54 protein-coding genes and 2 pseudogenes (1 of these 56 cut by a window edge) are annotated in these 57376 nt (G+C 55.6%); 32 read left to right on the forward strand and 24 right to left on the reverse strand.

Annotated features, from left to right (window positions below):
- Window positions 1-204 precede the first annotated feature (204 nt).
- Window positions 205-840 carry a class I SAM-dependent DNA methyltransferase gene (locus GOW48_RS00005; protein WP_170750415.1) on the reverse strand — a complete coding sequence of 212 codons (636 nt, stop codon included), beginning with the start codon at window positions 838-840 and terminating at the stop codon, window positions 205-207.
- A gap of 167 nt (window positions 841-1007) precedes the next feature.
- Here GOW48_RS00005 and GOW48_RS00010 point away from each other — a divergent pair, with 167 nt between their 5' ends.
- Together GOW48_RS00010 and GOW48_RS00015 are read left to right on the forward strand one after the other, a co-directional pair.
- The gene (locus GOW48_RS00010; RefSeq protein ID WP_170750417.1) at window positions 1008-1640 is read left to right on the forward strand and encodes a TetR/AcrR family transcriptional regulator; all 633 of its coding nucleotides are present in this window, start codon (window positions 1008-1010) and stop codon (window positions 1638-1640) included.
- 520 nt (window positions 1641-2160) lie between these two features.
- Window positions 2161-2679 carry a redoxin domain-containing protein gene (locus GOW48_RS00015; protein ID WP_170750418.1) on the forward strand — a complete coding sequence of 173 codons (519 nt, stop codon included), beginning with the start codon at window positions 2161-2163 and terminating at the stop codon, window positions 2677-2679.
- Window positions 2680-2703: 24 nt separating this feature from the next.
- On the opposite strand, the gene GOW48_RS22690 is transcribed toward GOW48_RS00015, so the two are convergent.
- Window positions 2704-3372, reverse strand: coding sequence for a GntR family transcriptional regulator (locus tag GOW48_RS22690; RefSeq protein WP_170750420.1), 669 nt, complete (start codon window positions 3370-3372; stop codon window positions 2704-2706).
- A 361-nt stretch (window positions 3373-3733) separates the two neighbouring features.
- Here GOW48_RS22690 and GOW48_RS00025 point away from each other — a divergent pair, with 361 nt between their 5' ends.
- The 9 genes and pseudogenes from GOW48_RS00025 to GOW48_RS00065 all read left to right on the forward strand — a co-directional run bounded on the left by GOW48_RS00025 (window position 3734) and on the right by GOW48_RS00065 (window position 11243).
- Window positions 3734-4669, forward strand: a complete 936-nt coding sequence (locus GOW48_RS00025) for a TRAP transporter substrate-binding protein (RefSeq protein ID WP_331251779.1) — start codon at window positions 3734-3736, stop codon at window positions 4667-4669.
- Window positions 4670-4745: 76 nt separating this feature from the next.
- Window positions 4746-5279 (forward strand): TRAP transporter small permease, encoded by a 534-nt coding sequence (locus GOW48_RS00030; RefSeq protein ID WP_170558405.1) that lies wholly within the window; start codon window positions 4746-4748, stop codon window positions 5277-5279.
- Window positions 5280-5281: 2 nt separating this feature from the next.
- Window positions 5282-6568, forward strand: a complete 1287-nt coding sequence (locus GOW48_RS00035; protein WP_170750422.1) for a TRAP transporter large permease — start codon at window positions 5282-5284, stop codon at window positions 6566-6568.
- A gap of 19 nt (window positions 6569-6587) precedes the next feature.
- Window positions 6588-7022 (forward strand): GlcG/HbpS family heme-binding protein, encoded by a 435-nt coding sequence (locus tag GOW48_RS00040; RefSeq protein ID WP_170519537.1) that lies wholly within the window; start codon window positions 6588-6590, stop codon window positions 7020-7022.
- A 10-nt stretch (window positions 7023-7032) separates the two neighbouring features.
- Entirely contained in the window at window positions 7033-7905 is an 873-nt protein-coding gene (locus tag GOW48_RS00045) for an NAD(P)-dependent oxidoreductase (RefSeq protein WP_170750424.1), read from the forward strand.
- A 54-nt stretch (window positions 7906-7959) separates the two neighbouring features.
- Entirely contained in the window at window positions 7960-8703 is a 744-nt protein-coding gene (locus tag GOW48_RS00050; RefSeq protein ID WP_170750426.1) for an SDR family NAD(P)-dependent oxidoreductase, read from the forward strand.
- A 72-nt stretch (window positions 8704-8775) separates the two neighbouring features.
- Window positions 8776-9699 (forward strand): sugar kinase, encoded by a 924-nt coding sequence (locus GOW48_RS00055; RefSeq protein WP_170750428.1) that lies wholly within the window; start codon window positions 8776-8778, stop codon window positions 9697-9699.
- A gap of 16 nt (window positions 9700-9715) precedes the next feature.
- Entirely contained in the window at window positions 9716-10459 is a 744-nt protein-coding gene (locus tag GOW48_RS00060) for a ribonuclease activity regulator RraA (RefSeq protein WP_170750430.1), read from the forward strand.
- 79 nt (window positions 10460-10538) lie between these two features.
- Window positions 10539-11243 (forward strand): annotated as a pseudogene (locus GOW48_RS00065) (IS6 family transposase).
- 143 nt (window positions 11244-11386) lie between these two features.
- Here GOW48_RS00065 and GOW48_RS00070 read toward each other — a convergent pair.
- Both GOW48_RS00070 and GOW48_RS00075 read right to left on the reverse strand, forming a co-directional pair.
- Window positions 11387-13024 (reverse strand): GMC family oxidoreductase, encoded by a 1638-nt coding sequence (locus GOW48_RS00070; protein WP_170750432.1) that lies wholly within the window; start codon window positions 13022-13024, stop codon window positions 11387-11389.
- A gap of 10 nt (window positions 13025-13034) precedes the next feature.
- Entirely contained in the window at window positions 13035-14135 is a 1101-nt protein-coding gene (locus tag GOW48_RS00075) for a LacI family DNA-binding transcriptional regulator (protein WP_234899403.1), read from the reverse strand.
- A gap of 166 nt (window positions 14136-14301) precedes the next feature.
- On the opposite strand from GOW48_RS00075, the gene GOW48_RS00080 reads away from it, so the two are divergent.
- The 8 genes from GOW48_RS00080 (at window position 14302) to GOW48_RS00115 (ending at window position 23265) form a co-directional block, all read left to right on the forward strand.
- Window positions 14302-15768, forward strand: coding sequence for an aldehyde dehydrogenase family protein (locus GOW48_RS00080; protein ID WP_214648652.1), 1467 nt, complete (start codon window positions 14302-14304; stop codon window positions 15766-15768).
- A 54-nt stretch (window positions 15769-15822) separates the two neighbouring features.
- Entirely contained in the window at window positions 15823-16797 is a 975-nt protein-coding gene (locus tag GOW48_RS00085; RefSeq protein WP_170558391.1) for an ABC transporter substrate-binding protein, read from the forward strand.
- A 67-nt stretch (window positions 16798-16864) separates the two neighbouring features.
- On the forward strand, window positions 16865-18400 hold the full coding sequence (locus GOW48_RS00090; RefSeq protein WP_234899402.1) for a sugar ABC transporter ATP-binding protein: 1536 nt from the start codon (window positions 16865-16867) through the stop codon (window positions 18398-18400).
- Entirely contained in the window at window positions 18385-19362 is a 978-nt protein-coding gene (locus GOW48_RS00095) for an ABC transporter permease (RefSeq protein WP_170750436.1), read from the forward strand. The genes GOW48_RS00090 and GOW48_RS00095 overlap by 16 nt, the downstream gene beginning before the upstream one ends.
- 3 nt (window positions 19363-19365) lie before the next feature.
- On the forward strand, window positions 19366-20361 hold the full coding sequence (locus GOW48_RS00100; RefSeq protein ID WP_170403549.1) for an ABC transporter permease: 996 nt from the start codon (window positions 19366-19368) through the stop codon (window positions 20359-20361).
- On the forward strand, window positions 20361-21458 hold the full coding sequence (locus GOW48_RS00105) for a mandelate racemase/muconate lactonizing enzyme family protein (protein WP_170750438.1): 1098 nt from the start codon (window positions 20361-20363) through the stop codon (window positions 21456-21458). Before GOW48_RS00100 ends, GOW48_RS00105 begins: the two co-directional genes overlap by 1 nt.
- On the forward strand, window positions 21458-22498 hold the full coding sequence (locus GOW48_RS00110; protein WP_170750440.1) for a zinc-dependent alcohol dehydrogenase: 1041 nt from the start codon (window positions 21458-21460) through the stop codon (window positions 22496-22498). The genes GOW48_RS00105 and GOW48_RS00110 overlap by 1 nt, the downstream gene beginning before the upstream one ends.
- Window positions 22495-23265, forward strand: coding sequence for an SDR family oxidoreductase (locus tag GOW48_RS00115; protein WP_058277403.1), 771 nt, complete (start codon window positions 22495-22497; stop codon window positions 23263-23265). The genes GOW48_RS00110 and GOW48_RS00115 overlap by 4 nt, the downstream gene beginning before the upstream one ends.
- A 30-nt stretch (window positions 23266-23295) precedes the next feature.
- On the opposite strand, the gene GOW48_RS00120 is transcribed toward GOW48_RS00115, so the two are convergent.
- From GOW48_RS00120 to GOW48_RS00150, 7 genes are all read right to left on the reverse strand, one after another.
- Window positions 23296-23715 carry a secondary thiamine-phosphate synthase enzyme YjbQ gene (locus GOW48_RS00120; RefSeq protein ID WP_058277404.1) on the reverse strand — a complete coding sequence of 140 codons (420 nt, stop codon included), beginning with the start codon at window positions 23713-23715 and terminating at the stop codon, window positions 23296-23298.
- 112 nt (window positions 23716-23827) lie between these two features.
- Window positions 23828-24691 (reverse strand): sugar phosphate isomerase/epimerase family protein, encoded by an 864-nt coding sequence (locus GOW48_RS00125; protein WP_170750442.1) that lies wholly within the window; start codon window positions 24689-24691, stop codon window positions 23828-23830.
- Window positions 24692-24702: 11 nt separating this feature from the next.
- Window positions 24703-25593 carry an NAD(P)-dependent oxidoreductase gene (locus tag GOW48_RS00130; RefSeq protein ID WP_058277406.1) on the reverse strand — a complete coding sequence of 297 codons (891 nt, stop codon included), beginning with the start codon at window positions 25591-25593 and terminating at the stop codon, window positions 24703-24705.
- Window positions 25594-25816: 223 nt separating this feature from the next.
- Complete coding sequence (gene uxuA, locus GOW48_RS00135; RefSeq protein WP_170750444.1) at window positions 25817-26998, reverse strand: mannonate dehydratase; 1182 nt, start codon at window positions 26996-26998, stop codon at window positions 25817-25819.
- A complete protein-coding gene (locus GOW48_RS00140) occupies window positions 26995-28047 on the reverse strand; it encodes a Gfo/Idh/MocA family protein (RefSeq protein ID WP_170750446.1) in 1053 nt (350 codons plus the stop codon). The genes uxuA and GOW48_RS00140 overlap by 4 nt, the downstream gene beginning before the upstream one ends.
- Entirely contained in the window at window positions 28044-29045 is a 1002-nt protein-coding gene (locus GOW48_RS00145) for a Gfo/Idh/MocA family protein (RefSeq protein WP_170558375.1), read from the reverse strand. The genes GOW48_RS00140 and GOW48_RS00145 overlap by 4 nt, the downstream gene beginning before the upstream one ends.
- A complete protein-coding gene (locus GOW48_RS00150; RefSeq protein ID WP_170750448.1) occupies window positions 29042-30058 on the reverse strand; it encodes a Gfo/Idh/MocA family protein in 1017 nt (338 codons plus the stop codon). The genes GOW48_RS00145 and GOW48_RS00150 overlap by 4 nt, the downstream gene beginning before the upstream one ends.
- Before the next feature lie 123 nt (window positions 30059-30181).
- Between GOW48_RS00150 and uxaC the strand changes: the two genes are divergently transcribed.
- Window positions 30182-31525 (forward strand): glucuronate isomerase, encoded by a 1344-nt coding sequence (gene uxaC / locus GOW48_RS00155; RefSeq protein WP_170751354.1) that lies wholly within the window; start codon window positions 30182-30184, stop codon window positions 31523-31525.
- Window positions 31526-32722 (forward strand): mannitol dehydrogenase family protein, encoded by a 1197-nt coding sequence (locus GOW48_RS00160; RefSeq protein ID WP_170750450.1) that lies wholly within the window; start codon window positions 31526-31528, stop codon window positions 32720-32722.
- Here the strand turns inward: GOW48_RS00160 and GOW48_RS00165 are convergent.
- The 10 genes and pseudogenes from GOW48_RS00165 to GOW48_RS00210 all read right to left on the reverse strand — a co-directional run bounded on the left by GOW48_RS00165 (window position 32709) and on the right by GOW48_RS00210 (window position 43713).
- Window positions 32709-33572, reverse strand: a complete 864-nt coding sequence (locus GOW48_RS00165) for a sugar kinase (protein ID WP_170558369.1) — start codon at window positions 33570-33572, stop codon at window positions 32709-32711. The genes GOW48_RS00160 and GOW48_RS00165 overlap by 14 nt on opposite strands.
- Window positions 33569-34450, reverse strand: a complete 882-nt coding sequence (locus tag GOW48_RS00170) for a DMT family transporter (RefSeq protein ID WP_170750452.1) — start codon at window positions 34448-34450, stop codon at window positions 33569-33571. The genes GOW48_RS00165 and GOW48_RS00170 overlap by 4 nt, the downstream gene beginning before the upstream one ends.
- Window positions 34451-34453: 3 nt before the next feature.
- Window positions 34454-35380: pseudogene (locus tag GOW48_RS00175) on the reverse strand (NAD(P)-dependent oxidoreductase); the annotation flags it as partial.
- Between the two features lie 100 nt (window positions 35381-35480).
- Window positions 35481-36485 (reverse strand): Gfo/Idh/MocA family protein, encoded by a 1005-nt coding sequence (locus tag GOW48_RS00180; RefSeq protein WP_058277415.1) that lies wholly within the window; start codon window positions 36483-36485, stop codon window positions 35481-35483.
- Window positions 36482-37984 (reverse strand): UxaA family hydrolase, encoded by a 1503-nt coding sequence (locus GOW48_RS00185; RefSeq protein ID WP_170750456.1) that lies wholly within the window; start codon window positions 37982-37984, stop codon window positions 36482-36484. Before GOW48_RS00185 ends, GOW48_RS00180 begins: the two co-directional genes overlap by 4 nt.
- 24 nt (window positions 37985-38008) lie before the next feature.
- Window positions 38009-38959, reverse strand: coding sequence for a phytanoyl-CoA dioxygenase family protein (locus GOW48_RS00190; protein ID WP_170750458.1), 951 nt, complete (start codon window positions 38957-38959; stop codon window positions 38009-38011).
- Between the two features lie 10 nt (window positions 38960-38969).
- Window positions 38970-40592, reverse strand: a complete 1623-nt coding sequence (locus GOW48_RS00195; protein WP_170558359.1) for a TRAP transporter large permease — start codon at window positions 40590-40592, stop codon at window positions 38970-38972.
- Window positions 40592-41434, reverse strand: a complete 843-nt coding sequence (locus GOW48_RS00200; protein ID WP_170558357.1) for a TRAP transporter small permease subunit — start codon at window positions 41432-41434, stop codon at window positions 40592-40594. The genes GOW48_RS00195 and GOW48_RS00200 overlap by 1 nt, the downstream gene beginning before the upstream one ends.
- A gap of 16 nt (window positions 41435-41450) precedes the next feature.
- Window positions 41451-42620 (reverse strand): mandelate racemase/muconate lactonizing enzyme family protein, encoded by a 1170-nt coding sequence (locus GOW48_RS00205; protein WP_170750459.1) that lies wholly within the window; start codon window positions 42618-42620, stop codon window positions 41451-41453.
- A 79-nt stretch (window positions 42621-42699) separates the two neighbouring features.
- Window positions 42700-43713, reverse strand: a complete 1014-nt coding sequence (locus GOW48_RS00210) for a TRAP transporter substrate-binding protein (RefSeq protein ID WP_170558353.1) — start codon at window positions 43711-43713, stop codon at window positions 42700-42702.
- A 197-nt stretch (window positions 43714-43910) separates the two neighbouring features.
- Between GOW48_RS00210 and GOW48_RS00215 the strand changes: the two genes are divergently transcribed.
- The gene (locus tag GOW48_RS00215) at window positions 43911-44561 is read left to right on the forward strand and encodes a GntR family transcriptional regulator (protein WP_170558351.1); all 651 of its coding nucleotides are present in this window, start codon (window positions 43911-43913) and stop codon (window positions 44559-44561) included.
- Here GOW48_RS00215 and denD read toward each other — a convergent pair.
- On the reverse strand, window positions 44558-45526 hold the full coding sequence (gene denD, locus GOW48_RS00220; protein ID WP_170750461.1) for a D-erythronate dehydrogenase: 969 nt from the start codon (window positions 45524-45526) through the stop codon (window positions 44558-44560). The two genes, GOW48_RS00215 and denD, sit on opposite strands and share 4 nt — an antisense overlap.
- Window positions 45523-46407 (reverse strand): NAD(P)-dependent oxidoreductase, encoded by an 885-nt coding sequence (locus GOW48_RS00225; protein ID WP_058277441.1) that lies wholly within the window; start codon window positions 46405-46407, stop codon window positions 45523-45525. Before GOW48_RS00225 ends, denD begins: the two co-directional genes overlap by 4 nt.
- 190 nt (window positions 46408-46597) lie before the next feature.
- On the opposite strand from GOW48_RS00225, the gene GOW48_RS00230 reads away from it, so the two are divergent.
- From GOW48_RS00230 to GOW48_RS00250, 5 genes are read left to right on the forward strand one after another with little or no spacing between them, the layout of a single operon-like run.
- Window positions 46598-47356 carry an SDR family oxidoreductase gene (locus tag GOW48_RS00230; RefSeq protein ID WP_170396183.1) on the forward strand — a complete coding sequence of 253 codons (759 nt, stop codon included), beginning with the start codon at window positions 46598-46600 and terminating at the stop codon, window positions 47354-47356.
- A complete protein-coding gene (locus GOW48_RS00235) occupies window positions 47353-49149 on the forward strand; it encodes an IlvD/Edd family dehydratase (RefSeq protein ID WP_170750463.1) in 1797 nt (598 codons plus the stop codon). Before GOW48_RS00230 ends, GOW48_RS00235 begins: the two co-directional genes overlap by 4 nt.
- 11 nt (window positions 49150-49160) lie before the next feature.
- On the forward strand, window positions 49161-50009 hold the full coding sequence (locus GOW48_RS00240) for a fumarylacetoacetate hydrolase family protein (RefSeq protein ID WP_058277425.1): 849 nt from the start codon (window positions 49161-49163) through the stop codon (window positions 50007-50009).
- On the forward strand, window positions 50002-50925 hold the full coding sequence (locus GOW48_RS00245) for a 2-hydroxyacid dehydrogenase (RefSeq protein ID WP_170750465.1): 924 nt from the start codon (window positions 50002-50004) through the stop codon (window positions 50923-50925). Before GOW48_RS00240 ends, GOW48_RS00245 begins: the two co-directional genes overlap by 8 nt.
- Window positions 50926-50941: 16 nt before the next feature.
- Complete coding sequence (locus GOW48_RS00250) at window positions 50942-51532, forward strand: LysE family translocator (RefSeq protein ID WP_170558336.1); 591 nt, start codon at window positions 50942-50944, stop codon at window positions 51530-51532.
- 47 nt (window positions 51533-51579) lie between these two features.
- On the opposite strand, the gene GOW48_RS00255 is transcribed toward GOW48_RS00250, so the two are convergent.
- Window positions 51580-52347 (reverse strand): SDR family oxidoreductase, encoded by a 768-nt coding sequence (locus GOW48_RS00255; protein WP_170750467.1) that lies wholly within the window; start codon window positions 52345-52347, stop codon window positions 51580-51582.
- 69 nt (window positions 52348-52416) lie between these two features.
- Between GOW48_RS00255 and GOW48_RS00260 the strand changes: the two genes are divergently transcribed.
- The 5 genes from GOW48_RS00260 to GOW48_RS00280 form a co-directional block, all read left to right on the forward strand.
- Complete coding sequence (locus GOW48_RS00260; RefSeq protein ID WP_170750469.1) at window positions 52417-53475, forward strand: L-idonate 5-dehydrogenase; 1059 nt, start codon at window positions 52417-52419, stop codon at window positions 53473-53475.
- Between the two features lie 4 nt (window positions 53476-53479).
- On the forward strand, window positions 53480-54286 hold the full coding sequence (locus GOW48_RS00265) for a phytanoyl-CoA dioxygenase family protein (RefSeq protein ID WP_234899401.1): 807 nt from the start codon (window positions 53480-53482) through the stop codon (window positions 54284-54286).
- 199 nt (window positions 54287-54485) lie between these two features.
- The gene (locus tag GOW48_RS00270) at window positions 54486-55193 is read left to right on the forward strand and encodes an IS6 family transposase (RefSeq protein ID WP_170750473.1); all 708 of its coding nucleotides are present in this window, start codon (window positions 54486-54488) and stop codon (window positions 55191-55193) included.
- A 622-nt stretch (window positions 55194-55815) separates the two neighbouring features.
- Window positions 55816-57066 carry an ABC transporter substrate-binding protein gene (locus GOW48_RS00275; protein ID WP_170750475.1) on the forward strand — a complete coding sequence of 417 codons (1251 nt, stop codon included), beginning with the start codon at window positions 55816-55818 and terminating at the stop codon, window positions 57064-57066.
- Window positions 57067-57167: 101 nt separating this feature from the next.
- A protein-coding gene (locus tag GOW48_RS00280; protein ID WP_170750476.1) for a carbohydrate ABC transporter permease crosses the window boundary here: on the forward strand, window positions 57168-57376 show its beginning. It continues 685 nt past the right edge of the window; the window shows 209 of its 894 coding nt (coding positions 1-209); it begins with the start codon at window positions 57168-57170; its stop codon lies beyond the right edge, outside the window.

Genomic DNA, 57376 nt, shown 5'->3' on the forward strand with positions numbered 1-57376 from the left:
TCTTTGCGTAAACTTGCACGATACTTTCATACTGGAAGGAACGGAGTTACCTCGGTCTGCTTGTACCTTAAGAGTGTTGTTGCGAAAGGCCATTTTGTCGGCATTCCGGTCGTTCACGCCGAGTAAAGCGAATGACCGCATTGAGCCCAAAGTTCCCTTTGACATTCTCTGCCAAGAAACCGCGAAATGACGTTGGAACGGCAACTAGCTCGTAGCTTGATAGACGAATATTCGGGCGATCACGTGAGATGCGCTGATTGTAAAAGGTCTGAAGGGATCGCTTTTCTCAGAAAGATTCCAAAGTCCGTTGGCTTCAAGGTCGTCCATTTTCTCGCGGAAGCCATGATTTTGGTATATGTCTTCCCGAACGTTTAAGACGATGTGGCCACCTGGTTTCACGATCCGGATCAATTCATCGAAACTGGAGTGCGGGGCATGGCCTTCGGTAAAAACCCCAGTGACGATAGCAGCGGAAAAGGCATTCGACGCAAAATCCAGTCGTTGACCCATAACCATCCTGCGAAGGTCAGAAAAAACGCCTGTTTCACGCGCCCTACCGAGCATTGCATTTGATAGGTCGATCCCAACCAGATCGCGATAACCCAGAATGTGAAGGTTTTCGGAGGCCAGACCTGTTCCGCATCCGGCATCTAGGACCTTTCCACCGATCGGAACCCATCGCGCAAAGAAAGCAGTTGCAAGAACCGGGAGCCGAAATCCCATTGCCGCATTGTCCTGATCGTATGTATTTGCCCAGTCGTCATACTGCGTTTCAAGCGCCTCGTTTCCGCGAACCGCAAATGCCGACGACAAGTTATTGCTGGCTTCCTGATCGGGCATTGTTCTCTCCTGAGTGTTGTCAAACAGAGGCTCGTGTCGAACCTTGCTTTCCTACAAAGGGCCAGAGAACGATTACACTCGTCTAGTTCACCGATGGTGCAGTAGACCATTCACAGTTCAAAACACATTGTACCACGACATATGCGCGGCGCTCGGGGGCTCTCACAATGAAATACCAATCTAGGACCACGGGTTCCTCGAAAAGAGATCAAATCCTTGATGCGGCAGAACGCGCAATTCTTCAGAAAGGTGTTTCAGCAACGACTATCGAGGAATTGATCTCCGAAGTGGGCGTGTCAAAGAACGGTTTTTTCTATCATTTCCAAGATAAAACGGAGATGATTGAGGCCATTCTAGACCGCAACCTCGAGATTGACAAAGCGTGGTTCGCGGACCTGATCAGTCGGTCGCAAGAAGTCTACAAAGATCCGCTTGAACAATTTCTTGCATTCTTGGAACTACTTGCCGAAGAAATGAGCGGCATGCCTGAGGGGCATCCAGGATGTATGACGACCGCGTGTTGTTATCAGGATCGCCTTTTGAACAATAGCGTCCGGCAAGTTGCATCCGACATCCTGCTTCAGTGGCGTAAAATTTCGTTGGAACAATTGAACAGGATCGCAGCCAACCATCCGGCGAGTTTCGATGTCGATTTGGAGGAATTGGCGGATATGTTGCCTGCTCTGATAGATGGATCGATCATTTTTTCTAGGGTTGTCGTAGATCAGTCGATTCTGCCTCGTCAAATCCGATTGTATCGCAAGATTATCAAAAACACGTTTGAATGCGCTGTGCTTTAAAAGTGGCAGACTTACGCTTGCAGTGCTTGTGCGGACAAAATGCAACGTCCGCTTTGTCCGCATAGCGGTCATTGACGATGCAATCGGCTGATGGTTGCTTTCACCAAAACCGGCCATTCGTACAAAGCGCAGCGACCGACGGCTTCGAGCCTAAAGTTACAGTTAACTAGTAACGGTGACGTTTTGGGTTTCACCGGACCGATCGTTTGAACGTTCTGGTCTCGATTCTAAAGTTTTCTTGGGGGCCACAGGTGATCAGGTCGCGTTGAATTCGACACAAGTACGCTGGTTGCGCTCACACCTGTTGCGGCATTAGAAGCCCGGCTGCAATGAGGGGCGTAGAGTGACGGCGGGTAGGTATCGGTGATTCCTCGTTAACTGACAGCAATCTTAGATCGAGCGTGCCTTTCAAGCACTAAATGATATCGCGATCTTGGTTTCAATAATTGCCTTGACGTGACATGAACTAAGCTAACGGTATCCGCGCAAAGCCCTTGTTTGTAGAAGAAAGGAACGACTCATGACCTCAGCCAAACCAAATGTCGGCGCGCAAATCGAGCAAATGAGTTTTTTAAGGCTGGGGTCTGATGACCAGGTTACGATCGGTCAACAAAAAGACCGCTGGACCATGTTGTTTGTTTATCGAGGTAAGCATTGTCCACGCTGCAAGCGCTTTTTGAACAAGTTGAATGCGGCGCTGTCGGCATGGGCTGACGTTATGGACGTTATTGTTGTCTCTGCCGACACCAAAGAAAAAGCTGCGGCAGACAAAGCAGAATTCGGCTGGGATTTTGATCTTTGCTATGGAATGACTGAAGCGCAAATGCGCGCGCTTGGTCTTTACGTGTCATCGCCTCTATCTGATGCAGAAACGACGGGTCTGTTCGCCGAGCCTGGCGCGTTTGCCATCCGTCCGAATGGAACACTGATGCTGGCCGATATCTCTAACGGCCCTGCGGCACGTCCCGATTTGGAAGAGCTTTTGGACGGCATGAAATTCAATATTGATAATGATCGTCCGGAACGAGGAACGGCCTGAGACCACCAGATCGCATGGCCTCGGTTACTCAAAATAGCCTGGGTGCGTCTTGTGGATGAAGTCGATGGTTTCGTCGAGGCGGGACAGGTGTTTTCTGACAGCGGCTTGCGCTTGGTCATGGTCTCCTGCCGCCATGGCCTGTGCAATCTCTCGGTGATCGGCGAGGATGGCGTCTGCGGCACTGCCCTTTTCAAGACTGAGCATACAAAGCCGGTCAACCTTTTGCTTGGATTCTAGCATTACATCAAATGCCATCGGATTGCCGCTGAGCACGTAGATCAGTTTGTGAAAATCATAGTCCAGCGAGTGAAACGCCGATAGATCACCGTCACTGATCGCCTGCTCTTGTAAGGCGAGATTTTCTTCAAGTTTTGCTTCACTTGCTGCGTCCCAAACTTCCATTGCTCGATGGACGATCTCTAGCTCCACCGCCATTCGAACCAATCGCGCGAGAGCCACACGCTCCATAGAAAACCCTCGAACTACGGTCGCCTTTTGTGGTCGTATTAAGAGCAGATCTTCGTTACCGAGCCTTGTGAATGCGTTGCGAACAGGTTGGCGTGATACGCCGAATCGGCTGGCTACCTCTGTTTCGGATAGCTTTGTACCGGGAAGAATTTCAAGCGAAACGATCTCGTCGTGTAGCGCTTCATAGACCGCATCGGTTGTGGTTCGTCTGACAATTTCTTCCACGGTATGTTGCTTGCGCCCTCTGTCTTAGTCACGTTTCAAATTACAGATCCACTGTTATGGCATTGAAACAAATAGAATATTCTATTTTGTTTTGCTTGAGTGAACCAATGTAGGCCTGTCACCTATCAAATGCCCTGCGCTTTCGACTGTCAAGCAATCTGACATACTAAAAGCCTACAGTTGACATAACTTGGATACTAGTGTCCCTTTAAGGGCAGCAGCGATTCTGGTTCTTGGGGGAAATCGAAAGCTACGTGGCTTACGGTCTCTGAAATTCCATGAAAGCCAAATCCTGTCCAAAAATAACCGGGGAGGAGAACCCATGACTTTCACGAAATCGTTCTTTGCAACTGCGACCGCTGTGGCATTCATTGCAACGTCAGCTTCAGCCGAAAACTGGCGAGCCTGGAATATCCACAACGACGGCCATCCCAACACGGCTGCAATGGACAAGTTTGCCGAACTGGTTGACGCCGCTACAGACGGCGAAGTTACCGTCGATGTGTTCCACGGTGGTGTTCTTGGTTCCCAACCGGATGCCCTAGAACAGGTTCGTATCGGCGCAATCGAGGTTGGTAACTTCAACCTCGGTCCTATTGGCCCAATGGTGAAAGAAGCTAACCTTGTATCGCTTCCTTTCATCTTCAAAGATGTGCCGCACATGTTCCGCGTGCTGGACGGCGACGCCGGTGAGGTTGTTTCAGCTGCGATGGGTGAAGCAGGTGTTCTGCCACTGGCATGGTTTGATGCCGGTGCGCGTTCTTTCTACAGCCAAAAGCCGATCAACACGCCCGCAGATGTCGAAGGTCTGAAAATCCGTGTGATGAACAACGATCTTTATACATCTATGATTTCAGCTATGGGCGGTAACCCGTCTCCAATGGCATTCTCCGAAGTTCAGCAAGCGCTGAAAACCGGCGTTGTTGATGGTGCGGAGAACAACTTCCCGTCGTTCAAGAATGTCGGTCACTATGAAGTGACCACAAATTATTCTTTGTCCGAACACCTGATTATCCCGGAGTGCATCTGCGTTAACACGGCCAAATTCAATGCGCTGTCTCCTGAATTGCAAGCCGCTGTGCGCGGTGCAGCAGAAGAAGCCGCATTGGTCCAGCGTGAGCTTTGGGCAATTGGTTCTGAACAAGCGCGTAAAGATGTTGAAGCGGCCGGCATCACCGTCAATGAAATCGCCGACAAAGGCCCATTCCAGTCCGCAATGGATTCGGTTTATGCAGACTACTTGGCTGCAAATCCTGATATGAAAGCGTTGGTAGAAATGGCGCAAGCCACTGAATAAGTTGTCTTAACAGTTCAACTTTGAGCGCCCGGCTCCGCCAATTGGATGCCGGGCGTTTTGTCTCAGAGGAAATCCAATGCAAGAGCCCGATACCGCCCCTGCCGCCATGCGCAACATGGACAGGATTCTTGATCTGCTCGCACGAGTTTGCATGTTGCTGTCTGGCATCGCCATTGTCGTTATGACTGCGATCTTTGCCTGGCTGGTGTTCGGTCGCTACGTTCTGAACAACACGCCCACTTGGGTTGAGCAGGTTTCACTGCTTTTGGTTATGGTCATCGCGTTTCTCGGAGCGGCTGCGGGTGTGCACAATCACACGCACCTCTCTGTTGTCGTGTTCCGCAATTTAGTCCCACCCTCTGTGCGAACGGTTTTCGTCGTGCTCACTGATGTCCTGATGGCAGGTTTCGGTGGCATGATGTTTTGGTACGGGATCGAGCTGACAATATTCAAATGGAACACCCTGATCCCGCTCATCCAATGGTCAGAGGGCTTGCGCTCCTTGCCACTGACAATCAGCGGCGCGTTGGTGTTCCTTTTTTCCACTGGCCATCTGATCCGCCTGTTTCAGGGCCGAGACGAACGCCAAGACAACATAGATCAGGGATAGTCATGGGACTCATGATTCTTTTGGGGGTTTTTGCCCTATGTGTCATCATCGGCGCTCCAGTGGCATACGCCCTTGGTATCGCTGCATTGGCTTCCTTTTGGTTTGAAGGATTGCCGATGTTTGTTGGGTTCCAGCGTATCGTGTCCGGGATCAACGTCTTTTCCCTAATGGCGATCCCGTTTTTCATCTTTGCGGGCGAGCTGATGTTTCACGGTGGAATCGCGATCCGGTTGGTTCGGTTCGCGCAGGCCGCCGTAGGCGCTGTGCGCGGTGGGCTTGGTATCGTCAATGTCTTCTCGTCCATGTTGTTTGGTGGCATTTCCGGATCGGCAATTGCAGATATCTCGGCGCTTGGGTCAATTCTGATCCCAGTGATGAAAGACAAAGGTTATGACGCCGACTATGCGGTGAACGTCACAGTGACATCATCAATTGCCGGGATCATTATCCCACCCAGCCACAACATGATCATCTTTGCCCTCGCAACAGGCGGTGTAGTTTCAATCTCAAAACTGTTCTTGGCCGGAGTTGTGCCCGGTGTCCTTATGTGTTGCTGCCTTGCGATTGCCGCCTATGTCGTGGCGGTCAAGCGCGGCTATCAGGCCGAACAGTTTCCGGGTTGGACCGCACTGGCCATCGCCTTTGTTGGATCGATCCCTGGCTTGTTGACGGCCGTGATCATTGTTGGAGGGGTCTTGTCAGGCGTCTTTACGGTCACTGAATCCGGCGCGTTCGGGGCAATGTATGCCTTTGTGGTGACACTTGTTGTCTATCGCAGCCTGTCCTGGGAAAACTTCAAAACCGCCGTTATCTCTTCGGTGCGCACAACGTCTATGGTGATGATCCTGATCGCCTGCGCCGGTGCCTTTGCCTATATGCTGACGTTCAACCGGGTGCCGACAAAAACAGTCGAATTCCTGTTGGGTATCACAGAAAACCCGATCCTGATCTTGTTGATGATCAACGCTGTGCTGTTGCTCTTGGGGATGATCATGGATATGGCCGCGTTGATCCTGATCTGCACACCGATTTTCCTGCCGGTGATGAACATGCTGGGCATCGATCCGCTACAGTTCGGCATGATCCTTTTGGTGAACCTCGGTCTTGGTCTTTGCACCCCACCTGTCGGGACCTGTCTCTTTGTGGGTTGTGCTGTTGGAAAACTACCGATGGAGAAAGCGGTCAAAACGATTTGGCCTTTCTACCTCGCCATCTTTGCCGCGCTCATGCTGATCACTTTTGTACCGGCAATATCGCTGACGCTGCCGAACCTAATCATTGGCCCCTAAATCAAAGGAGAATGAGGCGATGCTGACAATAAGACGCCTGGACATCGATGACGCGGGCAAGTTGATCGCAGGAGCGCGAGCCAAAGCGCAGGAAATCGGCGTACCGATGTGTATTGCCGTCACAGACGAAAGCGGCAACCTCATTGCCTTTGAGCGGATGGATGGTGGCAAGATTACCAGCATCATTTTGGCCATCGACAAGAGTTTCACTGCAACCGGCATCCAAAAAGGAACCGATGCTCTTGGTGAAGCAAATCAGCCAGGCATGGCCGCACACGGAATATCCTCAACGCTGGGTGGGCGAATGGTGACCGTTGCAGGTGGCCTTCCCGTGACGGTCGACGGACAGGTGGTTGGCGGGATCGGTGTCAGCTCGGGCTCGCCAGCTCAGGATCTCGAAGTTGCGCAGGCAGGGGTCACGGCGCTCTGCGAAGCCCAATTGGAAAGAGTTTAAGGAGTCAGATATGACAAAACCCGTCATCGGTTTCATCGGCCTCGGTCTTATGGGCGGTAACATGGCAAAGTGCCTGCAAAACAACAGTTTTGATCTGGTTGTTATGGGTCGGAACAAGGAAGCCGTCGCAGCCACTGTCAACCGCGGTGCTGTAGAGGTTACAACGCCACGCGAGCTTGCTGAAAACAGCGATATCGTGATGCTTTGTGTAACAACATCGGATGTCGTCGAAAGCCTGATCTACGGCGATGACGGCATCCTGGCAGGCATCAAAGATAGTGCTGTGGTCATTGACTTTGGCACCTCGATCCCAGCGTCCACACGCAAAATCGGCACAGACTTGGCCGCAAAAGGTGCTGGTATGATTGATGCGCCGCTGGGACGCACACCCGCGCACGCCAAGGACGGTTTGCTGAACATCATGGCAGCGGGCGATATAGCCACCTTTGAGAAGGTGAAACCTGTCCTGGATGTACTGGGGGAAAATGTCTTTCACCTCGGCGAACTGGGTGCGGGCCATGTGACCAAGCTCATCAACAATTATATGGGCATGACGACAGCTTGCACCATGAGCCAAGCCTTTGCTGTGGCTGAACGCTCAGGGGTAAACAAACAGCAGCTTTTTGACATCATGTCAGCTGGACCGTCCAATTCCCCCTTTATGCAGTTTTGTAAGAACTACGCGGTGGATGGTGTCAGCGATTTGGGGTTTTCGATTAACAACGCCAACAAGGATCTTGGATACTTCCTGAAGCTGGCCGAGGACGTGGGCACTCGTGCCGAGATCGCTGAAGGAACCGCGAACAACCTTCAGGCAGCAGCGGACGCAGGCATGGGCGACGGCAACGTGCCGGAAATCTTCGACTATTTTGCCAAGCTTTAGCGTCAGATCCATCAGTCACGCATAGCAGCACCAATTGAACGGGAAAGAGCAACCATGAGACTTCAGGGAAAGACCGCAATTGTCACGGGTGGTGGCCGCGATATCGGGCGCGCCTGCGCTGTCAAACTCGCCTCCGAAGGGGTAAATGTCGCGGTGAACTACTTCGCCAGTAGTGCCGGCGCCGAGGAAACCGTAGCCGAGATCAAAAAGATCGGTGGACAGGCGTTTGCAATGCAAGGCGACCTGAACAAACCCGAAGAGGTCGATGCGTTGATCGCCAAGACGGTCGATACCTATGGCAGCCTGAACATTCTGGTGAACAATGCCGGAGGTTTGATCGCGCGCAAGAAAATCGCCGAGATGTCGCTTGAGCATTGGCAGGCTGTCATGGATCTCAACCTGACCAGCACGTTTCTTATGGTCAAAGCGGCACTGCTGCATATGAAATCCGGGGCCATTGTAAACATCGCCAGTCAGGCGGGTCGCGACGGTGGTGGCCCGGGTGCGTCGGCTTATGCAACGTCAAAAGGCGGGGTCATGACGCTCACCCGTAGTCTTGCAAAAGAACTGGGTCCGGATATCCGTGTCAACGCAATCTGCCCAGGCATGATCGACACGGATTTCCATAACATCCATACTCCCGATGCAGGCCGTCGGGGGCTAGAAGCTGCTGCGCCGCTCAAGCGGCAAGGCCAGTCTCAGGACGTTGCGAACCTCGTGGCGTTTCTGGCAAGCGAGGACTCGGCTTATCTGACCGGGACCAATGTCGATATCAATGGTGGGATGCTGTTCTCGTGACCACTGCAGAACAGGTTACCTAATTGTCGAACGCTACCGTTTGCCAAACTTCGAAGTACTGGAAACCGGAATATGCGAATTCTCGCGATAGGTGAATGTATGGCCGAAATGGCCCCAACTGACGCGCCAAGCACGTATCAAATGGGGTTCGCCGGAGACACGTTCAATACAGCTTGGTATCTGGCCCAACTCACACCCGAAACGCCCTTGTCCTATTTTACAGCCGTCGGAGATGACGCCATCTCATCACGGATGCTGAGTGTCATGCGCGAAAGCGGGGTCAACACCCAGAAGGTGCGGATCGTGCCAAACCGTTCAGTGGGGTTGTATCTTATCACGCTAAACAACGGGGAACGCAGTTTTACCTATTGGCGCGGCCAGTCGGCCGCACGCCTATTGGCCCAAGACAAGCAAGCACTTGCCCACGCCATGACGCAATCTGATCTCATTTATTTCTCGGGCATCACTCTGGCAATCTTGAACCCTGAAGGGCGCGCTGCCTTGCTTGACGTTGCTCGGTCAGCGCGGCGTGCCAGAAAACGGATTGCCTTCGACCCCAATCTGCGCCCGCATCTTTGGGACAGCCCCTCTGAGATGACCGAGAACATCATGCAGGCGGCCGCCGTTAGCGATATTGCCTTGCCATCATTCGAGGACGAGGCACTTTGGTTCAGCGACATGAACCCCGCGGCCACTTTGCAGCGCTATGCAAGGGCGGGTGCAGAAACGATCGTTGTCAAGAATGGCGCAGAAACGGTCATTTTTCGTACTCGCGGCGCAGAGGGCTCTGTCCATGTTCCGCCTCTGGCCTCGGTTGTGGATACGACTGCTGCAGGCGACAGTTTCAACGCTGGCATTCTGGCGGGGCTGGCAACGGAAAAATCCTTACCTGACAGCATAGCACTGGCCTGCAAACTGGCAGGGCATGTCGTGCAAGGCAAAGGTGCACTTGTTCCCGTCAACCAAAGCCTGCTCGATAGTTGCCAACAGCCTTAGCAGAAGGATCCAGCCCTTGCCGAACCCTCAGCCTGCCGAAACGATCAAACTGCATCCGGATACGCTTGATCGCTTGTCAAAGGTCAGCACAGCGACTGTGGCCACGCTGCTTTACAAACGCGGTTATCAAAACGCCTATGTTCAAGGCGTTGCCCCATTGGGCAAGGGCAAGCCCTCCCTTGTCGGCCCGGCTTTTACACTGCGCTACATTCCTGCTCGGCCTGACACCGACCCGATCGAGGCGTTTCGTGAGCCAGATCACCCGCAGCGCGTGGCCGTGGAAACATGTCCTGAACGCGCGGTATTGGTCATGGATTGTCGGCAGGATGCATCGGCGGCCTCGGCAGGTTCGATCCTTTTGACGCGACTGGAAATGCGCGGAGCAGCGGGCGTTGTCACGGATGGTGGAATTCGCGACGCCGACGGTGCCGCAGCACTTGAGATGCCAGTCTTTGCTGCAAAACCGTCTGCCCCAACCAACCTTACGAAACATCATGCGGTAGATATCGGTTTGCCAATCGGGTGTGGCGGCGTGGCGGTCTATCCTGGTGACATCGTTCTGGGTGATGGCGATGGTGTCATGATTATCCCACGCCACCTCGCCGATGACATTGCGATCGAGGCAGGCCCAATGGAGCTGTTCGAACGCTTCGTTCTGGAAGAGGTGCGAAAAAGCACCCCCGTAATTGGACTTTATCCTGCAACCGACCCAGACGTTCTCGAACGATTTGAGGTCTGGCGCGCGCGGCTCTCTGACTGATGTCTGAATCGCTGCAATGTAGGTTTTGTCAGAAGAACTTGGCTTGAGGCGGGCAAGGGGGCATTCATAGCCTTTGTGGATGGAAAGACGATCACCATTTAAATGCTTCAAAACCAGTCCCGAGATCATCCACTTTGCGGTGATGCTGTACATCCTTTCCCGCTCTCGCTTCGGAATGTCGAAGATCTGGTGCACGAGCGAGGCATCGACGTGCGCCACGAAACTGTTCGATTTTGGTGGCACAGGTTTGGCCCGATGTTTGCTGCTGATATAAGGCGGAAGCGTGTTCAGCTGCTGCGCGCGTTCTCCAAATGGAAGTGGCACGTTGACGAGGTTTTCGTGAAGGTAAATGGCAAGCGGCATTATATTTGGCGGGCCGTTTATCAGGAAGGCGAGGTACTGGAAGCTGTTGTCACCAAGCGCCAAAACAATGCTGCAGCATTGAAATTCCTTGAGAAATTGATGAAGCGACACGGCAAAGCGGAAACTATCGTCACGGATCTCTTTGCCTCATACAGAGCCGCTCTCAGAGAGCTTGGCGTTACCGAAAAACAAAGGACGAGCAGGTGGCTCAACAACCGCGTCGAGAATTCGCACCTGCCGTTTCGACGACGCGAACGCGTAATGCAGCGGTTCATACGGGTGCGAAGTTTACAGACATTCGCCCCCGTCCATTCCTCCGTCTACAACCACTTTAACGAGGAGCGATCTCACCAGCAGAGATACATTCAAGCTGACCCGCGCCGCCGCCCTTAGCGAGTGGCGTCAACTTTGTTCCGGATAGGTTCGCGGTTTCCGCGGCAAACTGAGGCTAGTTCGAATTAGTCGGAAAACATCTAGGGAAATCCGTTTTCGGTCGGGCGGGCAGCGCGACGCCATTTTTTGCGCCAGAAATCGGATCAATGACGGACGACGCCGCAGCTTAGGTTAAGAATTGCGTCCCTCGCGTGCTGATCCGATGCCAAGGATCAGGTCGGCGCATCGTTCGCCAAGCATCATGGCAGGTGCGTTTGTGTTGCCGGCGTTGATGTCAGGCACTGCGGACATGTCGCAAACCCGTAAGCGCTCGATCCCGCGCACACGCATTCTGGCGTCCAGCACTGCCATTCCGTCGCCGTCCCGACCCATTTTCGCAGTGCCCGCCGGGTGATAGTTGGTTTTTACGAATCTCTTACAATGTGTTCGCAGCGTCTGTTCGTCGTCCGCTATCGGAATGACGATTTCGCGAACTCTTTGAGCAAGCGGGCCCGACGTGAATGCCCGGCGAAAGAACCGCTGCCCCCGGATCATCTCTTGCATGTCGTCTTCATGCTTCAGAAGGTTGGGCGAGACCACTGGCATGGTGTGAGGATCGGCCGAGCGAAGTCGGACCTCTCCGCGTGATTTCGGTTTGACCACGACGGTCGTAACGGTCAGGCCAAAGTCATCCTGCACCTCGTCCAGAGCGTCGCGATCCAGATAAACAATTGGCACGCAAAAGGCTTGGATGGTCGGTTCTCCATCAGGAATCGACGGATTGACAAACGCGCCGGCTTCGACTCCGGCGGAAGTCACCGGTCCGCTGCCGAACAGTTTGAACTGGATGCCGTTGCGAAGCATCCGCCAGCCCTCACCTTGTTTGAAGTATCCGTAGGGACCGTTGGCAAAGGCGGTAATTGGAACTTCGGGGTGGTCAATCAGGTTCTGGCCAACCCCCGGCAATGGGCAGATCACGGGAATACAGTGATCGGCAAGATGTGCATCAGGTCCGATGCCTGATAGCATTAGGATTTTTGGCGTCACCAGAGCGCCCGCCGCAACGACAACTTCACCATCGCACCGGACCGTGTGGGCTCCGCGTTTGTCTCGATACTGCACGCCGACGGCCTTATCGTTTTCGATGATGACTTTGCTGACCGTTGCGCCAAGCCGGATGGTCAAGTTCGGGTTCGTCTCGAGAGGGGCGAGAAAAGCATAAGCCGACGAACTGCGCTTACCGGCGCGATTGGTGAACTGATAGAACCCGACACCGCGCTGCGTTGCGCCGTTGAAGTCCGTGTTGAATGGTTCGCCAAGGGCCTGCACCGACTGAACGAACCAACGTGACATGTCGTCGATGTGCCCCGGATCCGAGACCTGCACCGGACCGTTGCTGCCATGCAGGTCATTGTGAAGCCTGTTGTTGTCTTCCATCCTGCGGAAGTAGGGCAGCACATCATCCCATCCCCAGCCGACTCTGTCGTTGGTCTGTCGGAGCAGGTTTTCCCACGCGTCATAATCAGAAGGGCGGCCACGCATATAGACCTGGGCATTCACAGACGACCCGCCACCCAGCACGTTGGCCTGCGGAATGTCATGCACGCGACCGTCCAGGTGGTCCTGCGGTTCGGTCTGGTGGTAGGTCATGAACTTGGACCCGTTGATCATCTTGAAGATACCCGGCGGCATGTCCAGCAACGGATGGCGGTGCGAATGCCCGGCCTCCAGCACCAGAACCCTGCACTTGCCCTGGTTGACCAGTCGCGCTGCAGCGGCTGCGCCGGCAGAGCCGCCGCCGATGACGATATGATCGAAGGTTTCCGTCACGAGTTCGCCTTCAGGCCCGGCGTTTGGGTTCGCTGATCGAGTCGCGCTCCACCAGTTCGCATTCAAGCTTCACGAGAGGGTGTCGCTGACCATCCGTCGGACCGTGGAACAACTGTTCGATGACCCAGCGTCCCATCGCCCTAGTTGGAAGGATCATCGAGGTAAGGGGTGGCGACAGGTGTCGCGCGGTTTCGTCATCGTCGAATCCGATGACCGAGATGTCCTCGGGGATGGATAGGCCAAGTTCCTTGAGCGCCTCATAGCAGCCGATTGCCATTCGGTCATTCTGACAGAAAATGGCGGTTGGCGGAGAAGGCAGGTCCATCAATTCGCGCGTGGCAGCATAGCCTGCGCTGGGCAGCCAGTTGCCCTCGATGACCAAATCCTCGTCAAATGGGATGTCGGCGGAAGCAAGGGCGTTTCTGTACCCGGTCGTTCGCCCTGCGGCGCATTCCATGAACGGCTCGCCGGTGATGGTGGCGATTCGTTTGTGCCCCGCCTTGATCAGGGCGTTGGTCGCCGTATGTCCAGCGGCGACTTCACCGGGGATCACCGCAGGAAAAGAGAGGTCGTCGCAAAAGCAGTTCAGCAGCAGAACCGGGGTTGCGGTCTGCCTGAGGATTTCCGGAACGACCACCCGCCGGGTGAAAACGGTTGCGTAAATGATGCCCGCAACCTGTTGGTCGAGGAAATACCTAAGCGTTCTGGGTTCGACCTCGGGGTCGTTTTGGGTTTCTGCCAGCAATACAAGATTTCCCGTGTCCCGAACGGCCTGTTTCACGCCATTAAACGCGTTTACCATTTCGGGGCTCGACGCCAGATCGTCCACGACAAAAGCGATGGTGCCGTCTAACGCCGAGGGCCGAGGCGCGCTGTTCTGTGGTTTCCTGAGTTGAGAGGGCATGGCGTATCCAAGCGTGTTGGCGGCGTCCAGGACTCTTTGCTTTGTGTCCTCGGAGATTTTGACGGAATCGTTCTTGTTTAGAACCAGCGATACTGTCGTCTGTGAGCACCCGGCGACGCGTGCAATATCATGCATCGTTATGCGCTGCCGGCCCGCGACTCGTCCCACGCCCCTGTGCTGCCCGGCCTTGTTCGCTTGATCGTTCATCGCTCAACCTTTTTGTTCGCTTCCTTTTTATCGACTATACGGAGGACGCGCAACTAATATTAGTGAATAGTAATTAATATTAGTGTTGACGAAATAATATTATTAGTGTTTTGATCGATGGTGGGGTCGCCAATGTGGTCTGACCGAGTAAGCGCGGGAGGCGAAATTGCGGTCTGTAGTGGGGGAGTTGGGTCAGGTGGTTCGGCATTCGATGTTCATCGATGGCCGCTTTACCGACTCTGACGCGGACACGGTTGGTGTCGAGAACCCTGCAAATGAAGAGATCGTTGCGCAAGTTCCAGATGGCGGTGCCGCTCATGCGGATGCGGCCGTCGAGGCGGCCCATCGTGCTTTTGGCTCGTGGTCCTCGCGCCCGGCGATCGAGCGGGCGCGACTGGTTCAGCGGTTGGCCGAAGCCATCCGGATTGACGCCGGGCGTCTGGCCGCTCTGATCACGGTCGAGCAGGGCAAACCCGTCACGCAGGCCCGAAGTGAAGTTGATGCCGCTGTTACCTTTCTTTGCCATGCGGCTGAAGAGGCCCGGAGGATTTCGGGTGACATAGTGGCATCGGACAACAAGTCCGAGGAAATCCAGATCCGGCGTCATCCTTATGGCGTTGTTGTTGCGTTGACGGCTTGGAACTATCCGCTGGCATTGGCCGCCAGGAAAGTCGGGCCTGCGCTGGTCGCGGGCAACACTGTTGTTCTGTTGGGACACGAAATCACGCCGCTGTCCGGTCTCGCGATCGCCGAGCTTGCCGAAAAGGTCGGGTTTCCGCCCGGTGTTCTGAATGTTCTGACAGGCAAGGGGCCGGTGGTAGGGCAGCGGTTGGTCGAACACCCCGATACCTCACTGATCACAATGACCGGCAGCACACGAGCCGGTAAAGAGATTTTTCGCGCCGCGGCCGACCGGATCAAGGTTGTCCGGCTCGAGCTTGGCGGCAAGGCGCCGTTCATCGTGATGGAGGATGCGGATATTGACGCTGCTGTTTCGGCCGCCATTGCCGCCCGGTTTGCCAATTGCGGCCAGATTTGCACCTGCAACGAGCGTATGTATCTGCATCGCGGTATTGCGGATCAGTTCTTGGAAAAATTCGTGACAGCAGCCCGCGCATTGTCGATCGGAGATCCGATGGAGGACTGCGACCTGGGGCCCAAAGTCAGCAAGGTCGAAATGACCAAGGTCGCCGAAATCATCCAGCGCAGCATCGCCGAAGGTGCCACGGTCCATCTGGAAGGCGGGCCTTTGACGGACGGCGCGCACCGCGAAGGGCACTGGATGTCCCCAACGGTTCTCGAGGTCTCCGACAACGGCAATGCCGCGATGCAGGAGGAGGTCTTTGGACCCGTGGCGACAGCCATGCGAGTCGATGATTTTGATCAGGCGATAAGTTTTGCGAATGACACGTCATTCGGGCTGTCCGCCTATCTCTTTACGGCATCGCACCGGCGATTGATGGAGGCCCCGAGCCGTTTGAAGTTCGGCGAATTGTACCTGAACCGCTCCAATGGTGAGGCCGTACAGGGATTTCACACCGGTTGGGGTTTGTCCGGGGTTGGGGGCGAAGACGGCGCGTATGGCTTCGATGGCTATCTGAGGAAACAGACGACTTACATGAATTGGGCATGACCTAAAACTCGCGGTCAAAACGGAGGCGACCGCACCAATGGAGGAGGAATAACCATGAAACGCAGAACTCTTTTGATCTCGACGGTTGTCGCGGGTGCGCTGTTGGGCACGACTGCGATAGCGCAGGATCTGCCACCGCTTGAGCAGAAGGATCGCTACAAGGTCGGCTTTGCGCAGATGGAGTCGAACAATCCGTGGCGCATTGCCGAGACAAAATCGTTCCATGACACGGCCGAGGCCTGCGGCTGGGACCTTATCGCGACGGATGCAGCCGGATCTGCAGCAAAGCAGGTTGCGGATGTGGACAGCATGATCGCCCAAGGCATCGACGTTCTGTTCCTGCCCCCGCGGGAAGAAAAGCCGTTGATCCCAGCCGTTATGAAGGCCCGTGCCGCGGGAATCCCGACTTTTTTGGTGGACCGCTCGGTTGATCCGGCCGTTGCCAAGCCGGGCGAGCATTTTGTGGCGTTCCTTGGGTCGGATTTCATTGATCAGGGCAACCGTGCCGCACAGTGGCTGATGGAGAATTTCGACGGCGACAATGGCGTCATCGTCCAGTTGGAAGGCACGACTGGTTCTTCACCTGCAAATGACCGCAAAAAAGGTTTCGACGACGCGATTGCAACGGATGACCGCTTTGAGATCGTGGCTTCTCAGACCGGTGACTTTGCGCGCGACCTGGGTCGTCAGGTGATGGAAACCCTGCTGCAGGCGCACCCCGATGTGAACGTGGTCTACGCCCACAATGACGAGATGGCAATCGGTGCGATCCAGGCTCTGGAACTGGCCGGCCGCAAGCCTGGCGAGGACGTGACCATCGTTTCGATCGACGGGACACGCGATGCACTTCAGGCTATTATCGATGGCAAGATGGGGGTGACGGTGGAAAGCTCACCCTTCTTCGGCCCTCTGGCTTGTGAAGTCATGAATAAATACGCGGCTGGCGAGGCGATCCCGGAATGGGTGAAAGTCGAAGATCGCATCTTTACCAAGGACAATGCGGCCGATCACATCGACGAAGCCTATTGATTCTCCCTGGTGGGTGGTGCTGGCCTGTGGTCGGCGCCACCTGCAAGCAATCGGAGGAAGACATCTCATGAATGCGCTCGTCTCGATGTCGGGAATTGAAAAGTCCTTTGCCGGCGTGCCGGCACTTAGCCAGGCCAACCTGGAAATCGCGCCCGGCGAGGTTCATGCGCTGATCGGCCAGAACGGTGCGGGCAAATCGACGATGATCAAGGTTCTGACCGGAGTTTACGATCGGGATGCCGGCGACGTTCATCTGGCGGGTGTGCCAAGCCGCATTTCCACTCCGCGCGAAGCGCAGGAATCCGGAATTGCCACCATCTATCAAGAGCTCAACCTGGTGCCGCTGCGGTCAGTGACTGAAAACATCATCATGGGGTACGAGCCCAAACGTCTCGGCTTTCTGGTCGACTGGCGCGAGGGCAACATGCGCGCACGCGAGGTTCTTATGCGCTTTGGCATAGATATCGACGTGACCGAGCCGCTAGGAAATTTCTCGACAGCGATCCAGCAGTTGGTTGCGATTGCGCGGGCTGTTTCGCTGGATGCGAAACTTGTCATCATGGACGAACCCACGTCGTCGCTGGATGCCAGCGAAGTCGAGGTGCTGTTCGGTGTTGTGCGCGAGTTGAAGAAACAGGGCGTGTCTGTTCTTTATGTTTCGCATTTCCTCGATGAGCTGTTCCAAATATGCGATCGAGTCACAACGATGCGAGATGGGCGCACCGTCAGCACACGTAACGTCCAGGATACGACCAAACTGGAAATGATCGCGGACATGCTGGGCCGCAACAAGGATGAGATCGCGGCAGACGGTTTGACGGACTTCGCAGGTGCCAAGGCCAAGAAAGGCGATATCGTTTTGCGGGCGGACTCTGTTTCAACAGGCCCGCGGCTGACGCATTTCGACCTCACTCTCCACCGCGGGGAAATCGTTGGGCTGGGCGGATTGCTGGGCTCAGGCCGGACCGAGGCGGCGCGCGCTTTGTTCGGAGTGGACGGGAAACGCAGCGGCGCAATCGAATTGCATGGCGTGGTCGGGCAACCGTCCGGACCGGGTGACGCGATCGTAAACGGCGTCGGCTTTCTGACCGAAGATCGCAAGGCCGAAGGGATCATTCCAGACATGTCCGTGCGCGAGAACATGACGCTGGCCCTGCTGCCGAAACTGGCCAGTCGTGGTCAAATCGACTTTGCCCGCGAGCGCGAGATTGTTCAGGCCTTTATCGACGATCTGGGCATCAAGGCGGCGCATATGGACCAACCCATTCGCGAATTGTCCGGCGGCAACCAGCAGAAGGTGCTGCTTGCCCGTTGGCTGGCGACGCAGCCCGACATCCTGATACTCGACGAGCCGACCCGAGGCGTGGATGTTGGCGCCAAGCGAGAGATCCAATCGTTCATTCGGTCTTATGTCGAGAAGGGGTTTGGCGTCGTTCTCATCAGTTCGGAATTCGAAGAACTGGTGGAAGGCGCCGATCGCATCGTGGTCATGCACGAGGGACGCTCGGTCAAGGAACTGACCAACCCCGGGGTCACCGAGAACATACTGGTGCGCGCGCTTGCGCATCATGAAGAAGGAACTGGTTCATGGAACGCGCAATGAAGTTGCCGCAACGGGTCGCATCAATGCCCTTCCGCTTTCACGGCGGCATCGCCGCGTTAGTCGCCCTGCTGGTGTTCAACGCGTTTTTCACACCTAATTTCCTGCAACTGCAAACCCTGTTCGTAAATATCAGCCAGGTCGCTACGATCGCCATCGTGGCCATGGGGATGACGCTGGTAATCGCCACGGGTGGGATCGATCTGTCGGTTGGGGCGGTCATGGCGCTGGCGGGGGCGCTTGCTCCGTTGATCTTTCTGTCGGATCTGGGCTCTGCCAATCCGATGCTAGGCGTCACTTTGGCCATTGTCCTGCCGCTGTTCATTGCGGGGCTATGCGGGGTATTCAACGGCGTGATGGTTGCCGTGTTGAACGTGCAGCCCATCGTTGCGACGCTCATTCTCTTCATCTCTGGTCGCGGTATTGCCCAAGTCCTGACGAACGGGAACTTGCAGACGTTTTCAAACCCTTCATTCAGTTATCTTGGAACTGGTAAAGTGCTTGGATTGCCGTTCCAGGGCTGGCTGGCGCTGGCCATTGCCTGTGTGCTGTTTTGGGTGATCACCAGAACCACATGGGGCCGTTACTTGCTGGCCATAGGGGGCAATGAACGCGCGGCCTATCTGTCGGGTGGTCCCGTCCGACGGGTCAAGATCGGGGCCTATGTCATCTGCGCGGTGCTTGCGGGCCTAGCCGGTTTGATCGTGGTTGCAATCAACTCGGCCTCGGACGCCGCGCGCAACGGCAATCTGATGGAGCTTGATGCCATCGCGGCCGCGGTTGTTGGCGGGGCTCTTTTGCAAGGCGGGCGAGCGCCGATCTTTGGTGCCATACTGGGTGCCGTCATCATCCAGTTGGTCAAATATACATTGTTGGCCAACGGGGTAGAGGACGAAGTTGCACTGATCGCCAAGGCCGTTATCATTATCCTGGCCGTTTGGGTCCAGCAGTTTCGGAGGGCTTAATCGATGTTGGATGAAACGGCTTTTGACCTGCGAAAATACCTTCGGCGTAATTCGGCCTCGGTGACGGTTTGGATCGCACTGCTGGCTTTGATTCTGTTCGGGCTGATGCGCTATGACAACTTTGGCAGCGCCTACAATTTCTCGTCTTTCCTGAATTACAACGCGATGTTCATCGCGATTGCGCTGGGCATGTGTTTTGTGATCATGACCGGCGGGATTGATCTGTCGGTCGGATCAGTGGCGGCCTTTACCTCGGTTGTTGCGGCCTATCTCAGCCCGTATGGGATTCAGGTTGCGTTGCCGGGGGCCGTTCTTGCCGGGGTTGGTTTCGGGGCGATCAACGCCTTTTGCATAATCATCCTTCGGATCCCGCCCTTCATCGCCACGCTGGCCACCATGCTGGCCGCAAAAGGCGGCGCATTGGTGATTTCGGGCGCCCAGACAATTTCGGTCGATTGGGGGTCGAACTTCACCAAGCTTGGCATGGGGCAGGCGTTTGGCCTGTTTCCATGGGCAATCGTCATCGTGGCCGGACTGACTCTGGCACTTTGGCTGGTGCTGGAAAGAACCACCATCGGGCGGACCGTCTTGGCGATCGGTGGCAGCGAGGATGCCTCGAACCTCATGGGCCTGAAGGTCAATCGCGCCAAGGCTTTTGTCTACCTGCTGTCGGGTGGCTGTGCGGGGCTGGCCGGAGTCTTTCTGGCCTCGGGTTTTGGAGCTGGGCAACCCCTTGAAGGCATCGGATGGGAATTGTCAGCTATCGCTTCCGTGGTTGTAGGCGGCACTTTGTTGACGGGTGGGATGGGATCGATCCCTGCGACGGTCGCCGGCGCGTTGTTGCTGGGGCTGGTTTTCAACGTTCTAAACTTTGAAAACGGTCAGGGCACCATCAGTTTCAGTGCCTATTGGCAAATGGTCATACGTGGAGGCTTTCTATTTGCGGTCATCCTTTTACAGTCTCGGGTTATTGCCAGGCAGCAGAAGGTCTTGGGTTAATGAATCGCATAGAAAGTGTATCAGCGCGGCTGTTCAACGTTCCGCTCGCAGAGGTCCTGGTCGACGCCAAACATGGGGATCACACGTTTTTTCAATTGATCACGGTCACCATTCAAACCTCGGATGGGGTCGAGGGGGTCGGGTATACCTATACCGGGGGCAAGGGTGGTCACGCCATTCTGGCGATGATCAAGCATGACCTGTCACCGTTCCTTGTTGGACAAGACGCCGAACAGATCGAAAGCCTGTACGATGCCATGCAGTGGCACGTGCACTACGTCGCACGGGGCGGGATCGCCTCGTTTGCCATCTCGGCCGTGGATATTGCACTGTGGGATATTCGCGGCAGAACGCAGAATGCGCCATTGTGGCAGATGGCCGGTGGAGCGTCGAAAAGGTGCAAGGCCTATGCCGGCGGGATCGACCTGAATTTCTCGTTGGAGAAACTGCTGCGTCAGACCGAAGGGTACCTTGCGCGTGGGTTCAACGCAGTCAAGATCAAGGTCGGTCAACCAGACCTGGCCGACGATCTTGCACGTGCCCGGGCGGTGCGCGAGATGCTAGGGCCGGACCGGTTCTTCATGGTCGATGCGAATTACTCTATGAGTGTCGAACAGGCCATCGTCGCTGCCAGAGGGTTCGCCGACTGCGATATCCTGTGGTTCGAGGAACCGACAATTCCAGACGACTACAAAGGTTATGGCCGAATTGTCGAAGCGACGGGCGTTCCCCTTGCCATGGGTGAAAACTTGCACACCATGCACGAATTTGAATACGCCTTTGATGACGCGAAACTGAGTTTTATCCAGCCCGATGCCTCAAACTGCGGTGGAATCACCGGCTGGCTGCGCGTGGCCGCGCTAAGCGCACAACACGGCATTCCGGTTTGCAGTCATGGGATGCAGGAACTGCACGTCAGCCTTGTTTCTGCGCAACCCAACGCAGGGTGGCTGGAAGTACACTCATTTCCGATAGACCAGTACACGACCCGTCCGCTGGTTGTGGAAGACTGTCTGGCCGTAGCCCCGGATACCCCGGGAACCGGAGTGGCGTTCGACTGGGAAAAATTGAATGCGGAACACAAGGAGATGCAATAATGACGACCCAGACGATCTCTGCGGCATACTACAGGGGCGATAAGAGCTTTGCTGTAGAGCAAGCCCAAGCGACTGCTCCGGGCCCAGGCGAGGTTGCCGTTCGCGTTGCCTATTGCGGGATTTGCGGGACGGATATGCACGTCTACCACGGCAACATGGATGCCCGCGTCGGCCTGAACCGGGTGATTGGGCATGAGATGTCAGGTGTCGTCGAAGCGGTGGGCGAGGGCGTCGATACGGTCGAACCCGGCCAGAAGGTCGTTGTCCGACCGCTTGATCACTGCGGAGAATGCCCAGCTTGCAAGCGGGGGCATCAGCATATCTGTCAGAATCTCAAGTTTCTCGGCCTCGACACCGATGGCGCGATGCAAGAGATCTGGACTGTTCCGGCCCACACGTTGCACGTTCTGCCGGATGACTTGCGCATGGATCACGCGGCGCTGATCGAGCCGGTTGCCGTTGCCTGCCACGATGTGCGGCTGTCTGACCTGCAACCTGGAGAGGACGTTGTCGTTATCGGCGGCGGCCCGATTGGCATCCTGGTTGCCATGGTTGCGCGGGACGCGGGTGGAAATGTCGTAATTTCCGAAGTGAATCCGAACCGTCTTGCGATAGCTGAAAAACTTGGCTTTGACACGATCAACCCAACCGAAACCGACCTAGTGTCCACAATCAATGCGCGCACGGGCGACAAAGGGGCAGATGTGGTTTTCGAGGTGTCAGGAACGCAGCCCGGTGTCGATGCAATGTCCGCCGTTGCCGCGACTCGGGCCCGGATCGTAGTGGTCGCGATTCATGCTCAAAAACCTCAGATAGACCTGTTCCAGTTCTTCTGGCGAGAGCTGCAACTGATCGGTGCTCGGGTCTATGAGCCAGAGGATTACGAGAGAGCCATTGCAGTTGTCGCCTCGGGCGGAGTGGACGCGGATGTTGTGATCACGGACGTCAGCCCACTGGCAGACATCCAGGCCGCGTTCGAAGCACTGGATCGCAGCCCAGCCGCGATGAAAAGCCTGATCGAAGTAGGACCGCGTTCATGAGTGTTTTGCAAAGTTTCGACCTGACGGGAAAGACGGCCCTTGTGACCGGGTGCAAACGCGGTATCGGGCGCGGTATGGCCGAAGCATTGGCATCGGCCGGAGCCAATATCATCGGAGTGTCCGCCTCGCTCGAGCTGTCTGGCTCGGATGTCGAAAAAGCCGTGACGGCGATGGGACGCAATTTCCGGGCCTACCAATGCGACTTCTCGGATCGCGCCGCGCTGCATGGGTTCATTGATCAGTTGAGGGCCGACGGACAAATCCCTGATATACTTGTCAACAATGCCGGCACGATCAAACGCAAACCCGCCGCCGAACACCCGGACGACTGGTGGGACGAAGTGATGGAGGTGAACCTGTCCTCGCAGTTCGTTCTGTCACGCGAGATCGGCAAGGACATGCTGGCTCGCGGCTCGGGGAAGATCATCTTCACTGCATCGCTGCTGACATTTCAGGGCGGCATCACCGTTCCGGGCTATGCGGCCTCGAAAGGCGGGATTGGACAGCTGACCAAAGCCTTGGCCAACGAATGGGCCGGGCAGGGCGTAAACGTGAATGCGATCGCGCCTGGCTACATCGCGACCGACAACACCCAAGCCCTGCGGGATGATCCGGTCCGGTCGAAGTCGATCCTGGAACGAACACCCCAAGGCCGTTGGGGTACGCCCGTTGATTTTGCCGGACCGGTGGTCTTTCTGGCCTCTGCTGCGTCGGACTTCGTCAACGGTGAAATCCTTGTAGTCGACGGGGGCTGGATGGGGCGTTAGCACTGCCAACGCTCCATGTCATCCAAGGCATCACGTCCCGATGTAGTGCACCTTCAATCGGCGTGCATTGGGTGCTTCCCGATGTTCGAACAGGTACAGGCTTTGTACGCGACCCAGCGGAAGCTGCCCCTGTTCGACCGGGATCGATACCTGAGTTTGCGTCAACAGCGCCCGCAGATGCGATGGAGCGTTGTCGTCCTCGGTCGGGCGGTGGTGATACTTGCCTGGTGACTTGGGTACGAGTTTCTCGAAGAACGTCTCGATATCCTTGAGCACTTCGGGATCGGCATTGGCCTGCACCAACAGCGCGGCACCGGTGTGGGCGCACCAAAGGGTCAGCAAGCCCGAGACAAATTCGTGTTCGAACACCGCACGCTGAACGATCCCGCTGATGTCGATGAGGGATTTGCCCGGCGTTTCAATGGACAGGTCAAAAAACTGTTGTTTCATCCAGCAGGCCCTTTCCTTGATTTCACGCGAACGCGCCCAGCTTTCTACATCTCACTTGGCATTCAGCAATGGGGGTCAAACTTTTGATTTTGAACGCATATTGACTGCATTTTCATGCAAACAGGCTTTTAAACTGGTCCACACACAGACGAAAACCATCTTCGAAGTTCCCGTTGCCGGGTTGATAAACGCTTTCGAAAGAAATGACGCCATCATAGCCGTCGGATCTGAGCGCGTCCGCGATGGGTTGGAACAAAGGCGCAAGCTGACCTTCCCCCATGCGGCGCACTTCCAGCGTTGCCCGCGGCGTGTCGACCTTTACGTCCTTGATGTGAATGTGACCCAGGTAGCCGCCGCGCAGTTCTTCATAACCGTCTGGGTATGCCAGTTCATGGCACCAGCAGTTGTTTCCGGGGTCCCACAGCACTTTCAAAGAGTCTTTTGCGTCTAACTCGTCAATCAGCTTGCGGGCTGTATAGTTGGAATTGACCAGCGTGCCGTTTCCGGTTTCCACGACAAGCGTCACGCCCTCAGCTCTTGCCAGTTCAACCGCCGGCGCGATCAGCGGCGGCATCGAGTCCCATACCCCATGCGCCACGTTCCACTTCTCGGCGCCGTTTTTTCCCCAGAGTATCTGCTCTTTTCGTTGCGTCATGATCCGAACCAGCGGAGACGCAACAACATGCGCCATGTCGATCACGCGTTTCAAGGCGTCCATATGCCGAGTGTGCAGGTCGTCGCCGGGCCTGTTGGCAGCTGTCATCCCCGCAAAGATATGGCGCGACAGACACGACACAGGCTTGCCCCGGTCGCGCAAAAGCGCGTCGATCTCGGCAATTTCCTGCGGGGAATGGTCTCCGACCTCTGAATCGCCAACGAATTGAAGCTCTGCATAGTCCAGACCGAATTCGTCCATTACGTCCACGGCATGCCGCAGATCGCGGGAAATGCCGTCGCAAATTACACCTAATTTCATGTCCGGTCCCCTCAGCGATGCAATTCTGCGCCAACGATCTCTTCGATGACGCGAGTACACACCCAGTTGTCGCCATTCGGGTACTTGGTTTTTCCGGCGTGAAAGATCTGCATTGCGGATGACGCTGTGTGCATGGGAACGCCCAATGCACCGGCCAGTGCTAGAGAGATCGTCAGGTCCTTATGCATGGTTGCGATATGACTACCGGTGGCTTCGAACTTGCGATCAATGATGTTTTCAAGGGCGGTATTCACGACGCCGCACCCCGCGCTGGATGAGGAGAACACATCAAGCAATGCCTGACCGCTGACACCGGCTTTGGCCGCCAGGGCCGCAGCCTCGAATGTGGCGGAAAAGATCGATCCGATAAGGGATTGCAGGCAGGCTTTCACGGTTTGCCCGTCGCCGGCGTTTTCTCCAACCCGATGAATGGTTGCCGACACTGCCTGCATGACTTCGGCATTTTGGTCCAGCACATCCGCAGCGCCGGCAGCCATCATCGTCAATGTGCCGGTCTGCGCGCCGGGAAATCCACCCGAGACCGGAGTGTCGATCAGGTGGATGCCTGCGCCCTCCATGTCTTGCCCGATAGCGCTTGCTTCGGCCGGGGTAATGGTCGCCGATAGGATGACAGTTCCGCCTTTGGCCATGTTCGCAACCAAGCCATTTTCACCCAGAATGACATCGCGGGCCTGATCTCCGTTCATCACCATGACAAACACAGCGGCGGCGTGACGGCCGACCTGTCCCACGCTGTCCTTGGCCAAGCCGCCCATGTCGGTAAATGCCTTCATGCGCGTCTCGCTCAGGTCGAAACCTGATGTTTCAAAGCCATTCTTGATCAGGTTCTTGGCAAGGCCGCTGCCCATGTCGCCAAGACCGATTACGCCTGCAGTTTTCATAAATAATCCTCCCGTTTTCCGCCATTTCCGTATGGCAGACGTTTCGAAAAATGATGCCCAATCGCATCGGTTTTCGCGGGAGTTTCACGCGTCTTGAACAGACGTCGGGCGAGTCCGGAAGACACCCCGCTGCCCGTATACGTAATGTAAGTAAACGAAGAATGCGGCGCGCAGGCAAGCAAAGAAGTGTTGCGGGTGGAAAGAAACTGTCTGATCCGACGCGTTAGGAAAACGCCGCCATGATGCCGCGCAGTTCCGCCAGCCCGCGCATTCGTCCGATCAGCGGATAACCGGGAGTACTGTGTCCGCCCAGATCGCTCAGCAGTTCTTGTCCGTGGTCAGGCCGCATCGGAATTTGCCAGTCGCCACGCCCTTGGGATTTGCGGCAGCGCTGTTCGTTCATCAACTCGCGAATGGTGCCGACCATGTCGGTGTCGCCCTCCAGATGCGGGGCCTCAAAGAAGTCTGGCTTCTGGCTGTATGACCCCGCGATGCGTCTGGTGTTCCGCAAGTGAACAAAGTGAATCCGGCCGCCATGTCTACGCACGAAGTCCGGCCCATCGAATTCGGGGGACACTCCCAGCGAGCCGGTACACAACGTTGCGCCGTTCGCCTGCAAATCAACCGCATTCAGAACGGCGCCGTAGTCATCGGTGCTGGACATGACCCGCGGCAGACCGAGCAACGAGAACGGCGGATCATCCGGATGACAGCACAAGCGTAGATCTAGTTCTTGGGCCTCTGGGGCGACCTCGGAAAGGAAGTCTATGAGGTTTGCGCGAAGCTGGTCACGGCCTATGTGCGCATATGTCCGCAACAAAGAGCGTACGTCCTGCACGCTCCACTGATCGTTGGCGCCGGGCAGCCCCGCAGTGACATTGTGCTGCAACTGGGCTTTGGATTCATCCGACATGCGCAAGAAACGATCCTTGGCCGTTTGCTGGACGTCGCTGGAATAGTCTTCCGACGCACCTGGACGTTCGAGAATATATATGTCGAATGCAGCAAAATCGGTCAGGTCGAACAGCATGGCCGTTCCGCCATGCGGCTGCGGGGCGCGAAGGGCGGTGCGTGTCCAATCCAGGATTGGCATGAAGTTGTAGCAAACGACTTTGACTCCACGGGCGGACAGGGCTCTGAGGCTGGACTTGTAAGCCTGGAGATGTTCGGCCATGTCTGTGGATTGCGTCTTGATCGCCTCGGAGACGGGCAGGCTTTCGACAACGTCCCAACTGTACCCGTCAGCGGTCAGAACGGCCTGCCGGTCGGCGATGCTCTGTTCGTCCCAGGGCTGTCCCGGTGGGATGTGATGCAGCGCGGTGACAATGCCCTGAACCCCGACTTGATGGAGATCGACCAGGGCGATCGGATCTTCGGGTCCGAACCAACGCCAGCATTGTTTCATGGCAGCCATCCTTCATACAGAGGGTGATCGGGCTCGATGGGAAGGGCAACACGCTGCCCGGTGCGCGCCGCGTGATAAATCGCCGTCACAAGGCCGATGGACGCAGCACCGTCCTGCAGTGTAACGCCTGAATTTGCCTCGGACCGTAGCGCCTTGCCGACTTGGGTAAAGAACCCTTCGAAACCTGTTGGCTCCATAGCGGAGGCGGCAAGAGCGTCGTCGATAGTGGCTTGATCCAACGGGTCCCGCGCGACGAATGTCCAAGGCATTTGACCCGGGGCATAGGGTTCCGTGCCAGAGGTGGCGGTCACTTTTTCAAAGACGAACCGCAGGCGGGTTTCGTCCTTAGCGGCGCCTAGTGTGATGTTGCTTGTGCACAAAGCTCCAGAAGTCATGCCAAAGCAGATCGCAGCGCAGTCTTCCGTCTCGATCGGGTTAACTCGCGTTGTGGCCATTGCGGACACCCAGGCGATATCACCCGCAATATGAGTCAGCAGATCATGGTTGTGGATGGCATGGCCCAGCACTGCGCCGCCGCGTTCACCGGCCCATGTTCCCCGCCACGGCACCGCGTAATAGTCTGCCCCCCGGGACCAATGAGTTTCAAGCGCGGCAGTTTGGACCGCTCCGGTGAGGCCTGAACGTTGCAACTGGCGCAATTGGGCCAGTGACGGGCCCCACCGGTATTGAAAGACCGGAAACACATGCTTGCCCGTGCTGCGGGCGGTTTCCGTGATCCGATCTACATCCTGCATAGAGGTCGCAAGGGGCTTTTCGCATACAACGTGTTTTCCTGCGGCCAGTGCCGCAAGGGTGGTCGGTACATGCAGATGGGGTGGCAGGCAGATGTCGATGACATCAATCGCCGGATCATCCAGAGCGTCTTGAATGTTGGTCAGTGCTTGAAAATCCGAGTTTTGTCGAATCTGCTCGATCCGGTCCGTATTCTGGTCGACGACGGCGGCTACGCGGAAGGTGCGGTCAAGCCGTTCCAGTGCGCTCAGATGTTGCGCACCGATACCTGCGCCAAGGATCGCAACGTTGATCATCTTCGTTCCGCCATTTCCTGTGCACGCAGCGCCAGTTCCATGACCGTAAAGCAGTGGGTCTGCGCCATTGCGGTTTCGGTCCGGTTACGGACGTCATCGGCGAGGCGCGAAAAGTAGGGAAGGTCGGCGTTGGTTGCGTCGATCTTTTGGCAGGTTTCACCATTGACGAGGATCAGATGGTCTGTTCCCGAGGCACCACCCACATCGACGTATTTCCGCAACTCGATATAGCCTTCGGTGCCTAGGATCGTCAGGCGACCATCCCCCCAGTTTGGCAAGGCATCCGGAGTGAACCAGTCAACCCGGATGTACCCGGTGCCATTCTCGCTTCGAAGATTGAGCTCTCCGAAATCCTGCAATCCGGGATCATTGGGGTTTGCGTAGTTCGCTACATAGGCGTTTGTGATTTCTGCGGTTTTCGAACCTGTGTAGTGCAAGAACTGATCGATCTGATGCGAGGCTATATCGGTCAGAATGCCGCCATAGCGGTCACGCTGAAAAAACCATTCCGGCCGGGTTGCCCGGTTCAATCGGTGCGGGCCAAGTCCGACCGTCTGGATCACGCGCCCGATGGCACCGGCCTCGATCAACTCGGTCGCCCGGGTGCTGACCGGCGTTTCAAACCTTTCGGAAAAATCCACCGACCAGATTCGACTGGTGTCCGCAACCGCCCGTTTGATCTGGTCGAGTTGCTCGAACGACGTGCAGCCCGGCTTGTCGCTCATGACATCCATACCGTTCTGCATGGCACGGATCGTCAACGCGGCCCTATCTGCCGGAATTGCGGAAATCAGCGCCAAATCCGCCCCGCAGGCTAAAGCGTCTTCCAGTCGGGCCAATCGTGGAATATCGGGAAACCTTTTGACGTAGCCCGCCAGCGTTTCGGGTTCGCCTTGTGTCCAATAGCCAACGCAGTCCACGCCGATTTTGCGCATGTTTTCCGTCATGCCATAGATATGGCGGTGGTCCAGGCCAAGGGCGACGCAGGTTAGGCTCATGAGATGACTCGTGTTTTCTGGCCGGTTCGATTGGCGACCTGCATCGCGTCTATGACGGCGTGGGTCAAAAGGGCACTGCGTCCGGTGGCCATGGGTCGCGTTCCACCGGCGAGTGCGTTGGCAAAATCCTCTATGACCGCCTGGTGCCATTCATGGGTGAACGCCATGGGATCGGCCCCGCCGCCTGTGGCGGACGTTTCGCCAACCGTGGATTTCTGACCGTCGAAAGTGGTCAAGGTCAGAACACCTGATTCCAGATGCGCTTTAGCGTGCGTGCCCTGGATCGTGATAGATTCAGCGGCCCCGGGAAATACGGCGGTGGTTGCCATCAACGTTCCCACCGCGCCGTTATCCATTTCAAAGATTGCACCTGCCCAATCCTCGGCCTCGAGATCGTGCAACGGAGTTTTTCTCATCATGGTTTGAATGTCCGAGATCGGCCCCAGCAGCCACATCGCGAGGTCAAGCGTGTGGATTGCCTGCGAAATCATGACACCGCCTCCGTCGCGTGCATAAGTGCCGCGACCTGGCTCGTCATAGTAGCTCTGATTGCGCCACCAGGGGACACGGATTTCCACCGTGGCGATCGCGCCCAACTCACCCTGTACAATGGCTGATTTCAGCGCCTGCGAGGCGGTGCGAGCGCGGTGCTGAAAAACGATGCCCAGCAGCACGCCAGACACCTCGCACTGCTCGACTATGGCTGTCGCGGCGCCCAGCGTTCTTTCGATAGGCTTTTCCATTAGGATCGGTTTCGAAGCGGTCGAAAGAACCCGCACCAACTCTGTGCGCTGATCAGGCGGGGTTGCGATGATCGCAAAGTCGACGTTTGAGTCGTTTGCGATTTCCTCAACCGAGCTGAACGCGCGGGTGTCGTTTCGCTGCGCGAACTCAGCTGCTTTTTCAGGATTGCGCCCTAGGACGCCAGCAAGATTGAGACCTCGCTCCGATGCCTGAATGGCAGCAACATGCGTTCCCGAAACCATCCCCAAACCAATCAGCGCAATATTCATTCATTCCCCCGGATCACCCGGTCAGTCTGCGGGTTCGAACGGGAAAGATGCAACCATTAAAAACTGTGTTAACAATTGCGGGCAGCAGTATCGGAGGCAGAATTGACTGGTAATTTGAATGGGATGGCAGAAGGCCTGTACCTGGGCATCAAGGACCTCCCGATCGTGTCTCCGCATGGTCACTGCGATCCGGGGTGGTTCGCAACCGATGCGCCGTTTCCCAATCCGGCAGAGCTGCTGGTGGTTCCCGACCATTACGTGTTCCGAATGCTCTATTCGCAGGGTGTTCCCTTGTCCGAACTTGGCGTTGGGGAAGAGGGGCGAAAGAATGATCCTCGCGACGTGTTTCGCACCTTTGCCGAGCACTGGCATCTGTTTCTGGGAACGCCATCCCGGATCTGGGTGAACTACGTGCTGCATGAAACGCTGGGCGTGTCTGAGGAGTTGTCTTCACGCACAGCAGACCTGATCTATGATAAGATCGCCGAAAAGCTGGCGCGACCCGAATTTCGCCCGAGGGCTTTGTTCGACAAGTTTGGGATCGAGGTTCTGGCCACCACGGATTCCGCTCTCGACGGCCTCGCGGAGCATCGGGATATCCGTGCAAGCGGTTGGGGCGGGCGAGTTATTCCGACGTTCCGCCCAGACGGGGTTTTGGATGGGGCAGACCCGGAGTTCGTACAGAACCTGAACAAGTTGGCCGAGCTGACAGGCTGCGATCTGGGCAGCTATGATGGCTACCTCAATGCGCTGCGAATGCGGCGGGCTTATTTCATCCGGCTGGGCTGTACGGCTACCGACCACGGTATCGAACGTGTGCAGACCGAGTGGCTGGAAGACCCGGATGCGCTGTACCAACGGCTGAGACGGCGGGAAGGGGCCGAACAGGATGCTCGCCGTTTCTACGGGCATATGTTGATCGAAATGGCGCAGATGTCTGTCGATGATGGTCTAATCATGCAGATACACGCGGGCAGCAAGCGCAACACGAACGACGCGGTAATGCGGGACTTCGGACGGGACAAGGGGGCTGACATTCCAATCGCGATGGATTGGGTCACGGGCCTTGAGGCGCTGTTGAACCGGGTCGGAAACTCGCCGGAACTGCGGATCATTCTCTTCACATTGGACGAAAGCACCTATGCCCGTGAACTGGCGCCAATGGCGGGGCATTGGCCGTGCCTTCGGATCGGGCCGCCTTGGTGGTTCCACGACAGCCCAGCCGGGATTGCGCGGTATTTCGATCAGGTCGTTGAAACGGCCGGATACTACAATCTGGCCGGATTCAATGACGACACGCGGGCTTTTCTGTCCATTCCAGCTCGTCACGACCTGTGGCGACGAGGTGTTTCTATTCATTTGGCCGAGCAGGTTGCGCGCGGCTATTTCGACCGGGACAGTGCCGAGCATCTGGCGCGATTGCTGGCGGTCGATCTGGCGAAACAGGTTTACGGGTTGCAAAGCTAGATGGGTACCATTCTTCACTTCGGTCTTGGAAACTTCGCCCGGGCGCATTTGCTGGACTACACCGATCAAGCGGGCGGATGGGACGTTGTCGGCGTTAGCCTGCGTTCATCCTCGGTTCGGGATGGATTGGCCGGCCAGGGTTTCGAGTACGATTTGTGCGTACAGGGGCAGGGCGTCCGGCGCATAAAAGCTCTGCGGGACGTTCTGGTCGCGCCCGAGGATCGCGCCGAGATTCTCAATGTGATGGCGGATGCCGAGATCATCTCGGCGACCGTCACCGAAAAAGGTTATCACTTGGACGCAGCGGGCAATCTGAACCTTCAGGACCCAGCGATTGCTGCCGATCTGGCGGGGCAGGGGCCCGCAACGCTGATCGGGTTTCTCGCTTTTGGCCTCGCGGAACGGCGCAAGCCAGTGACGGTGCTAAGCTGCGACAATCGCATGGAAAACGGCAAAACGCTTGAAACGGCAGTTGCCGATTTTGCAAATGCAGCCGGTCTGGACGTGAATTGGGACGCAGTTCGCTTTCCCAACGCGATGGTCGACCGGATCACCCCGGCTACCACGGACGCCGTTCGCGCAATCAGCGGCGATCCTATGGCTGTTCCAACCGAGGCGTTCTCGGAGTGGGTGGTCGAGGACAATTTCGTCGGGCCACATCCGGATTGGCCGGGCGTGCAACTGGTCGATGACGTGGCCCCGCACGAGATGCGAAAGCTACGCATGTTGAACGGTGCTCATTCCCTCTTGGCTTATGCCGGGTTGGAGCGAGGCCTGACCTACGTTCACGAAGCGGTTCAAGACCCGGTTTTGCGCCCGCTGGTTACCGAGTTGATGAAGGATGCGGGCGCAACGCTGCCCGCAGCACTGCAAGTACAGGTTCCGGACTATGCCGAGGCTTTGTTGCGCCGCTTTGAAAACCTCGAGCTGGCGCACCGTCTGGACCAAATCGCGATGGATGGCAGCCAGAAGCTGCCGTATCGGTTTGTTCCCACACTCCGTGAGACCGGCTCTCAGGCGGTGATCGCAGGGATGCGGGCCTGGATCTCCTTTTGCATGTCCGAGATCGCCAAGGGCAGGACGCTGAACGATCCTTGCGCGTTGGAAATCGCCTCGGCTGTCACACAGCCAGATCCGGTAGTGCGGCTTTTGGACCTTGTTGGCGCTGAGGATCTCGCGTCACTTATCCGGGAGTGATCGCGCCGCGGAACTGAACAACGGTGGACGCCAGATTGTGTCCGGCCATCAGGGCCTTGGCCTGCGATTTTCCTGTCAGCAGGGCTGCGAGGTACCCACCGTTGAAACTGTCGCCCGCCGCTGTGGTATCCAGCACGTTTTTGGCAGGCTCATAGGTTTGGTCAATGTTCTGACCAATGGACAGAGGGCCATCCTCTCCGCGTTTCAATGCACCGACACCGTGATGATCGGTAAAGCGTGCCGCCACTTGATCCGCGCATTCCCCGAACAGTGCCATCTCGTCGTCGATAGATGGTAGGGCAATATCTGCACGCTGCCAAAGCCGTTGGTTGATCTGCCGGGCGTGTTCGGCGCTGTCCCAAAGACGCGGACGAAAATTGCTGTCATAGACCAACCGGACTGAAGAGCCTTCGAGCCAGTCCAGAAGCGCAAGCCTTACTGAATGCGGAAGAATGGCCACGGAAATCCCTGACAAGTACAGCACGTCGTAACCTTTCAGCGAGCTGAAGTCATGATCGGCAAAAAGCTGGCGGGCGGCCGCCTCGCTGCGCCAATAGGTGAAGCTGCGTTCACCGTCCGCAGAGGTCGTGATCGCGTATAGTCCCGGAGAAGCGTTGGGAATGATGCGGATGCCGGATGTCCCGATGCCATGGCTGGCGATAAAGTCCGCGATGCGCCCTGAGAACGGGTCGTCGCCCAGACATGTCACATACTCCACCTGCAGATCAGGAGCCGCGCGGTGCATGTAGATGGCTGTGTTCAGCGTATCCCCCGCGACGCCCACCTTCGCGCCGGTCTCCAGCATGGACAATTCGATCATTGCTTCACCGATGCAGGCAATTCGCGTCATTTCTTTTCTCTTTTCCAGATGATGAGCCCGGCGACCATGATCAGCGCAGCCCCTGCCAACGTGAATGCGTCCGGTACTGTGTCAAAGAACAGATAGCCCCAGATCGCAACGTAGATCAGGAACGAATAGGTGAATGGCATCAACTGGTTCGCCGTTCCGAACCGATGCGCGTTCGTCAGCAGTTGATGCCCGCACCAGCCAAAGACGCCTAGGCTGATCAGGACTATCAGGCTCCACATGTTTTCCGGCCGAACCCAAAACCAGATGGCGAAGGGCAGCAGGACCACCGTCCCGGTAAGCCCGAGGTAGAATTGCATGGTGTCCACGGCAACAACCCCGGACAGCCTGCGCGTCATGATCGAGTAAAAAGCCAACGCGGTGGCGTTGTAAACGATCAGCAGCATGGTCGGATGAAAGGCCGAACCAAAGGGCCGCACGACAACCAACACCCCCAGAAAACCCAGGATGATAGCCGCCCAACGCCATGGTCCCACTCTCTCCTTCAAAACGAAAACGGACAGGAAGCACACGATGACCGGGCTTGAGAACATGATTGCCGACACGACGGTCAGAGGCAAAAACCGCAGGGCAAAAAAATTGAAAACGGTCGCCGAGATCAGCAGCAAGGCCCGGCTAATGACCTGCCATGGATGGTCGGTCTTGAACCGGCTGGCCTCAATCCCGCCCTTGGCGATCACGCCCACAGAGATCACGAAGTGCCCCGCGTAGCGCATGAACGCCAACTGAAATGCCGGCACGCCGGCCAATGCCAACCACTTGGCCCCAAGGTCCACCAGCGAAAAGAATAGCCACGCCGTCAGCATCAGCACGATGCCAAGGCGCGGCAGGTCCGCATTGGGGTTGGCGGTGACAGCCATCGATCAGGTGTTGAAACGCTTGACGTAGTAGTCAACCATCTGGCTGACCATATCATCCGCCTGACCGTGGTCGCGCGCGTCATTCAGCGCCGAAAGCGCGCCCTGCGACATCACGCTGGCAACGCCCGCCTCGCGCGCCATTCGGTCATAATACCCGAGGTCTTTTGCCGCATTCTTGATGGCAAAGGCCAGCTGATTTGGGTCGCTCTCAAGGCCGTAGGCTTTGACAAAATCCATCATTCCGGAATGCAGCGGCCCTGCGGCCATAACGTCATACAGCTGCTTGCGGTCAACACCGGTGATATCTGCCATGGCAAAGGCTTCGGCCATCGCGTTCGCGACGGTCATTCCGAAGAAGTTGTTGATCAGCTTTACCGTGTGCCCGGACCCAACGGGGCCAAGGAAAAAGACGTTTTCGCCCAAATCCTTCAGTGTCGGCTCGGCTTTGTCGAAGGCAACCTTGTTGCCGGAAGTCATTATGTTGAGCTTGCCTTCGTGCGCGTGCGCCGGCGTCCGGCCAAGCGGCGCATCAAGATAGCTTCCACCGGCTGCGGCAACCTCTTCGGCCAAGGCGCGTGTACTGCCTGGGAGAGAGGTGCCAAAGTCGATGACGACCGCCCCGGGTTTCAATCCCGCAATCACTCCATCTGTACCCCGCATACGACCCTCGACCTGTTCGGAGGTGCCCATGCACAGCATCACGATGTCGCTGGCTTCAGCCAGTTCTTGGGCGTTTTGCATCTCGCGGGCGCCTCGGTCAATCGCGGCGTCCAGGTGCGTGCGGTCGCGGTTTCCCAGTACAGCGACCGAGTATCCTTGGTCCAACAGTCGGCTCACCATGGCGCCGCCCATTAGTCCCAAGCCGATAAACCCGATTGATGGTTTGCTCATAGGTCTCCCTTTCCGTGAATGTGTAAGGTTTCCATTCTTGTGTCTGGTGCGGGCGGCTTTTCAGTTTAATTGCTCATTTTGCCCGGTGGAATATCATTGATTTTTGAGTGGTCCGGTATTTTGCCGGGCCGCATGTCCATCAGGCCGGCGCCCGCGCTCGAGTTGTTCGCGCCTTTAGCCCCTCTTCTATCCATGATGTGACCTCGAGCGTCCGGGCTGCATCCTCGACGTCGATCAGTGGAGGGGCGCCGTCGATCACGTCAAGGAAATGATCCAGTTGCACCTCCAATGGTGCGCGTTGCTGTTCCGGTCGTGTAAGCTGGTCCTTTTGGGCCGCAGTCCCCCAATCCTTTCCACGCCACAGAGTCATGGAGGGAAAACTCACAGCACCACTGGTTCCCGTGATCCACATCATGTCCTGGTGGGTCGTGCCGATGTTCGGGTTCTCGCCGGTTCCAGCCTCAAACCCCCAAGGGCTGGGTGCTGTGTCGGCAAAGCTGATAGTGCCCGTCGCGCCGTTTTCGAACGCGGTCGCGATAGCCCCACTTTCTATCCGATCCGATCCGCGGATCGACGCGCCGGGCAGGGCGACGACATCCGAGATTTCTCCGATCACAAACCGCAGGACATCGATATCATGCACCAGATTGATCATGACTGGGCTGCCATCAGAAGTCCGCCAGTTCTGTTCAAAATAGCTCTCGGGTTTACGCATGGCCCACAGCAACGAGACGTTGATGACTTGTCCGATCGTACCTTGCGCGATCACCTCTTTCAGGTGCTGCAAGGTTGTATGATACCGCCGATGGTGGCCCACAAGGCTGCGGACATCGGCCTGGCGAACGGCCGTTCTCAGGCGCAGGGCATCATCGACCGATGCGGCAACCGGCTTTTCGATCAGCATGTGCCAACCGCGGGATGCGGCTAGAATGCCATGTTCGGCATGCAGGCGGGTGGGCGTCGCGATGATGACGCCATCTACGGGGCTCTGCACCTCGTCCATACTGGCAAAACGCGGCGCGTCGATCTGGATCGAACCATCTGGATCGGCCAACCCGACCAACATGCAGTCGGGATGCTCAATCACGGCGCGGACGTGGCGGATGCCGATCAACCCGCCGCCAGCTACAAGGATCCGTTTCACATCACCGCTCCGATTTGCCAAGGTACGAATTCGTAGTCACCCAGGCCCTGCGCCTCGGACTTGGTTCGCGCGCCCGAGGCGACTTGGAGCAGCCGCCGGTATATTTCCTGTCCTTTTTCTTCGACGCTGGCACCTTTGGTCAGAATATCACCCGTATCCACGTCCATGTCTTCAGGCATGCGCGCTGCCAACTCAGAGTTGGTAGCGATTTTCAGCGTGGGCGCTGGTTTGGACCCAAAGGCAGAGCCGCGCCCCGTGGTGAAGCACACTAGGTTGCACCCGGCCGCGATCTGCCCGGTCACCGAGGCCGGGTCATATCCGGGGCTGTCCATGAAGGTGAAGCCTTTGGCGGTGATGGGTTCAGCGTATTTGAATACACCGGTCAAAGGGGTGGTTCCACCCTTCGCCGCTGCCCCCAGCGATTTCTCAAGGATGGTCGTCAGCCCCCCGTGCTTGTTGCCGGGGCTTGGGTTGTTGTCCATCGAGCCGTGATTGCGAGCGGTATAGTCCTGCCACCAATCGATCAGTCCGATAAGTTTTTGCCCAGTTACGCGACCAAGGGCGCGGCGGGTCAAAAGATGTTCGGCTCCGTAGATTTCGGGCGTTTCCGCAAGGACACCGGTGCCGCCTTGGGCAACCAACAGGTCGCAGGCGTGTCCGAGCGCAGGGTTTGCGGTCACGCCTGACCAAGCGTCCGATCCACCGCATTGCAGCGCAACTATCAATTCAGACGCCGGGGCTTCGCTGCGCCTCACCTCATTCGCAATGGGCAGCATCTTGTTAATCTTGCCGATGCCCGCTTCCACGGTCCGGCGCAATCCGGCGACGTTCTGGATGTTCATCGTCTGGAAGGTGGGACTTTGCTTCAGACCATATGCGTCCAGCAGCCAGTCGATCTGGTTCATCTCGCAGCCCAGACCGACCATTAGAACGGCAGCGTGGTTGGGATGTTTCGCAAACCCCCACATGACCCGTTGAAGTGCTTCGAAACCGTCGCCGGAATCGGCCATTCCGCAGCCCGTTCCGTGGACAAAGGCCACCACGCCGTCGACGTTCGGAAACTCGGCCAACTTGTCAGGCGTGAAGTGGTTGGCGATCATACGGGCCGCAGTCGCCGAACAATTAACTGTTGTCAGAACCGCGATGTAATTGCGCGTGCCGACCCGACCACTGTCCCGGTGGTAGCCCATGAACGTATCGACCGAGGTGGCGGGTTTCATGGGCCTGTGATCCGTCGCAAACTCGTAGTCCACACTAGTGTTGCGGAACTCGATATTGTGGGTGTGCACATGGTCGCCAGGTTCGATCGGTTGGGTGGCGTAACCGATAATCTGGGCGTATTTTCTGACAGGATCGCCGGGTGCAAGATTCCGCGTGGCGACCTTGTGTCCCGAGGGGATGCGCGTATTGGTCATGACATCCTCCACCATACTGCCGGCCTCCAGGGGCCGAGTTGCAACAACCACGCTATCCGTTCGATCTAAACGTACAAAAGTCATAATCAGCTTTCCTGGCGGCAGCAGCTAGGCGCAGAACGGTGAGTCCGATGTCCATCGGTGAATATCTATGTGCGGTTGTCCGGACAGCCTTGCTCGCGCCGCTTCCCAATTGGAATTGCAGACACGCCAATCTCGCAGTTCGGTTTCGGGGTGCGATCTGGACCTCGCGATGAAGCTGGGGAAATGGTCTCGACCGGTGGGCTGGCCTGCCGCACTGAAGCGAACGTCGAACGACCAGCGGAACCGGTCCGTTTCATTGACCAGCGAAGCATGTGGCGTCAGAGGGTGAAACAGGATGATCCCGCCCGCCTTGACAGGAAGGGGCACAGCCCGGCCTTCGTCAATGAATCCGTCGGCAATACCAGTCTGCGTCCGCGCGCAATGCGGTAGGATGGATTGGTCCTGCGCCTTTGGCAGCACTTGCAGGCAGCCGTTTTCGAGCGTTGCATCGTTGACGGCAATCCACACCGTGACCATGTCGGTCTGATCCGCATCCTCCAACGCAACCGCCCGGTCCTGATGCCAGTCCGTCGCTGTGATGTGCGCGCGCACCTCATCCTTGGACAGCTTGAGAGCGGGGGGCTTCAGCCGAACGTGCTGGATTGGATTGCTCACCAACTCTGGCCCGATCAACTGCTCGACAATGTCAAGCATGGGCCGGGCCGTTAGCAAGTCGAACACTGCAGGCCCGATATGGAACGGTGTGTCCGCCATGATCCGATCGCCGGGCAACGAGATGTCCAGCGGCTGGAAATAGTCGCAACCGGCCTGATAAGCGGACAGAAGTTTGTCCCAGAAGGTCATTCCAGACGGTTCGTCCTTGACCAGCCCTTTTTCGTACCAACCGTCATAGAGCCGGCTCAGGACATCCGAGTATTCGGTCTGTACACGATCAAGGACATCGGCAGGGATAACATCCTCGACCACGAGGTATCCGTCCGTCTGGAACTTGCCAATCTGATCTTGTGTCAGCATGGGTGCGACCTCACAACAGCAGCGCGATTATGCCCGGCCAAATCAGAAGAACGGAAAGCGCCAGCAACTGGATCCCGATGAATGGCAGGAAGCCGCGGAAGATATCCGTCAGACTGATATGTGGCGGGGCCACCGACTTCAGGTAGAACGCGGCCGGGCCAAATGGGGGCGAGAGGAAGCTGACCTGCATGTTCATACAGAACACGACGCCGAACCAGATGGCGACATGACTCGGCTCCAACTGGCCAAAGACTCCGATTTCTTCGATAGGAAGGCGCAGGACGATCGGCAGAAAGACCGGAATAATTAACAGCACGATGCCGACCCAATCCATGAATGCGCCCATGAACAGCAAGATCAGCATCATCACCAGAATGACCAGCATGGTTGGCAGCTCCTGGCCGACGATTAGGTCAGCCACGTATTGGGGCCCGCCAGCAATGGTGTAGGCACCCGCCAGCGCGGCGGCCCCGATCGTAACCCAGATGATGGTGCCTGTGGATTTTAGGGTTCGCATCAAGCTGTCCCAAACCAGCTCGAACGATCCTTCGCCCCGCAGGATGGCGATAATCAGAACGGCGAAGGCGCCCATGCCCGCAGCCTCGGTGATGCCTGTGATCCCGCCATAGATCGAGCCGAGCACGACGCCGATGACGACCAGCGGAGCGACGAGGCCTTTGCCCATTTCCCACCCGATTTTAGCGCGCTCTCTGCCAAAGACGAAGAAGATCAGCAGAAGGGCAACGATCGTGATGCCGGCAAACCAGGGCATGTAGTCAGCCGTTCCCAGCCTCGCGGGCTCGCCCTGGCTGGCAGCGTTCGAGCCTGAGAGCTCGAAAAACGCGGCCCGGATAAACAGAACGGTGGAAAATCCGGCGACGACGATGCTCATGAAGGCCCCAAACAGTTTGCGTTTTTCGGCCGGTTCGGGGTCGTTCGGATCCGGTTCCGGCAGCGGAGCGTGATGAGGATTCAACTGCGTGCGGATGATGATGTACAGGATGATCATCGAGGCCAGCATGAAGCCGGGAATGAAAGACGCGGTGAACAGCGACTTGATCGAGGTTTCGGTGATCAGCCCATAGATGATCAGAACGATGGAGGGAGGGATCATGGTGCCCAGCGAACCCGAGGCGCAGATGACGCCGATCGCGAGATTTTGATCGTACCCTAGGCGCAGCATCTGGGGCAGGGCGATAAGTCCCAGCAGGACAACCTCACCACCGATTATGCCGGACATGGCTGCCATGATCACCGCCATGATCGAGGTCACGATCGCGATGCCGCCGCGTGTTCTGGACAGCCAGACATTCAGCGACGAATACATGTCACGCGCGATCCCGGACCGCTCTAGCAGCGACGCCATGAAGATAAACAATGGCACTGATATGAGCACGTAGTCCGTTAAGAGCCCGTATATTTTCTGTGCCAGGATATAGAGCGGCCCAGTCCCTGGCCGACCGGTGAGAACCCCGTCGCCGAATGAAAACGGGTTCAAAAGCAGTGTCGGTTCGAACTTCAGGACAAGAACCAGAACCGCAAGCGAAGCCGAGGCCAGACCCAAGGGCATTCCGATCGCCAGAAGCACGATCAGGGCGACCATCAGAATGAGTGAGATTGTTCCAATATCCATCAGTCTTGTCCCACCGCTCGTTTGATCATTTCAATTTCGTCTTCGTCCGGTTCATCTGTGTGGATTTCCGGTTCTTTGTTCCAATCAGCGATCAAGTTCAAAATTGCTTGCATTGCGACGAGCGTAATCACGATCAGCACCATCGGCTGCAACGTCGCCGGGATCGGAGGATTGAAGGCTGAGCCATAAAGCTCCCATTTATAGAGCTTGTTGACGAACACCTGTTTGTAGCTGCCGTAGACCAAAAAGAAGGCAAACAGCACGATCAGTATTGTCGAAACCGTATCAAAAACGCGTTGAAGCCAACGTGGAACTGCGTCGTAGAGCAGGAATATTCGAATGTGACTGCGTTGCTGCATGGCGTAGTAGCCGGACATCAAAAACACAAAGCTGGCGAACCAAAGTGTCATTTCGTTGGCCCACTCGGTCGGCTTTTCCAGGATATAGCGCATGAAGACTTCGTAGAGCATGACGACAGTCATGATTGCGATCATCATCATCGTAACTCGTCCTATGAACAGGGCGAAACGATCCATAACCGTCGTGCCTTCGAACTCCATCGTCGCTGGGCGCACTGTCTTGGTGCCAATCACTGCAAGAAACGGTAGAAGGACGAGCGCGGCGACGTCGATGATGTCGACATAACCCCCGAACACGCCAGACAATTCGGGCGTGATGTCGCTGCGCAGATATATTTCTGTTACCTGACTTTTGAGGGATTCAGAGGTGTAGGGCAGCCAATCCAATAGGAATGCAGGGAGATGCCAAACAAGCCAACTGGCCGTCGCTACGAAGGCCAACGGTATGAGCCATTCAATTGGTCCGCCTGAATTCTTGTGCATCGCGTAACCCTCGTCCCTATCCTTCGATCCTGTAGTGATCGATAAAGTCTCGATCCGGCTCGACACCCAGTCCGGGCCCAGTCGGTATCATGACACGACCGTTGTTGGCCTTGACCTGATTTTGAATTCCCAGCGGTACGGTCAGCAGATCGTCCCGAAACTTGTTGTCCGTTGTGTCGAACTCCAGCATCGGCTCCCACGGATGCAAGCCGCCTGGAGTCGCTGGCATGGCCGCCAGTAACTGCAGATTAGTTGCGACAGCGATGGCGCTACCCCAGACGTGATTTACGACCGGAGTGAAATGTGCGTGGCATAGGGCCAGTACCCTGAGATACTCTGAAACACCGCCCAAAGCGCAAACTTCTGGCTGCGCTATATCGATGCCGCGATTTTCAAGAAGACTGCGCCAGGCCCAGCGATTGAATACCGTCTCACCGCCCGAAATGTTGACTTTCAGCGAAGTGCGCAATTCGCGGTATCCGTCAATGTCTTCTGGCGCGACGGGTTCTTCGAACCAATATGCGTCCAGTTCTTCCAGCGACCGACCGACGTAGAATGCGTCCGAAGTCGTATAGGCATGGTTTGCATCGACCATAAAGGGAAAGTCGTCACCAACCCCGCGTCGAACGGCTTCGCACAGCTTCACATCAGGCTTCGGGCCAAAGCCCGTTTTCATTTTGGTGGCGGTGAATCCCATCTCCTTGATCTTTGAGGCTTCATCCTCAAAACGGCTGGCCAGATTGGAAATCGGTTCATCCCTGAGCATCATGCCGTAGCCGTAGCAAGGAACGCTTGCGCGATGTGCGCCGCCGACAAGCTTATGGAGGGGGAGGCCAGAGATTTTGCCGGTGATGTCCCAAAGTGCGATGTCCACACCGGACAAAGCCTGTATTGGCATTCCGCTTTGGCCATGGTCTCGCAAAAGGTTGTACACCTTGTGCCAGATCACGTCTTTGTCCAAAGGGTCCATGCCAAGAACCATTGGTTGGATGACCTTTTCCACGATGGATTTGTTGGCAATGGCTACGTTTCCGGGACCAAAGCACTCCCCCCAACCAGTTACCCGTTCATCTGTCTGAACCTCGACCAGATGAGTTGTACGCTTGTCATAATACTGTTGCGAGTAGCCCAGAACTTCCGGCATGTCGTACTGCAGTACGTGACTTATTATTCTGGTGATTTTCATGAAGCTCTGGATCCCGGCGCCGAACCGGAGAGGCCGCTAGTGCGGCCTTTCCGTGTGTCGTAAGTCGGTCGCAGCCTGACTACTGCATCGCGCCCAGGTCACGCAGGAAGTTGATATGGCTTTCCAGCAGCGCCTGTGCTTCAGGGGTCGTTGCGAACTCAGTCCACCCGACTTGAACGGCCGCGCGATAGGCTGCCAGATCTTCAGGCGACCATTCGTACAACTGAACGCCTTTTGCTTTCAGGTCTTTTGCAGTCTGAGCGTTCTGCACTTCGTTGATGGTCGCATTGTGCAATGCCAGGCTATCCATTGCGACTTCCATAATCTTCTTATGGTGCGCGGGCATTGCTTCCCAAACGTCTTTGCGACAGGCAAGGTGGTCCGCGGGCATCGAGTGGAAACCGGGATAGTTTGTGTGACCTGCGATCTCGTACAGGCCCAGGCCCACATTGTTCGTCAGGTTCGCAGCATCCGCACCATCAATGATGCCGGTTTCCAAAGCTGTGAAGATTTCGTTGAAGTCCATAACGATCGGAGAAGCACCAAGTTCCGCGAACACTTTGGTCGCAAGGCCTGGAGGGGAGCGGAATTTCCAATCTTTGAAGTCGTCCACTTTTGCAATCGGCTTGGTCGAAGAAAGCGACTCCGGCCCGGGAATCCACCATCCGATGAATTCCATGTCGTAGCCGTTGTATAAATCATTTACAGCTTCTCTTCCGCCGCCATGAAGAAGCCAAGCCATTTGCTGATATGGGTTCTGATATCCGCCGAGCAGGTCGCCCGCAAACTGGAAGGCCGGGTTTTTACCGGTCTGATAGCCGCCGCCCGTCATGTCGCAATCCAGAATTCCGGTAGCTGCGGCATCGAAGGTTTCAACTGATTTGACCACCGAAGAGGAATAGAACATTTCAACTTCGATTTCGCCGTTCGACATTTCCTGAATGTCTTCAACGAATTTTGCAGCCATCTGGCCTGACAGAGTTTCGGGCGAAAAATGGGTTTGAATTCTAAGCTTCGTTGTTTCAGCCATCGCGAAACCGGCTGCCATTGTCGTGGCTACGGCCGCCAGGGCCGCTGTCTTGACTATTTTCATATTGTCCTCCCAGACGTTGAGCGTGCGCGGTGTGGAAGATCTTGCCGCCTCCTTTGCTGTCGCGCAGGTAAACGTTAAGCCGACGAATCGAATGCAACAAGAAAAAATTGAAATTTTAAAAAAATTCGAGATTCTTGCGATAATTCGAAAATAAGGTTAGGACGCTACTTGGACAAAACTTGAAGGTGCATACTGGAATGAACGACGAAATAGATATTTATCAAGATCTTAAGATGCGCCTGATCTCTAATGGATTCGAGCATGGAGCCAAGGTGCGGGCTGAAGAACTTCGTAAAGTGTATGGCTGTTCTGCGAGCGCCGTTCGTGAAGTCCTCTTTCGTTTGGCCGCTGTTGGTTTGGTGGACTTTCAGGAACAAAAAGGTTTCCGCGTGCCAATGCGTTCGCCGCAGAAGCTTATCGAATTGACGCACGTCCGTGTTCTGTTGGAGGCCGAAGGCACCGCAATGTCGATCCGTAATGGCGGGGTGGATTGGGAAGCAAGATTGACGGCCGCACATCACAAACTTAGCCATATCGAAAAACGCATTCACGCCACAGACGACCCGAGCGGCCTTATCGAGATATGGTTTGCCTCGGAAAAGGAATTTCACGAAACACTTATTTCTGCCTGTGGCTCGGAAACTTTAAAACAAATGCATAGCCGAGTTTACGCGCAATTCAGACAGCAGTTGATGGTGGCAGACCGGAACTTTGAATTCATTTCTCAGAACATAAGACACCATGCCGATATACTTGAAGCAGCATTGTCAGGGGATGAGCAGTTAACACGAGAGAAAATTCACGACCATCTGGAACGCCATCTAACTGGAAAGACGATGGGCGACTAAAGCCGAAAATCGTCTTCCAAATACACGCGAATGATTTCGTCGAAGCTTGATTCCGCCTTGAACCCCAAATCCAGAGCGCGATCTGTTTGAAAGTCTCGCGGCCAATTCTTGACTATTCGTTCGATTGTCTCGTCGGGTTCTTGCCTGATTAGGCCAACCGCTTCTTGGCCGGCCACTTTGCGCAGAGCTTCGATTTGTTCGGCGACGGTGCAACTTACGCCAGGCATGTTCAATGCGCGTCTGTCATTCAAAAGCTGCGTGTCCATTGTTGCTGCGTGGGTCAAAAAAGTCGCAGCGGCGCGGGGGCTGGCGTGCCAGTGGCGAACGGTGTCGGCAACTGGCAAGACAGCCTCATCCCCATTCAATGGCTCTCGGATTATACCTGAAAAGAAGGACGAAGCGGCAGCGTTGGCTTTGCCCGGGCGCACACACAAAGTGGGCAAGCGCAAGGAAATACCGTCGATATATCCTTTCCTGCTGAAATCCGTGATCATCAATTCAGCCGCCGCTTTCTGCGCTCCGTAACTTGTCAAAGGTGCCGAGAGGAATTCATCGCTTATCTTTTCGGGGAATGGTGACCCGAAAACTGCTATGGACGAGGCAAAAACCAGGCGAGGTGTGTACTCGCTTTCTGAAGCTTCGTCTTCATCCTTAAGTGCGTTCAGCAGTGCCCACGTTGCCATAAGGTTTACATCCCAACCCAACGCAAAGTCTGTTTCAGCTTGGCCTGAAACGATAGCTGCAAGATGAAAAATGACGTCTGGCCGCTGCATAGCAAAAGACTTAGCTATGCCTGTCGCAGTCAAGTTCCCCACAATTTGATTACCTGCCGCACTGTCGGGCGGGAACGAGAGATCGAACAGTGAGACTTGGGCATCGGCTCCAAAGGTTTCTTGGATCGACACGCGATGGGCCAGTTTCTGGCCAAGCATTCCTCCGCCGCCTATAATCAGGATCCGCGTCACAGCATTCCGTTCCGTTTTTTGAGTTCTAGATACAAAGCCGAATGATCCAGTTCGGCCCCATCCATTTCGTCTATCAGATATTCGAAACGGTCGCGCACAGATCGGGTGCTAGGTAGCTCAACGCCAAGGCTTCCCGCTTCCTCTAGCGTATTGTCCAAATCCTTTAGTTGAAACTTAGACAAACCCCCGGGTGTAAAATTTCCATCAGACATGCGTTCGCCATGTTGTTGCAAGATAATACTATCCGCAAAGCCCCCCTTTAGTGCGGCCCTCAACGCGGTGGGGTCCGCACCGCCTTGCTGAGCCAGTAGAGTCGCCTCGGCGACTGCCGATATTGTTACAGCGACAATTGTTTGATTGGCCAATTTGCACAATTGACCAGAACCACTTGGGCCAACATGCACAGGCCGGCCCATTGCTGTCAGAACCGGTCGCACGCGCTCCATAACGTCCTGACCGCCACCGACCATGATCGCAAGGGTGCCAGCTTCGGCACCTTTGGTGCCACCGGAAACCGGGGCGTCCAGATGCAGCACCCCCATCGAGGAAAGCTGCGCGGATTGCTCTCTTGCGTGTTCGGGTTTGGCGCTCGACATATCAATCCAGATCATCCCCGGTTTGAGTTGCTCGCGGAAAGCCTCGTCAGCAAGTAGCGCGCCGGTCGCGTATCCATCCGAGAGCATGGTTATTATTACGTCTGCACCCGAAACCGCCAGCGGGGCAGTTTCCACCAATGTCGCGCCTTCTGCTGCCAACGGGTTTGCCTTTTTCAAGCTGCGGTTCCATACAGTGAGCGGAAACTCGGCGCGCAAAATATTCCGCGCCATAGGAGCTCCCATCAGGCCGGTTCCCAACAGAGCCACTTTGAACTGCTTGCTCATCATCTACTGTCCTTCCGAAGGTGCGCCACGCATGGTTATGGCCAAACCAAAATCTCTGTCATACGCTAACGGCTCTGTGCCCACATGCCAGAAGTCGTTGCAAATCCGCCAAGGTTTCTTTGCTTCTCGGTTGATCTGTGGGACGACGTAACACTTGTCCAGTCGCCACTTTTGAGGTCGGAATATTTATATGTCAGAAAGACTTAAGGGAAAAAGCGTCCTGGTCACAGCCGCCGCACAGGGGATCGGACTTGCAAGCGCAATTGCAATGGCAAGAGAGGGTGCAAAAGTCTATGCGACGGATATTAGCCCCAAAAAACTAAATTTGATTCGCGGTCAGAATCTCGAAAATCTCGAAATTTTCGAGATGGATGTGACGAATAATGACAGCATTCATCATGGGGTCGCGCGAGCGAAGCCGGACGTTTTGTTCAACTGCGCAGGGTTCGTGCATCACGGAACTATTCTGGATGCAACCGATGAAGAGTGGGATTTCGCCATGGACCTTAATGTGCGCTCAATGGTGCGCACGACAAAGGCTGTATTGCCGGGAATGCTAGAGCGCGGAGGAGGCTCGATAATCAATATGTCTTCCGCACTGGGTTCCATAATCGGTGCGCCAAATCGTTTTGTATATGGAACGACAAAAGCCGCTGTTGTTGGGCTGACGAAATCGGTAGCCGTGGACTTCATAACAAAAGGAATCCGGTGCAATTGCATTTGTCCGGGAACAGTCGACAGTCCCAGTTGGCGTGACCGCGTAGATGCGTTGGGCGAGCAACTGGGCAGCAGAGAAGAGGCCCTTGCACAATTTGTGGCGCGACAGCCTATGGGGCGTGTAGCGAAAGCAGAAGAGATTGCTGCATTGGTCGTCTATCTGGCGAGCGATGAAAGTGCATTCACCACTGGACACACGCACATAATTGACGGGGGTTGGTCAGGCCAATGACAAAAGTATCAAAAAAAGATTTGCGATCTCGCAAGTGGTTCATGAATTCTGAGAACCTTGAGATGACGGCATTGTATCTGGAAAGATACCTGAATTACGGATTGACCCGTGAGGAACTGCAATCAGGCAAACCGATCATTGGCATTGCTCAGACCGGCAGTGATTTGAGCCCCTGTAATCGGCATCATATCGAATTGTCAAAACGTGTTCGCGATGGAATCATCGCCGCCGGGGGAACGTGCATCGAAATACCGGTCCACCCGATACAAGAGACAGGTAAACGGCCAACGGCGTCACTCGACCGCAACCTGGCTTATCTGTCCTTGGTTGAGAGTCTATTCGGGTATCCGATTGATGGCGTTGTTCTGAACATTGGTTGCGACAAGACCACGCCCGCGCTTCTTATGGCCGCTGCGACCGTCAACATCCCGGCGATTGCCCTGTCGGTCGGTCCCATGCTCAACGGCTGGTTGAAAGGTGAGCGCGCCGGATCGGGAACGGTTATTTGGAAAGCGCGCGAAGACCTTGCGGCTGACGAAATAGACACCGATGAGTTCATGGAGATCGCAGCCGCCGCAGCACCTTCGGTGGGTTATTGCAATACGATGGGAACAGCAACGACCATGAATTCGCTTGCTGAGGCCTTGGGTATGCAATTGCCCGGATCAGCAGCCATTCCAGCCCCGTATAGAGAGCGCGGTCAAATCAGTTATGAAACGGGTAAACGCATTGTGGACATGGTCTGGGAGGATCTACGCCCGAGCGATGTGATGACACGTCAGGCTTTTGAGAATGCGATTGTTATCAACTCTGCGATTGGCGGATCGACGAACGCGCCGATCCACCTGAATGCAATCGCCCGGCATCTTGGTGTTCCGTTGACCAACGATGACTGGCAGAAACTTGGCCACGACGTTCCACTGTTGGTTAACATGCAGCCTGCGGGTGAGTACCTGGGCGAAGATTACCAACAGGCCGGAGGTGTACCCGCCGTTGTCGGAGAGCTTCTTGACGCTGGATTGCTGCCGCATCCCGATGCGATAACGGTGAACGGCAAGACGATGGGCAATAATTGCTCGGCGCGCCGGTCTCAGAATAGCAAAGTAATCAAGACTGTTGATAGCCCGGTTAAGCAACAGGCGGGGTTCATCAATCTCTCGGGTAACCTGTTCGAGAGTGCGATTATGAAGACATCTGTGATCTCACAGTCATTTCGACAGACCTACCTGTCGAACCCGGATGATCCTAGTGCATTTGAGGGCAGGGCGGTTGTGTTTGATGGGCCTGAGGATTTTCACCATCGGATCGATGATCCCGAAGAATACATCGACGCAAACTGTATTCTGATTATGCGCGGAGCAGGACCAAAAGGTTACCCAGGTGCCGCAGAGGTCGTGAACATGCGTCCGCCCGCATATTTGTTGAAACAAGGCATCGAAGCCCTTCCTTGCATCGGTGATGGACGGCAATCCGGAACATCAGGAAGCCCGTCTATCCTGAATGCTTCACCCGAAGCTGCAGAGGGTGGTGGGTTGGCCTTAGTGCGAAATGGTGACCGACTGCGAATCGATCTTGGCAAAGGCACAGCAGATATGCTGGTTTCGCTCGAAGAACTGCATGAACGCGCCCGCGATCTGGAGGCAAAGGGTGGGTATTTAATGCCGCCCAACCAATCCCCGTGGCAGGAAATTTTCCGCGAAAAAGTAGATCGGTTGGATCGCGGTATGACGCTCAAGGGGGCAGAAAACTACCACGATATCGCGCGAGGATTCATGCCACGCGACAATCACTAAAAGGAACAGAAATGAAACTTGTTCGTTACGGAGTAGAGGGCTCGGAAAAGCCTGCGTTGGTCGACGCTGAGGGCCAATTGCGGGATCTGTCCGCTCATATCATTGATATTACGGGTGATATGTTGGATGACGGAACGCTTGATAACCTGCGCTCATTGGATCCGAACAACCTGCCAATTGTAGAGGGTGACCCTCGTATCGCACCGTGTGTCGGTGACATCGGTAAATTTCTTTGCATCGGTTTGAACTACTCGGACCATGCAGCAGAAACCGGCGCAGATATTCCCGAGCATCCGATACTTTTTTTCAAGGCTAACTCAGCGGTCATTGGGGCATATGACGAAGTTGTCATGCCGCGGGGATCTACACACACCGACTGGGAATGCGAACTGGGCGTCGTCATAGGCAAAACAGTCAAATACGTTTCCAAGGCCGACGCGCTCGAATACGTTGCCGGCTATTGCATCGTAAACGACGTGTCGGAAAGGCATTTTCAAACTCAACTGACCGGTCAATGGACCAAAGGCAAGTCTTGCGACACATTTGGCCCTACTGGCCCTTGGCTAGTGACCCGGGATGAGGTGCCGGATCCTCAAAGTCTTGGTATGTCACTGGATGTAAACGGTCAGCGCATGCAAACCGGGAATACTGCTACGATGATCTTTTCCGTTGCCGAGATCATTGAACATCTAAGCCAACTTTTCACACTGCATCCCGGCGACGTCATTTCAACTGGAACACCGCCCGGTGTTGGAATGGGGATCAAACCGGACCCAGTTTACCTGAAAAAAGGCGACGTCATGGAGCTTCGTATCGATGGGCTTGGCGTTCAGCGGCAAGAGGTCGGCCAAGATGACTGACTTATTGCAAATCGGAGGGATCACTGAACGGATGCGAGAACGCCTGGCCACAGTGTTCAATATTCATCAATTGGACGATTTCAGCGCGGATAGTATAACACATATCGTTACAAATGGGCATGATGGCGTTCCGCATGACCTGATGACATCACTCAGCAGTTTGAAGATGATCAGCGTCTATGGAGTCGGTTACGACGCCGTCGACGCAAATGCCGCGGCTGAGCGCGGGATTGTCGTGACGCACACACCGAATGTTTTGAACAAAGAAGTCGCAACCACCGCCGTTTTGCTGTTGCTGTCATGTTATCGAGAGCTCGTACGTGACGACGATTACGTTCGGTCCGGACGGTGGGAAGTTGAAGGTAATGCCCCTTTGACACGATCAGCGGACAATCAAAGAATAGGCATTCTTGGTCTTGGTCGCATTGGTCAGGCGATCGTTGATAAGTTGGAGCCGTGGGCCCCCGAAATCTCTTATAATACCCGCAATCAAAAGGATGTCCCGTACCGATATTTCGACAGTTTGGTTGAAATGGCAGAACATGTGGATGTCCTCATATGCATCACGCCCGGCGGCCCGTCGACCAACAGGCTGGTCAACGCTGAGGTGTTGCGCGCGTTGGGGGCAGGGGGCACTCTTATAAACGTTAGTCGAGGTTCGGTTGTCGACGAAACTGCCCTAATCAATGCATTGCAAAACGGTGAGCTCGGGTGGGCAGGGCTTGATGTTTTTGAAGACGAACCGCGCGTTCCAAAAGCATTGCGCGAGTTGTCTAATGTCGTTCTTCTCCCTCACGCTGGTAGCGCGACTATTGAGACACGTGCAGCTATGGGTGAACTAACTGTCGACAATCTCCTGCAACACCTTAAGGACGGATCGGTGATCACAGCTGTGCCGGAATGCAGAGATCTGTAGAAGGCCAATCTGAATAGTGTTTGAGTTTGCCGTTGCGGTTTTCTTTCTGCTGATTACGCCTGGCCCAGGTGTTTTGACAACTGCGGGTATTGGATCAGCATTTGGTTTTCGAGCTGGGCTCGCTTTTGTGGCCGGTTTGATGCTGGGCGGGTTCATCAACATGATGTTTGTTGTCTCTGGAGTCGCTGCAGTAGCTTTGGCTATACCGGTACTTAGAACTTTGCTGCTATTTGCCTCTGTTGGGTATTTGGGATTTCTTGCCTGGCGTATTGCAAGAGCTGGCTCAAAGGTCGGGTTTTCCCCCGCGGTCTCGCCACTTGGTTTTGCGAACGGGCTGACACTTCAGTTCATTAATCCCAAGGCTTACGTGGTTGGCACTGCATTGTTTTCAGGGTTTGCCTTTTTGCCCGATGCGCCCGTTTGGGAGGTCGTCATAAAAATCGTAATATTCAATATGGTTTGGGTGCCAGTGCACATGATCTGGCTGGGTGCTGGCGCAAAGCTAGGCAGCCTTGATTTAAGTGAGAGATCACATCAAAGGATCAACTTTGCGATGGCGGCTTCATTGATGGTTGTTGTGGTGACTGCTTTGGCGTCGGCGCTTTAAACAAAGCCTGCGTCAGTCGTACCTAGCAGACGGTTGAAAGACACAAATCAAAGTGACGCCGTTATTCCGCCATCAACGTAGAGAGTATGTCCATTAACGAAACTGGATGCAGGGGAGGCAAGGAATATGGCGGCGCCGACAAGTTCTTCCACATTGCCCCAGCGACCGGCCGGGGTGCGTTTCTCGAGCCATGCACTAAACTCAGGGTCAGCAACCAATGCGGCGTTCAAAGGTGTATCGAAATATCCAGGCGCAATGGCATTGCAGTTTAGGCCATACTTAGCCCAATCAGTCGCCATTCCCTTTGTAAGGTTGGTCACGGCACCTTTTGTCGCCGTGTAAGGCGCAATACCCGGTCTTGCCAATGCGGATTGAACCGACGCAATGTTAATGATCTTGCCTGACTTTCTTTCAATCATGTGCCGTGCCACAGCCTGACCGACATGAAAGACGGACGCTACATTTGTCTGTAGTAGGTGCTCGAAGGCATCAGCGGGGAAATCCTGTAGCTCCGTCCTGTATTGCATTCCGGCGTTGTTTATCAGGATGTCTATGGGGCCGACATTGTCTTCAAAGTTGTCCACGGCAGATCGGACACCTTCATGATCGGTTGCATCGAACGAAAGTTGACGTACCGAGGCGCCTGTTTCGCTCAACTCGGATGCCGCTGCCGCTAGTTTCGCGGTGTCGCGCCCGTTCAAAACGACTTGCGAACCGGCGGCAGCCAAGCCACGGGCCAACGCAAATCCAATGCCTTGGCTAGAGCCTGTTACTAGTGCGCGTTTTCCCTCTAGGTTGAACATTTCAAGCATCATGCAAAAACCCCTTGGTTGTCAGCACCGACTATCCGTATCTTTTGGCAATATGTATAGGGAGTCTGTGCAATGTCTTCGGCCAATGTTGCTGTTGTTATCCATGCCGCAAAAGATCTGAGGTTGGAAAACCGGGACGTACACGACGTGGGGCCAGACGAAGTCTTGATTGCCATGCGCGCGGGTGGGATTTGCGGCTCTGACCTGCATTATTATAACCACGGTGGTTTCGGTGCGATCAAGTTGCGTCAGCCGATGGTGCTAGGACATGAAGTCGCCGGAGAAATCGTGAAAGTCGGGTCAAGTGTGCAGGGGCTGCACTTAGGCCAACTGGTTGCAGTTTCTCCATCCCGCCCTTGCCAAGCCTGCATTTATTGTCTGAACGGGCAGCAAAACCACTGTCTTGATATGAAGTTCTATGGCAGCGCGATGCCGTTCCCGCATATCCAAGGCGCTTTTCAAAGCAAACTCGTGGCGAAAGCCAGTCAATGTGTTCCGGCAGATGGGTTGAGCCCTGCGCAGGCCGCTATGGCCGAACCTCTGGCTGTCTGTTTGCACGCGATTAAACAAGCCGGGAACCTCTTAGGCAAAACGGTACTTTTAACGGGATGCGGCCCGATTGGCTGCCTCACGATCTTGGCGGTACGCCGTTCTGGAGCGGCCAGAATAGTGGCGACGGATATCTCGGACCAGACCCTCGCTCTGGCGCGTGAATGCGGGGCAGACGATGTCATCAACACCTACGCCGATCCGCAAAAACTGGAGCAGTTTGAAAACGACAAGGGCCAGGTTGATATCCAACTGGAGTGTTCTGGGGCTCAATCGGCTCTGGCTTCTGGCGTCGCATGCTTGCGACCGGGTGGAACATTGGTTCAGCTTGGTCTGGGTGGAGATATGACTGTGCCAATGCAGGCGTTGACTGCAAAAGAGATAGTGCTTCGCGGGTCTTTCCGTTTCCATTCCGAGTTCTCAGTCGCGGTCGAGATGATGCGAAGCGGACTAATAAACGTCGACCAGTTGGTGACGCATTCCTTCGAAGTTGGCGAGGCTGTTACTGCCTTTGAGGTCGCGTCTGATCGAAGCCAATCAATGAAAGTGCAGTTAACGTTTCCGGAAAATGACGATGGATAGGCGAATGCGTGATATTGCAAAGACTTATGAAAGAGACGGTTTCGTAGCTCCGCTGGATATCCTGACAGCTTCCGAGGTCCAAACGCTGCGCGATGATTTTGAGAAAGCAGAGCTCATTCTCAGAGACGACCCAGAGAAACTCAAGCTTCTATATTCTTATCCAGACAGGCTGATACCATCATTCGATGCACTTCTTCGCCATCCGAAGCTGATTGAGGCTGCTTCAACAGTGTTGGGGCCGGACCTCATGGTTTGGAGCGGTGCACTTTTCGTAAAAGAAGCGCGATCATCGAAGATAGTCTCGTGGCACCAAGACTTGACCTATTGGGGTTTGGATGATGCTGAAGAGGTAACCTGTTGGGTTGCGATTTCAGAAGCGTCTGAGCAAAGCGGGTGTATGAGGTTTGTTCCTGGCAGCCATAAAAGCCGGATCGTGCCTCACGTGGACACCTTCAGCGAAAACAATCTTTTGTCACGTGGGCAGGAAATCGCAGTCGATGTGAACGAAAAAGATGCAGTTGCTGCCGAATTGCGTGCAGGGCAGGCATCCATGCATCACGGGCATCTCTTTCACGCATCAGGGCCCAATAACACGGACGATAGACGCATTGGTGTGGCGTTGCGTTTCATAAAGCCCTCAATGAAACAGCAAAACGGAGTGAAAACTTTGGTTGCGCTAGTCGCAGGGCGAGATGATTTTGGGCATTTTTTAGTTGCGTCCTCTCCTCAGGGCTTTTTGCATGAGAACGATTTCGTTTTGTGTCAAAGGGATGCAGATCGCAAGAAACAAATACTCTTCGCCGGAGTGTAATGACTCCCTTCTCGAGCTCAGACCCATTGCTATATCGACCGGGAAACCGCCCTGAATCGCGAAAACTAGTAGACAATTAAAAGTTAACATAGTCGCTAAGCTTTTCTTCCACTGGGCGAAAAGTTGCAGAGGAAGTCTACGGGGTCTTGTCAGATTAACTTTGCTTGAGCGGGGCAGGGCGGGTGCATAGCAGTTAGGAATGACCAAACCTGCCACCTTCAAGTACTTCAAAACCAGTCCTGAGATCATCCGCCTGGCGGTGATGCTGTATATTCGGTTTCCACTCTCGCTTCGGAATGTCGAAGATCTGCTGCATGAGCGAGGCATCGACGTGAGTCACGAAACTGTCCGATATTGGTGGAACAGGTTTGGCCCAATGTTTGCTGCCGAGATCAGACGAAAGCGTGTTCAGCAACTCCGAGCCTTTTCAAAATGGAAGTGGCACGTTGACGAGGTTTTCGTGAAGGTAAATGGCAAACGCCACTATCTCTGGCGGGCTGTTGATCACGAAGGCGAGGTGCTGGAAGCCGTTGTCACGAAGCGCCGAAACAAAGCTGCAGCACTGAAATTCCTCAAGAAATTGATGAAGCGATACGGTAAAGCGGGAACCGTTGTCACGGATCGCTTCGCATCGTACCGGGCCGCTCTCAGAGAGCTCGGCGCTACCGAAAAACAAAGGACGGGCAGGTGGCTCAACAACCGCGTCGAGAACTCGCACCTGCCTTTCCGACGAAGAGAGCGCGCGATGCAGCGTTTCAGGCGCATGCGAAGTTTACAGAAATTCGCCTCCGCCCATTCCTCCGTCTACAATCACTTCAACCAAGAAAGATCGCTAACCAGCCGAGACATCTTCAAGCTGACCCGCAGCGCTGCTCTCGCCGAGTGGCGTCAACTTTGTTCCGGATAGGTTCGCAGTTTCCGCGGCAAACTGAGACTGGTTCGAATTCGTCTGACAGCACCGCCACTTGCGCACATAGGTTGAAGCGTTGGTCAAACGCGCGCCTAATCGCAATCTGCACACCTTATTATTAAACCACTCGGATTTCTGATTAACCGCAACATCCAATGCGGCCCGATTTCGCGTGATCATAACTCCGTTGGAAGTTGTGTGGCGATATAAGGTGTCGGACCAACCGGTCATTCTTCGGTCTTTTCCAGACAGCACAGAGCGGTCGCCTGCATCGGTTATGCCTAGCTTGTCTATGAAAACACTGGACGAACCATTCTTGGTGACCAATGATAGCGCTTACAGTCCATCGGCAGAGATCAGGGTGACGATGTCATTTTTGCTTTGAAGCGCCCGCCGTTCAGAAGCGGGGCCTGATGGATCAAAGTCTGGTTGAATTGACCTCATAGGGCCAGTCAGACGCGGGAGGGACAGCGGACATGACTTGTTCGTTTTGTCTTCGAGGTGAGTTGGGCGATCCTTCGTCCCGGCGATGTCTGGGACAGTTGGGTAATGCAACATGTAAGACAAAGGGCCTGCAAAAGGTCCGTTCAACGATATCGCATTTAGGGAGGAAACAAGAATGCGTAATCTGCTTAAGACGAAGTCTCTGATTGTGGCAGGGCTACTGGCTACGACCAGCCTGGCGCAAGCTGAAGAGGTCGAGGTTCTGCACTGGTGGACCTCAGGCGGTGAAGCTGCCGCACTGAACGTACTTAAGGACGACCTGTCTGGGCAAGGTATCGGATGGACCGATATGCCGGTTGCTGGTGGCGGCGGTGAGCAGGCAATGACCGTTTTGCGCGCCCGTGTCACGGCTGGCAATGCACCGACTGCCGTTCAGGCCCTGGGCTTTGATATTCTGGATTGGGCCAATCAGGGTGCCTTGGCAGACCTGAACGAAGTCGCCGCGAAAGAAGGGTGGGACGATGTGGTCCCGGATGCGCTTAAAGCCTTCGCCAAGAGCGACGGCAAATGGGTTGCGGCTCCGGTGAACGTGCACTCGACCAACTGGGTCTGGGCGAACAAGGCGGTTCTGGATGCAAACGGTATCGCGCAACCCACCAACTGGGATGAGTTCGTTTCGGCGGTTGAAACCCTGAAAGCGGCCGGGGTCACTCCGATCGCGCATGGCGGTCAGGCGTGGCAGGATGCAACCGTGTTTGACGCCATTGCGATGTCCACTTTGGGGCCGGACGGCTATAAGGCCGCCTTTATCGATCTGGACGAGGATACGCTGGGCGGTGACGCCATGAAAGAAGCCTTCGACCGTATGGCCTTTGTCCGCGACAACGTGGATGAGAACTTCTCGGGACGTGACTGGAACCTGGCCACCGCCATGGTCATCAACGGAGAGGCTGGTTTCCAGATGATGGGTGACTGGGCCAAAGGTGAATTCCTAAACGCCGGTAAAGTTCCGGGGCAGGACTTTTTGTGTTTCCGTTTCCCAGGAACGCAAGATCAAGTCACCTTCAATGCCGACCAGTTCATGATGTTCGACCAAGGCGGTTCGGTTTCGGCCGAACAGGCCGCGTTGGCCAGCGCCATTCTGTCGCCGAGCTTCCAGATTGCGTTCAACAAGGTGAAGGGTTCCGTCCCGGCCCGGACCGACGTGGATGGCAGCGATCTGGACGCTTGTGGTCAGCAAGGCATGAAAGATCTGGCTGCCGCAGCGTCTTCTGGCAACCTGTTCGGTTCGATGGCGCACGGCCATGCAGCACCTGCATCGGTGAAAAACGCGATCTATGACGTGGTGACCGCGCATTTTAACGGCGAATATGACAGCGAAACCGCTGTGACCGAGCTGGTCGACGCTGTCTCGATCGCCAAGTGATCCACCTCTGATCCTTTCGATAGGGCGGCCTGAAAATCGCCCTGTCGTACCGTGGGTGACAAGCCCCCGGTTCCCCAATACGCCAAGCAGGAGGGCGCGCCATGGCTTCATCGGCCGACGCGGATTTCAAAACTCGTCTGCAGAACTGGATACCCAAGCTGGTCTTGTCGCCGTCGCTGGCGATGATGCTGGTCTTTGTCTACGGGTTCATTCTGTTCTCGGTCTACCTGTCCTTTACCGATAGCCGTATTCTGCCGACATATGGCTGGGTTGGTTGGGAAAACTACGACAAACTGTGGCGGCTAAGTCA

This window comes from Ruegeria lacuscaerulensis, assembly GCF_013033355.1.
In the GTDB taxonomy this organism is placed as follows: domain Bacteria; phylum Pseudomonadota; class Alphaproteobacteria; order Rhodobacterales; family Rhodobacteraceae; genus Ruegeria; species Ruegeria lacuscaerulensis_A.

What these genes read in the sequence shown, in the direction of transcription:
- GOW48_RS00005 (WP_170750415.1), bottom strand. Translation starts at nt 840, where the DNA reads ATGCCCGATCAGGAAGCCAGCAATAACTTGTCGTCGGCATTTGCGGTT.
- GOW48_RS00010 (WP_170750417.1), top strand. Translation starts at nt 1,008, where the DNA reads ATGAAATACCAATCTAGGACCACGGGTTCCTCGAAAAGAGATCAAATC.
- GOW48_RS00015 (WP_170750418.1), top strand. Translation starts at nt 2,161, where the DNA reads ATGACCTCAGCCAAACCAAATGTCGGCGCGCAAATCGAGCAAATGAGT.
- GOW48_RS00030 (WP_170558405.1), top strand. Translation starts at nt 4,746, where the DNA reads ATGCAAGAGCCCGATACCGCCCCTGCCGCCATGCGCAACATGGACAGG.
- GOW48_RS00035 (WP_170750422.1), top strand. Translation starts at nt 5,282, where the DNA reads ATGGGACTCATGATTCTTTTGGGGGTTTTTGCCCTATGTGTCATCATC.
- GOW48_RS00040 (WP_170519537.1), top strand. Translation starts at nt 6,588, where the DNA reads ATGCTGACAATAAGACGCCTGGACATCGATGACGCGGGCAAGTTGATC.
- GOW48_RS00045 (WP_170750424.1), top strand. Translation starts at nt 7,033, where the DNA reads ATGACAAAACCCGTCATCGGTTTCATCGGCCTCGGTCTTATGGGCGGT.
- GOW48_RS00050 (WP_170750426.1), top strand. Translation starts at nt 7,960, where the DNA reads ATGAGACTTCAGGGAAAGACCGCAATTGTCACGGGTGGTGGCCGCGAT.
- GOW48_RS00055 (WP_170750428.1), top strand. Translation starts at nt 8,776, where the DNA reads ATGCGAATTCTCGCGATAGGTGAATGTATGGCCGAAATGGCCCCAACT.
- GOW48_RS00075 (WP_234899403.1), bottom strand. Translation starts at nt 14,135, where the DNA reads ATGAACGATCAAGCGAACAAGGCCGGGCAGCACAGGGGCGTGGGACGA.
- GOW48_RS00085 (WP_170558391.1), top strand. Translation starts at nt 15,823, where the DNA reads ATGAAACGCAGAACTCTTTTGATCTCGACGGTTGTCGCGGGTGCGCTG.
- GOW48_RS00090 (WP_234899402.1), top strand. Translation starts at nt 16,865, where the DNA reads ATGAATGCGCTCGTCTCGATGTCGGGAATTGAAAAGTCCTTTGCCGGC.
- GOW48_RS00095 (WP_170750436.1), top strand. Translation starts at nt 18,385, where the DNA reads ATGGAACGCGCAATGAAGTTGCCGCAACGGGTCGCATCAATGCCCTTC.
- GOW48_RS00100 (WP_170403549.1), top strand. Translation starts at nt 19,366, where the DNA reads ATGTTGGATGAAACGGCTTTTGACCTGCGAAAATACCTTCGGCGTAAT.
- GOW48_RS00105 (WP_170750438.1), top strand. Translation starts at nt 20,361, where the DNA reads ATGAATCGCATAGAAAGTGTATCAGCGCGGCTGTTCAACGTTCCGCTC.
- GOW48_RS00110 (WP_170750440.1), top strand. Translation starts at nt 21,458, where the DNA reads ATGACGACCCAGACGATCTCTGCGGCATACTACAGGGGCGATAAGAGC.
- GOW48_RS00115 (WP_058277403.1), top strand. Translation starts at nt 22,495, where the DNA reads ATGAGTGTTTTGCAAAGTTTCGACCTGACGGGAAAGACGGCCCTTGTG.
- GOW48_RS00120 (WP_058277404.1), bottom strand. Translation starts at nt 23,715, where the DNA reads ATGAAACAACAGTTTTTTGACCTGTCCATTGAAACGCCGGGCAAATCC.
- GOW48_RS00125 (WP_170750442.1), bottom strand. Translation starts at nt 24,691, where the DNA reads ATGAAATTAGGTGTAATTTGCGACGGCATTTCCCGCGATCTGCGGCAT.
- GOW48_RS00130 (WP_058277406.1), bottom strand. Translation starts at nt 25,593, where the DNA reads ATGAAAACTGCAGGCGTAATCGGTCTTGGCGACATGGGCAGCGGCCTT.
- uxuA (WP_170750444.1), bottom strand. Translation starts at nt 26,998, where the DNA reads ATGAAACAATGCTGGCGTTGGTTCGGACCCGAAGATCCGATCGCCCTG.
- GOW48_RS00140 (WP_170750446.1), bottom strand. Translation starts at nt 28,047, where the DNA reads ATGATCAACGTTGCGATCCTTGGCGCAGGTATCGGTGCGCAACATCTG.
- GOW48_RS00145 (WP_170558375.1), bottom strand. Translation starts at nt 29,045, where the DNA reads ATGAGCCTAACCTGCGTCGCCCTTGGCCTGGACCACCGCCATATCTAT.
- GOW48_RS00150 (WP_170750448.1), bottom strand. Translation starts at nt 30,058, where the DNA reads ATGAATATTGCGCTGATTGGTTTGGGGATGGTTTCGGGAACGCATGTT.
- uxaC (WP_170751354.1), top strand. Translation starts at nt 30,182, where the DNA reads ATGGCAGAAGGCCTGTACCTGGGCATCAAGGACCTCCCGATCGTGTCT.
- GOW48_RS00160 (WP_170750450.1), top strand. Translation starts at nt 31,526, where the DNA reads ATGGGTACCATTCTTCACTTCGGTCTTGGAAACTTCGCCCGGGCGCAT.
- GOW48_RS00165 (WP_170558369.1), bottom strand. Translation starts at nt 33,572, where the DNA reads ATGACGCGAATTGCCTGCATCGGTGAAGCAATGATCGAATTGTCCATG.
- GOW48_RS00170 (WP_170750452.1), bottom strand. Translation starts at nt 34,450, where the DNA reads ATGGCTGTCACCGCCAACCCCAATGCGGACCTGCCGCGCCTTGGCATC.
- GOW48_RS00185 (WP_170750456.1), bottom strand. Translation starts at nt 37,984, where the DNA reads ATGACTTTTGTACGTTTAGATCGAACGGATAGCGTGGTTGTTGCAACT.
- GOW48_RS00190 (WP_170750458.1), bottom strand. Translation starts at nt 38,959, where the DNA reads ATGCTGACACAAGATCAGATTGGCAAGTTCCAGACGGACGGATACCTC.
- GOW48_RS00195 (WP_170558359.1), bottom strand. Translation starts at nt 40,592, where the DNA reads ATGGATATTGGAACAATCTCACTCATTCTGATGGTCGCCCTGATCGTG.
- GOW48_RS00200 (WP_170558357.1), bottom strand. Translation starts at nt 41,434, where the DNA reads ATGCACAAGAATTCAGGCGGACCAATTGAATGGCTCATACCGTTGGCC.
- GOW48_RS00205 (WP_170750459.1), bottom strand. Translation starts at nt 42,620, where the DNA reads ATGAAAATCACCAGAATAATAAGTCACGTACTGCAGTACGACATGCCG.
- GOW48_RS00210 (WP_170558353.1), bottom strand. Translation starts at nt 43,713, where the DNA reads ATGAAAATAGTCAAGACAGCGGCCCTGGCGGCCGTAGCCACGACAATG.
- GOW48_RS00215 (WP_170558351.1), top strand. Translation starts at nt 43,911, where the DNA reads ATGAACGACGAAATAGATATTTATCAAGATCTTAAGATGCGCCTGATC.
- GOW48_RS00225 (WP_058277441.1), bottom strand. Translation starts at nt 46,407, where the DNA reads ATGAGCAAGCAGTTCAAAGTGGCTCTGTTGGGAACCGGCCTGATGGGA.
- GOW48_RS00230 (WP_170396183.1), top strand. Translation starts at nt 46,598, where the DNA reads ATGTCAGAAAGACTTAAGGGAAAAAGCGTCCTGGTCACAGCCGCCGCA.
- GOW48_RS00235 (WP_170750463.1), top strand. Translation starts at nt 47,353, where the DNA reads ATGACAAAAGTATCAAAAAAAGATTTGCGATCTCGCAAGTGGTTCATG.
- GOW48_RS00240 (WP_058277425.1), top strand. Translation starts at nt 49,161, where the DNA reads ATGAAACTTGTTCGTTACGGAGTAGAGGGCTCGGAAAAGCCTGCGTTG.
- GOW48_RS00245 (WP_170750465.1), top strand. Translation starts at nt 50,002, where the DNA reads ATGACTGACTTATTGCAAATCGGAGGGATCACTGAACGGATGCGAGAA.
- GOW48_RS00255 (WP_170750467.1), bottom strand. Translation starts at nt 52,347, where the DNA reads ATGATGCTTGAAATGTTCAACCTAGAGGGAAAACGCGCACTAGTAACA.
- GOW48_RS00260 (WP_170750469.1), top strand. Translation starts at nt 52,417, where the DNA reads ATGTCTTCGGCCAATGTTGCTGTTGTTATCCATGCCGCAAAAGATCTG.
- GOW48_RS00265 (WP_234899401.1), top strand. Translation starts at nt 53,480, where the DNA reads ATGCGTGATATTGCAAAGACTTATGAAAGAGACGGTTTCGTAGCTCCG.
- GOW48_RS00270 (WP_170750473.1), top strand. Translation starts at nt 54,486, where the DNA reads ATGACCAAACCTGCCACCTTCAAGTACTTCAAAACCAGTCCTGAGATC.
- GOW48_RS00275 (WP_170750475.1), top strand. Translation starts at nt 55,816, where the DNA reads ATGCGTAATCTGCTTAAGACGAAGTCTCTGATTGTGGCAGGGCTACTG.